This window comes from Terriglobia bacterium, from assembly GCA_020072815.1.
Classification (GTDB): Bacteria; Acidobacteriota; Terriglobia; order Terriglobales; family Acidobacteriaceae; genus Angelobacter.
The window spans coordinates 1-57,671 of sequence record JAIQGE010000003.1 but is presented as its reverse complement, the minus strand read 5'-3'; the positions used below and the strand labels follow the sequence as shown (position 1 = coordinate 57,671).

39 protein-coding genes, 1 tRNA gene and 2 pseudogenes (1 of these 42 running past the window's edge) are annotated in these 57,671 nt (G+C 59.8%); 16 read left to right on the top strand and 26 right to left on the bottom strand.

Features of this window, described 5'->3' with window-relative positions; translation table 11 throughout:
• The 5 genes in view from argF to argJ are tightly spaced (at most 2 nt apart) and all read left to right on the top strand, a layout consistent with a single transcriptional unit that may run on beyond the window.
• On the top strand, positions 1–437 hold the 3' end of the coding sequence (argF, locus tag LAO20_05425) for an ornithine carbamoyltransferase (GenBank protein ID MBZ5530851.1). The gene continues 580 nt to the left of window position 1, outside the view; the window shows 437 of its 1,017 coding nt (coding positions 581–1,017); its start codon lies beyond the left edge, outside the window; its stop codon occupies positions 435–437.
• A complete protein-coding gene (locus LAO20_05420) occupies positions 430–1,656 on the top strand; it encodes an argininosuccinate synthase (protein MBZ5530850.1) in 1,227 nt (408 codons plus the stop codon). Before argF ends, LAO20_05420 begins: the two co-directional genes overlap by 8 nt.
• 2 nt (positions 1,657–1,658) lie before the next feature.
• Entirely contained in the window at positions 1,659–3,056 is a 1,398-nt protein-coding gene (argH, locus tag LAO20_05415; protein MBZ5530849.1) for an argininosuccinate lyase, read from the top strand.
• A complete protein-coding gene (locus tag LAO20_05410; GenBank protein MBZ5530848.1) occupies positions 3,040–3,558 on the top strand; it encodes an N-acetyltransferase in 519 nt (172 codons plus the stop codon). The genes argH and LAO20_05410 overlap by 17 nt, the downstream gene beginning before the upstream one ends.
• On the top strand, positions 3,555–4,742 hold the full coding sequence (argJ, locus tag LAO20_05405) for a bifunctional glutamate N-acetyltransferase/amino-acid acetyltransferase ArgJ (GenBank protein MBZ5530847.1): 1,188 nt from the start codon (positions 3,555–3,557) through the stop codon (positions 4,740–4,742). Before LAO20_05410 ends, argJ begins: the two co-directional genes overlap by 4 nt.
• 365 nt (positions 4,743–5,107) lie before the next feature.
• On the opposite strand, the pseudogene LAO20_05400 reads toward argJ, so the two are convergent.
• A pseudogene (locus LAO20_05400) lies at positions 5,108–6,090 on the bottom strand (TIGR01777 family oxidoreductase).
• 630 nt (positions 6,091–6,720) lie between these two features.
• Here LAO20_05400 and LAO20_05395 point away from each other — a divergent pair.
• The 5 genes from LAO20_05395 to LAO20_05375 all read left to right on the top strand — a co-directional run bounded on the left by LAO20_05395 (position 6,721) and on the right by LAO20_05375 (position 14,470).
• Entirely contained in the window at positions 6,721–9,246 is a 2,526-nt protein-coding gene (locus tag LAO20_05395) for an AMP-binding protein (protein ID MBZ5530846.1), read from the top strand.
• 346 nt (positions 9,247–9,592) lie between these two features.
• On the top strand, positions 9,593–10,804 hold the full coding sequence (locus tag LAO20_05390; GenBank protein ID MBZ5530845.1) for an aminotransferase class V-fold PLP-dependent enzyme: 1,212 nt from the start codon (positions 9,593–9,595) through the stop codon (positions 10,802–10,804).
• A 23-nt stretch (positions 10,805–10,827) separates the two neighbouring features.
• Positions 10,828–12,150, top strand: coding sequence for an MFS transporter (locus tag LAO20_05385; protein MBZ5530844.1), 1,323 nt, complete (start codon positions 10,828–10,830; stop codon positions 12,148–12,150).
• 646 nt (positions 12,151–12,796) lie between these two features.
• A complete protein-coding gene (locus LAO20_05380) occupies positions 12,797–13,705 on the top strand; it encodes a KpsF/GutQ family sugar-phosphate isomerase (GenBank protein ID MBZ5530843.1) in 909 nt (302 codons plus the stop codon).
• Positions 13,706–13,849: 144 nt separating this feature from the next.
• The gene (locus LAO20_05375; protein ID MBZ5530842.1) at positions 13,850–14,470 is read left to right on the top strand and encodes an HAD hydrolase family protein; all 621 of its coding nucleotides are present in this window, start codon (positions 13,850–13,852) and stop codon (positions 14,468–14,470) included.
• Positions 14,471–15,040: 570 nt separating this feature from the next.
• Here the strand turns inward: LAO20_05375 and LAO20_05370 are convergent.
• From LAO20_05370 to LAO20_05345, 6 genes are all read right to left on the bottom strand, one after another.
• The gene (locus LAO20_05370) at positions 15,041–15,838 is read right to left on the bottom strand and encodes a tetratricopeptide repeat protein (GenBank protein MBZ5530841.1); all 798 of its coding nucleotides are present in this window, start codon (positions 15,836–15,838) and stop codon (positions 15,041–15,043) included.
• A gap of 13 nt (positions 15,839–15,851) precedes the next feature.
• Positions 15,852–18,461, bottom strand: a complete 2,610-nt coding sequence (locus tag LAO20_05365) for a PBP1A family penicillin-binding protein (GenBank protein ID MBZ5530840.1) — start codon at positions 18,459–18,461, stop codon at positions 15,852–15,854.
• 118 nt (positions 18,462–18,579) lie between these two features.
• On the bottom strand, positions 18,580–18,930 hold the full coding sequence (locus LAO20_05360) for a hypothetical protein (GenBank protein MBZ5530839.1): 351 nt from the start codon (positions 18,928–18,930) through the stop codon (positions 18,580–18,582).
• A 24-nt stretch (positions 18,931–18,954) separates the two neighbouring features.
• Positions 18,955–20,745 (bottom strand): proline--tRNA ligase, encoded by a 1,791-nt coding sequence (locus LAO20_05355; GenBank protein ID MBZ5530838.1) that lies wholly within the window; start codon positions 20,743–20,745, stop codon positions 18,955–18,957.
• A gap of 399 nt (positions 20,746–21,144) precedes the next feature.
• Positions 21,145–21,810: a hypothetical protein gene (locus LAO20_05350; GenBank protein MBZ5530837.1), complete on the bottom strand. Its 666-nt coding sequence runs from the start codon at positions 21,808–21,810 to the stop codon at positions 21,145–21,147.
• 554 nt (positions 21,811–22,364) lie between these two features.
• The gene (locus tag LAO20_05345) at positions 22,365–23,354 is read right to left on the bottom strand and encodes a lysozyme inhibitor LprI family protein (GenBank protein MBZ5530836.1); all 990 of its coding nucleotides are present in this window, start codon (positions 23,352–23,354) and stop codon (positions 22,365–22,367) included.
• Between the two features lie 711 nt (positions 23,355–24,065).
• On the opposite strand from LAO20_05345, the gene LAO20_05340 reads away from it, so the two are divergent.
• Complete coding sequence (locus LAO20_05340; protein MBZ5530835.1) at positions 24,066–26,162, top strand: M13 family metallopeptidase; 2,097 nt, start codon at positions 24,066–24,068, stop codon at positions 26,160–26,162.
• Between the two features lie 921 nt (positions 26,163–27,083).
• On the opposite strand, the gene chrA is transcribed toward LAO20_05340, so the two are convergent.
• The 3 genes from chrA to LAO20_05325 form a co-directional block, all read right to left on the bottom strand.
• A complete protein-coding gene (chrA, locus tag LAO20_05335; GenBank protein MBZ5530834.1) occupies positions 27,084–28,271 on the bottom strand; it encodes a chromate efflux transporter in 1,188 nt (395 codons plus the stop codon).
• A gap of 24 nt (positions 28,272–28,295) precedes the next feature.
• A complete protein-coding gene (locus LAO20_05330) occupies positions 28,296–28,664 on the bottom strand; it encodes a cupin domain-containing protein (protein ID MBZ5530833.1) in 369 nt (122 codons plus the stop codon).
• A 466-nt stretch (positions 28,665–29,130) separates the two neighbouring features.
• Positions 29,131–29,541, bottom strand: coding sequence for a hypothetical protein (locus tag LAO20_05325; protein MBZ5530832.1), 411 nt, complete (start codon positions 29,539–29,541; stop codon positions 29,131–29,133).
• 358 nt (positions 29,542–29,899) lie between these two features.
• Between LAO20_05325 and LAO20_05320 the strand changes: the two are divergent.
• Together LAO20_05320 and LAO20_05315 are read left to right on the top strand one after the other, a co-directional pair.
• Positions 29,900–32,650, top strand: a pseudogene (locus tag LAO20_05320) (DEAD/DEAH box helicase).
• Positions 32,651–34,692: 2,042 nt separating this feature from the next.
• Positions 34,693–34,860 (top strand): hypothetical protein, encoded by a 168-nt coding sequence (locus tag LAO20_05315; GenBank protein MBZ5530831.1) that lies wholly within the window; start codon positions 34,693–34,695, stop codon positions 34,858–34,860.
• 232 nt (positions 34,861–35,092) lie between these two features.
• Here the strand turns inward: LAO20_05315 and LAO20_05310 are convergent, their stop codons facing one another.
• The 4 genes from LAO20_05310 to LAO20_05295 form a co-directional block, all read right to left on the bottom strand.
• On the bottom strand, positions 35,093–36,343 hold the full coding sequence (locus tag LAO20_05310; GenBank protein ID MBZ5530830.1) for an ABC transporter permease: 1,251 nt from the start codon (positions 36,341–36,343) through the stop codon (positions 35,093–35,095).
• Positions 36,340–37,593, bottom strand: a complete 1,254-nt coding sequence (locus LAO20_05305; protein ID MBZ5530829.1) for an ABC transporter permease — start codon at positions 37,591–37,593, stop codon at positions 36,340–36,342. Before LAO20_05305 ends, LAO20_05310 begins: the two co-directional genes overlap by 4 nt.
• Positions 37,594–37,692: 99 nt before the next feature.
• On the bottom strand, positions 37,693–38,940 hold the full coding sequence (locus LAO20_05300; protein MBZ5530828.1) for an ABC transporter permease: 1,248 nt from the start codon (positions 38,938–38,940) through the stop codon (positions 37,693–37,695).
• A gap of 3 nt (positions 38,941–38,943) precedes the next feature.
• Entirely contained in the window at positions 38,944–40,197 is a 1,254-nt protein-coding gene (locus LAO20_05295; GenBank protein ID MBZ5530827.1) for an ABC transporter permease, read from the bottom strand.
• A 183-nt stretch (positions 40,198–40,380) separates the two neighbouring features.
• On the opposite strand from LAO20_05295, the gene LAO20_05290 reads away from it, so the two are divergent.
• A tRNA-Ala gene (locus LAO20_05290) sits at positions 40,381–40,456 on the top strand.
• Between the two features lie 517 nt (positions 40,457–40,973).
• Positions 40,974–41,330, top strand: a complete 357-nt coding sequence (locus tag LAO20_05285) for a PilZ domain-containing protein (GenBank protein ID MBZ5530826.1) — start codon at positions 40,974–40,976, stop codon at positions 41,328–41,330.
• Between the two features lie 47 nt (positions 41,331–41,377).
• Here LAO20_05285 and LAO20_05280 read toward each other — a convergent pair whose 3' ends face one another.
• From LAO20_05280 to LAO20_05230, 11 genes are all read right to left on the bottom strand, one after another.
• A complete protein-coding gene (locus LAO20_05280) occupies positions 41,378–41,818 on the bottom strand; it encodes a VOC family protein (GenBank protein ID MBZ5530825.1) in 441 nt (146 codons plus the stop codon).
• 65 nt (positions 41,819–41,883) lie between these two features.
• Positions 41,884–42,324, bottom strand: a complete 441-nt coding sequence (locus tag LAO20_05275) for an AraC family transcriptional regulator (GenBank protein ID MBZ5530824.1) — start codon at positions 42,322–42,324, stop codon at positions 41,884–41,886.
• An 81-nt stretch (positions 42,325–42,405) separates the two neighbouring features.
• Positions 42,406–44,301, bottom strand: a complete 1,896-nt coding sequence (locus LAO20_05270) for a glycosyltransferase family 39 protein (protein ID MBZ5530823.1) — start codon at positions 44,299–44,301, stop codon at positions 42,406–42,408.
• On the bottom strand, positions 44,283–46,169 hold the full coding sequence (locus LAO20_05265) for a tetratricopeptide repeat protein (protein MBZ5530822.1): 1,887 nt from the start codon (positions 46,167–46,169) through the stop codon (positions 44,283–44,285). Before LAO20_05265 ends, LAO20_05270 begins: the two co-directional genes overlap by 19 nt.
• Complete coding sequence (locus tag LAO20_05260; protein ID MBZ5530821.1) at positions 46,166–48,151, bottom strand: glycosyltransferase; 1,986 nt, start codon at positions 48,149–48,151, stop codon at positions 46,166–46,168. Before LAO20_05260 ends, LAO20_05265 begins: the two co-directional genes overlap by 4 nt.
• Before the next feature lie 308 nt (positions 48,152–48,459).
• The gene (locus LAO20_05255; protein ID MBZ5530820.1) at positions 48,460–50,088 is read right to left on the bottom strand and encodes a hypothetical protein; all 1,629 of its coding nucleotides are present in this window, start codon (positions 50,086–50,088) and stop codon (positions 48,460–48,462) included.
• A gap of 106 nt (positions 50,089–50,194) precedes the next feature.
• On the bottom strand, positions 50,195–50,998 hold the full coding sequence (locus LAO20_05250) for a hypothetical protein (protein MBZ5530819.1): 804 nt from the start codon (positions 50,996–50,998) through the stop codon (positions 50,195–50,197).
• A 358-nt stretch (positions 50,999–51,356) separates the two neighbouring features.
• Positions 51,357–51,872 (bottom strand): ester cyclase, encoded by a 516-nt coding sequence (locus LAO20_05245; protein ID MBZ5530818.1) that lies wholly within the window; start codon positions 51,870–51,872, stop codon positions 51,357–51,359.
• Between the two features lie 28 nt (positions 51,873–51,900).
• Positions 51,901–52,881 carry an NADPH:quinone oxidoreductase family protein gene (locus LAO20_05240; protein MBZ5530817.1) on the bottom strand — a complete coding sequence of 327 codons (981 nt, stop codon included), beginning with the start codon at positions 52,879–52,881 and terminating at the stop codon, positions 51,901–51,903.
• 67 nt (positions 52,882–52,948) lie between these two features.
• A complete protein-coding gene (locus LAO20_05235) occupies positions 52,949–53,518 on the bottom strand; it encodes a DUF6265 family protein (GenBank protein ID MBZ5530816.1) in 570 nt (189 codons plus the stop codon).
• A complete protein-coding gene (locus LAO20_05230) occupies positions 53,515–54,177 on the bottom strand; it encodes a TetR/AcrR family transcriptional regulator (protein MBZ5530815.1) in 663 nt (220 codons plus the stop codon). The genes LAO20_05235 and LAO20_05230 overlap by 4 nt, the downstream gene beginning before the upstream one ends.
• Positions 54,178–54,561: 384 nt before the next feature.
• On the opposite strand from LAO20_05230, the gene LAO20_05225 reads away from it, so the two are divergent.
• Positions 54,562–56,328, top strand: a complete 1,767-nt coding sequence (locus LAO20_05225) for an ABC transporter ATP-binding protein/permease (GenBank protein MBZ5530814.1) — start codon at positions 54,562–54,564, stop codon at positions 56,326–56,328.
• A 27-nt stretch (positions 56,329–56,355) separates the two neighbouring features.
• Here the strand turns inward: LAO20_05225 and LAO20_05220 are convergent, their stop codons facing one another.
• On the bottom strand, positions 56,356–57,363 hold the full coding sequence (locus LAO20_05220) for an NADP-dependent oxidoreductase (GenBank protein MBZ5530813.1): 1,008 nt from the start codon (positions 57,361–57,363) through the stop codon (positions 56,356–56,358).
• Between the last annotated feature and the right edge of the window lie 308 nt (positions 57,364–57,671).

Here is a 57,671-nt window from a genome sequence, read left to right as displayed (position 1 = left end):
GCATTGCCGTGGCCACACCGAAGGGCTACGAGCCGGATAAAGACATCGTCGCGGCGGCCAAGGCGATCGCGCGCTCCACCGGCGCGATTCTTGACGTTACCAATGATCCGAAGCGGGCGGTTACGGGGGCCAACGCCATCTACACGGACGTGTGGGCCAGCATGGGCCAAGAATCCGAAGCCGCGGAGCGGAAAAAGATTTTTGCTCCGTACCAGGTCAACGCCGAGCTATTCGCCCTGGCCGCGCCGGACGCATTCTTTATGCACTGCCTGCCGGCGCATCGCGGAGAGGAAGTGACAGCGGAGATCATAGATTCGCCGCGGTCCATCGTTTTCGATCAAGCCGAAAACCGCATGCACGTGCAGAAAGCCATCCTATTAATGTTGCTGGGCAGCGGCATGAGCCGCCGGACTGCCGTGAGGAGCAATCATGCGTGAGAAAGTTGTCCTGGCATATTCCGGAGGGCTGGACACCTCCATCATTATTCCCTGGCTGAAAGAAAACTACCATTGCGACGTGATCGCCATGATCGCCGACGTGGGCCAGGGCGACGATCTTGACGCGGTCATCGAAAAAGCGCGCAAGACCGGCGCGGCGAAAGTGGTTGTGGAAGACCTGCGCGAAGAGTTCCTGAACGACTACGTCTTCCCTGCTCTGCGCGCGGGCGCGGTGTACGAGCACAAGTACCTGCTGGGGACGTCACTGGCGCGGCCGGTGATCGCCAAGCACCAGGTGGAAGTAGCGTTGCGCGAGAACGCGACAGCGCTGGCGCACGGCTGCACCGGCAAAGGCAACGACCAGGTCCGCTTTGAACATGCCTTCCAGGCGCTGGCGCCGGAGCTGAAGATCATTGCGCCGTGGCGCGAGTGGACGCTGAAATCGCGCGAAGACTGCCTGGACTACGCGGAAGCGCGCGGGATACAGGTCACCGCCAGCCGCGAGAAGATCCATAGTCGCGACCGCAACATATGGCACCTGAGCCACGAAGGCGGCGAGCTGGAAGACCCGGCCAACGCGCCGTTTGAAAGCACGTGGCAGATGACCAGATCGCCGCAGGACGCGCCCGATCGCGAAGAGACGGTGACCATCGGCTTTGCGGCGGGAACTCCGATAACGGTGAACGAGCAAAAGCTGGGGCCGGTGTCTTTGGTGGAACTGCTGAACGAAATTGGCGGACGCAACGCGATTGGCCGCGTTGATCTGGTGGAAAACCGCTTTGTGGGGATCAAGTCTCGCGGATGTTATGAAACTCCGGGCGGGACGCTGCTGCTGACAGCGCATCGCGAACTGGAAGCGTTATGCCTGGAGCGCGAACTCACGCACTTCAAGCAGCAAATTGCTTTGAAATACGCTGAACTCGTCTATTACGGCCTGTGGTTTACGCCGCTGCGCGAAGCCCTGGATGCGTTCGTCGCCGAAACGCAGAAGGACATCACGGGCACGGTAACACTGAAGCTGTACAAAGGCAACGTGAGCATTGGCAGCCGCGAGTCAGAGTTCTCGCTGTACCGGACGGACTTATCGTCGTTCACCATGAGCGAGAGCTACGACCAGAAGGACGCGGAGGGGTTCATCCGCATTCTGGGATTGCCGGCGCGGTCGCGGGCGCGGCTTCACAAACAGAAAACCGAGCAGAAGCAGGAGATCACCAAGTGAAGATGTGGTCGGGCAGGTTCCGGCAACCGCTTGATCCCAGGTTCGAAGAATGGCAGCGCTCATTTCCGTTTGACCAAAAGCTGCTGCGCTTTGAGCTTGCGGCCAGCCGCGCCCATGCCAAGACGCTGGCGGCAGCGGATGTGATCACCGCGGAGGACTTCAACCAGATCGTCGCGGCGCTGGAGCAGATCGGCACGGAGTTCGAAGGCCAGGAAGGCCTGCTGAAAGATCCCGGGGCAGAAGACGTCCATCATTTTGTGGAGACGCAACTGGTGGCGCGCATCGGCGACGTGGGCAAGAAGCTGCACAGCGGGCGCAGCCGTAATGAGCAGATCGCGACGGACTTGAGGTTGTTCGTCCGCGAGTGCATCGATGACTTGCGCGCGGGGCTGGGCGAATTCCTTGAAACGCTGGTGGCGCGCGCGGAAGAGAACAAGTCCGCGGTGATGCCCGCTTACACACATCTGCAACGCGCGGAGCCGGTGCTGGTGGCGCATTGGCTGCTGGCGTATTTTGAGATGTTCCGGCGGGACGCGGACCGCCTGGCAGATTGCCGCAAGCGCGCGAACGAGTGTCCCTTGGGGTCTGGAGCGATTGCGGGGGCGCCGCTGGCGCTGGACCGCAAGATTGCCAGCCGTGAGTTGGAATTTGAGCGGCCGACGGCCAACAGCATGGACGCGACGAGCGATCGCGACTTCATTATTGAGTTCGTCAACGCGCTCGCACTGTTGGGCGTGCACCTGAGCCGCTGGGCGGAAGAGCTGATTCTCTTCGCCACGCAGGAGTACCGGTTCATCCATCTGCCGGAGGCGTACTCGACGGGCAGCAGCGCGATGCCGCAGAAACAAAATCCCGACGCGCTGGAGTTGATCAGGGGGAAGTCGGCGAGGATCATCGGCAGCCAGGTGGCGTTGCTCACGGCGGTAAAAGGGCTGCCGCTGGCCTACAACAAAGACATGCAGGAAACACAGGAGCCGCTGTTTGACGCCGCAGCGACGGCGGGCGCCTGCGTGGAGATTGCCACCGGGTTCATGAAACTCGTCGAGTTCGACCACGCGCGCATGCAGGCCGCCTGCGAAAGCGGATTCATGAACGCGCTGGCCGCAGCCACGTACCTGGTCCATCGCGGCGTGCCGTTTCGCCAGGCGCATGAGATTGTGGCCGGCGCGGTGCAAAAGTGCGTGGAGAAACGCTGCGAGCTCCAGGACCTGTCACTGGACGAGCTGCGCGCGTTCAGCGCAGCGTTTGGCGAAGATATTTACCAGCATTTAAGACTCGACGCCGTACTGGCATGCCATGATGTGCCCGGTGGCACGGCGCCGCGACAGGTCGAACAGGCTTTGCGCGCCGCGCGGCAGCAATTATCGGCGCTGCAGGAGGCACATGCTGCGCACGCGTAACGCCGTCCTGCCGGACGTGGAGCAGATCCACGCAATCATCCGCACGTACTCGGGCAACGGCACGCTCCTGCCGCGGACGCTGGCCGAGTTGCGCGAAAATGTGCGGGACTTTGTGGTGGCCGAAGTGGATGGCAAGATCGTCGGCTGCGGTGCGCTGCATCTGTACGGAATGCACCTGGCGGAGATCCGCTCCATCGCCGTCACGCCTTCAGCTAAGGGCCTGGGCGCGGGACGGAAGCTGGTGGAAGCGCTGCTGAAGGAAGCCGAGCGGCATGAAGTCACGTGCGTGTGCCTGTTTACGCGCATACCAGAATTCTTTGCTCACATGGGATTTGGGCTGGCCAAGCGCGATGACCTACCCGACAAGATTTACAAAGACTGCGTGCATTGCCCGGCGTTCAACGCTTGCGACGAAATCGCCATGTATCGCGGAGAGATTCCCGAGAACAACGGCGTCCGCGACTTGCAGATCCCCAAACCGCTGGTTAAGCTGAACGTGTGAGCACGAATCCGCCGCAAGGGTTTCTCTTCTCTTCCTGTACCGCAGGCATCAAGGCCAGCGGCAAACCTGATCTAGCCCTCATCCACATCCCGGACGGCGCTTCCGCAGCCGCGATGTTTACCCGCAATCAGGTGGTGGCCGCGCCGCTGATCGTGGGACGGGAACACTTGCAGGCTTCCGCCGGCCAAGTTCATGCGGTCATCATCAACGCGGGAAACGCCAACTGCGCTACGGGCAAGCCGGGCATCAAAGCGGCACAGCAAGTCTGCGCCGACCTGGCGAGAAAGCTCAAAATCAATCCGACCTTGGTGTTCCCTTCTTCCACGGGGATTATCGGCATGCCGCTTCCGGTGGAAAAGATCACGGCAGCGGTCCCGGGTTTGATTGGCACAGAGCAAGGCGACGCGGAAGCATTTGAGGCGTTTGCCAATGCCATCCTGACCACGGACACGCACAGGAAGATCGCCAGCCAGAGCATTGTGCATGGCGGCGTTGAAGTGCGGGTGGTCGGAGTGGCCAAAGGCGCGGGCATGATCCATCCCAACATGGCGACGATGCTGGTGTATCTGCTGACGGACGCAATCGCCGCTCCCAAGGAATTGCAGCGGTCACTGAGGAAGGCCGCGGACCAAAGCTTTAACAACATCTCGATTGACGGCGACACGTCAACCAATGACACGGTGCTGCTGTTGGCGAGCGGCAAGAGCGGCGTGCTGGTCAAGCAAGTGGCGCAGGAATTTGACAAAGCGGTGCAGAAGGTATGCCGGTCGCTGGCGGGGCAGATCGTCGCCGACGGTGAAGGCGTGAAACACGTGGTGCGATTGAATATCGAACAGGCCAAGACTGTAGAACAAGCGCGGCAGATCGCGCGGACCATCGCTACCTCGCCGCTGGTGAAGACGGCATGGGCGGGCGCCGATCCAAACTGGGGACGAATCCTGGCGGCAATCGGACGGTCCGGCGTGCCGATTGATCAGGAGCGCATCAGCATCTACCTGGGCGACCAGCAAATCTGCCGCAAAGGCGGGGCGTGCCCGTTTGACGCGGCCAAAGCCAATCAATATATGTCGGAACCGGCGTATGAGATCCGGGTGATTCTGGGCGCGGGGGACAAGAACCTGGAGTTCTTGTCATGTGACCTGACGGCGGAGTACGTGAGGATCAATGCGGATTACAGCACTTAGCATTTAGCAAATGGCAATTGGCAATTAGCAATTGGTAAATGGCCGGCATCGAGCGATCGGTATTTTGGAGGGGCTAAAGCCAATGCACAGACAGGAGAGGCAATGGCCCCCAATCACGTTGCACAAATACACCTGAACGGCTGCATCGTGAAAACGCCCTGAAGCTGCATGGCAGGGGACACATCCTCGGGGTCCTTCGACGCGCCCTCACTCCCTTCGGTCGCTCGGACTTGCTCAGGAGGACAATGTTTGAGAGTTTTTGCAGTAGTGACGGCCATATCATTGGGAAAGAATCTGAAAGCGCACCGGCAGGAGTACCGTGCCACATGAGGCATGGGCCAAGACCTGGTACCTGCAGGGGCTAGTCAAGAACTCCGGGAATGCCAGCCCTGTACTAGGTCGGACACGGCTCCTGGCCATTCGGGAAAGCTGAACTTGAAGCCGGCGTCGAGCAGCCGTGTGGGGATGACGCGGCGGCTCTTCAAGATCAGCTCAGTTTCGGTGCGCAAGAAGAACGCGCCAATTTCCAGCATCCATTTTGTTGCGGGAAGGCCGGCGGGAACGTGGCAGGCGCGGCGGAACTCGCGCATGAATTCGCGATTGGGAAGCGGATACGGCGAACCACGTTGATGCAACCGTCGAGATCCTGGCGCGCGCTGAGGAACTCAATGGCGTTCAGGAAATCCTGATCGTGGATCCAGGAAATGAACTGCGCACCGGAAGCTGCGCTTCCGCCGAGCCCAGCGCAGACGAGCCTGCGCAGAGTGTCAAAGATTCCGCCGCGCTCCGGGCCCATGATCATGGCGCTGCGCAGGGCGAGCTTGCGGGTGCGCGGCGCGGAGGCGGCAAAGAATTCGCGTTCCCAGTTGGCGGCCACGTCAATGCTGAAGCGCCAGGTGAAAGGCGCGTCGTCTTCCCGGCCGCCGAGCTCGCCGGTGAGTTCGTCCATCGGGCGGTCAAGCGCGTGGCGGTAGATGGTGGCGGTGCTGGAGTTCATCCAGAGCACGGGCGGACGGGCAGCTTGAGCAATGGCCGCGCCGATGACGCGCGTGGAGTCAATTCGGGATTCCTTGATCTCGCGGCGGTTGGCTTCCGTGTAGCGGCAGTTGACGCTGCGTCCGGCGAGGTTGATGACAACGTCGGCGCCGTCAAGGGAGTGGGTCCAGTCGCCCACGGTGCGGCCGTCCCATCGAAGAACCTGCCATGCGGCAGGTTGAGGATTGCGCGAGAGGACGGTCACGGAATCGCCCTGACTGTGGAAGTGCCGGGCGAGGAGTTGGCCGACGTGTCCGGAGCCACCTGGGAGGACGACGCGGAGTGGTGGGCGGGATGGGTGGGTAGACGGCACGATTGAATTACTTGAACATGTTCAATTATAAGGCAGGCGCGGGCGGCAGTCAAAGAGAATCTCGGCTTGTTGCGGAAGGCATTAGATTGCGAAGAGGTACAGGCAAGAGTGCCTGTGCCACACGAGGCTTCTGGCGCAGGCGAGGGCGGCTGTGCTGCCGAGAAACTGAACGAATGTGGCACCTGAGCGGCTGCATCGCGAAAACGCCCTGAAGCTGCATGGCAGGGGACACATCCTCGGGGTCCTTCGACGCACTCTCATCCCGGCTTGCCGGGACTCGAGCTTGCTCAGGATGACAGAGTTTAACGGTATCGTGGAAAAGGAGCAGAGATGATATGAACACCAGCGGAGCGAAGCGCGTGCTGGGGACCCCGGTGTCTGTGCCGCACGGGTATCGTTGGTCGCCGAATCTGAATCCAAGCCTTCATCCTTCAAGAACGGCGGAGCAGCCGAGGGGGCTGCGGTCTGTACCTCGATTCAAAGTGCACAGCCGAGGGCGGCTGTGCCATACGAGTTCTCTTGATCCCCAACCATCCTTCGCGACTAAAAGGCACGATGACCCCGCATTACCCACTATGCCGTGCTTTGCCGCTTTACGCGCCTCTCAAGGAATCGGTATGTTAAGTACAGATGCCGCATTCACTCGCAGACTACGCTCAGCTTCATCTGTCGCTCAAGAACGATACGGCCTTTGTGTACCGGCGCGGCTACCGCACGCTGCGTTGGACGTACCGGCAGGTGGGCGAGCTGGCGTTTCGTTTTGCGCGCGAGCTGGAAGCCCGCAACATCGGCAAAGGCGACCGGGTGATGCTGTGGGGCGACAACTGCGCGGAATGGGTAGCGGCGTTCTTTGGCTGCATGCTGCGCGGGGCAGTGGCCGTGCCCATGGACAAGATTGCCGCGCCGGATTTTGCCCAGCGCGTGGCGGCGGACGTGGACGCCAAGCTATTGGTTTGTTCCAGCGCACTTGCTGCGCACGCCGGCGCGCGGCCGCATATGGAACTGGAGTCGCTGAGCGAAGTTCTGGCTGCGCGGTCCGCGGAGCCGTATGCTCCGGCTGCCCTCACCCGTGACGATCCGGCGCAGATCATCTTTACGTCGGGCACCACGGCAGAGCCGCGGGGCGTGGTGCTGACGCACGGTAACATCCTGACCTCGGTTGATCCCATTGAGCGCGAGATCCCAAAGTATCGCCGCTACCAGAGGATGTTTCATCCGGTGCGTTTTCTGCACATGCTGCCGCTGAGCCATGTCTTCGGGCAGACGATGGGAATGTTCATCCCGCCGGTGATCAGGGCCGCGGTGTTCTTCCAGGACGAATTCAAGCCGGGCGAAGTCATCGCGAGCATCCGGCGGGAACGCGTGTCTGTGCTGATCGCGGTGCCGCGGGTGGTGGAGTCGGTCAAGAACAGGCTGGAGCAGGATTTGGCGCCGGCCATCCGCAAGCATTGGGACATTGCCGAGAATGAACGCTTCCTGAAGCGGGTGTGGCGGTTCCGGAAAGTACACCGTTATCTTGGGTGGAAATTCTGGGCGGTTGTTTGCGGCGGGGCGGCTCTGGACCAAGTGACAGAGGAGTTCTGGCGGCGGATTGGCTACGGCATGGTGCAGGGTTACGGGCTCACCGAGACCAGTTCGCTAGTGAGTTTGAACCATCCGTTCAAGCCGGGAAGAAGGTCCATTGGCAAGGTGCTTCCAGGGCGGGAGATGAAGCTTGATCCCGAGACCGGAGAGATCCTGGTGCGGGGATCCAACGTGGCGCAGCAATACTGGCAAGGGAAAGAGCTGAAGCCGGTTGCGGGCGTGGAAGGCTGGTTCCGCACCGGAGATTTGGGCGCGCTGGATGCGGAAGGCAATCTGTATTTCAAGGGCCGCAGCAAGAATGTGATTGTGACGGCGGCGGGGCTGAAGGTTTATCCCGAGGATTTGGAGCAGGCTCTGCGCAAGCAGGCGGACGTCCGCGACTGCGTGGTGTTTGGCACGGCGCGCGGCGGGAACGCGGAAGCGTGCGCGGTGCTGCTGTTGCGCGACGGAGCGTCCGCCAGTTCGGTGGTGGGCGCGGCCAACCAGACGCTGGCAGACTTCCAGAAGATTCGCGCGTGGTACGCGTGGCCGGACGAGGATTTCCCGAGGACGTCCACGCAGAAGCCCAAGCTGGAAGTGATCAGGCGGGTGGCGGAAGCACAGATGAATGGCCACGGCGCTGCGGCCACTGCGACGGCTTCGTCGGGAACGTTGCAGGAGTTGATCCAGGGCATTGCGGGAAGGAAAGTGGAGTTGCGGCCAGGCGCGCGGCTGGAAGATGACTTGAATTTGAGTTCACTGGACCGCGTGGAGTTGGTGGCGGCGCTGGAGAATCGCTACCAGGTGGACTTGAGTGATGGCGAGTTCTCGCAGGCGACCACCGTCGCCGACCTGGAACAGTTGCTGAAGAAGAAGCCAGCGGCGGAGCCGGAGCAGCCGCAGGATTATCCTTACGCGCGCTGGGCGCAACGCTGGCCGTTTACGTGGATCCGCGCGGCGGCATTTCATCTGGTCACGCTGCCCTACATCAAGGTGATGGCGCGTCCGAAGGTGATTGGCCGCGAGAAGCTGAAAGACTTCCAAGGGCCGGCTCTGATTATCAGCAATCATGTTTCGCAGATTGACATCGGGTTCCTGATGGCGGCGCTTCCCTTCCGGCTGCGAACGCGGCTGGCGGTGGCCATGCAAGGCGAAATGCTGCGCAGCTGGGTGCATCCACCCAAAGACACGTTCTTTCTGACGCGCTGGTGGATGCCGGTGCGCTACATGCTGGTAGCCCTGTTCTTCAACGTGTTTTCCTTGCCGCAGAAAGCCAAGTACCGCGAGAGCTTCCGCTTCGCCGGCGAGGCGGCGGACAAGGGGTTCAACGTGGTCATCTTCCCCGAAGGGCGGCGCACGGAGACCGGAGAGATGAGTCCTTTCCGCAGCGGGATTGGGTTGCTGGCTACGCACTTGGACCTACCGGTGATCCCCATGCGGATTGACGGGCTGTTCCCGTTCCGGGCGGCGAAGAAGCATTACGCGCCACCGGGCGCGGTGCAGGTGAGGATCGGCGATCCGGTGAGGTTTGAGCAAAGCGCGGACGCGGAGGAGATTGCCAAGGAGTTGGAGCGGAAGGTGAAGGAGCTGTGATACTCGCGCCCGCGCCAACCTTCACCACGGAGGCACGGAGACACGGAGGAAGCGAAACGCTTACCACTGATTGGCACGGATGACACGGATCGGAAGGAAGTGGCCAAAAATGCCCGAGTTCCAGCAACACTCGATTATCCACTACTGACAATTGTTCGTCGCGCACCTGCGTCTGCAATTGTTTTAAACTGAAGCGGGAGAAATCGAACGATGGTTACGATCTCTCCACATCCTGCTCCGAAAATATCAGCCGTGAGGCCGAGCCACGCGCCGAGCGGCCTTTAACGCGTGCAGGAGAATCCCAGAGCCACAAAGCCGTGAGGCGGTGTGGAGCGGAGCGACACCAATGACGATCCACACAGGCCGCCATTTTCTACAGATTCCCGGACCCACCAACGTACCTGACCGCGTGCTGCGGGCGATGGACCGCCCGGTAATTGACCATCGCGGGCCAGAGTTCGCCGTGCTGGGCTGCGAGGTGCTGGACGCGCTGCGTCCGGTGTTCGGGACCAAGGGGCCGGTGGTGATTTATCCAGCATCGGGATCAGGCGCGTGGGAGGCGGCGATTGTGAACACGCTTTCGCCGGGCGACCACGTGCTGATGTTCGAGACCGGCCACTTCTCCAACTTGTGGCGCGATGTGGCGCAGCGCCATAGCATCCAGGTGGACTACGTGCCGGGAAACTGGAGACGCGGAGCGTCGCCCCAAGACGCCGAGCAGCGGCTGAGCGAAGATAAGGGCCACGCCATCAAAGCGGTGATGGTGGTGCACAACGAGACGTCCACGGGAGCGACGAGCCAGATCGCGGAGATTCGCCGGGCGATGGACAAGGCAAAGCATCCGTCGCTGCTGATGGTGGATACGATTTCGTCGCTGGCTTCGATGGACTACCGGCATGACGAGTGGGGCGTGGACGTGACGGTGGCGGGGTCGCAAAAAGGCCTGATGCTGCCGCCGGGGCTGAGTTTCAACGCGATTTCCGAAAGAGCCCTGGCAGCCAGCAAAACGGCGAAACTGACGCGCTACTACTGGGACTGGCAGGAAATGCTCAAGCCCAATCGCTCGGGATTTTTCCCGTACACGCCGGCGACCAACCTGCTGTGGGGGTTGCGCGAAGCGCTGCAGATGCTGCATGAAGAAGGCCTGCAAAATGTCTTTGCGCGGCATGACCGCCATGCGGAAGCGACGCGAACGGCGGTGCGGGAGTGGGGGCTGGAAGTGCTGTGCGAAGAGCCGAAGGAGTATTCGTCGTCGCTCACTGCGGTGCTGATGCCGCAAGGCCATGACGCCGACCGGTTGCGCGAAGTGATCCTGGAAAACTTCGATATGTCACTGGGGACGGGCCTGGCGAAGCTGGCGGGCAAAGTGTTTCGCATCGGGCATCTGGGCCACTTCAACGACCTGATGCTGGCCGGGACGCTGAGCGGCGTGGAGATGGGACTGAAGCTGGCGGGTGTCCCGCACAAAGCGGGAGGCGCGGCGGCGGCGCTGAACAGCCTGGTGGAGGCACATCAGGGTGGAGCAAAGAAGACGGTTGCCGAAGGCGTTCTTTCCTGATAGAACTTGCGGCGGAAAAAACTATGGCCGCACCTAACGGCAGTCTTGCTCCCTCCAGCGAAGAGTACAGTTTCTTAAGAAGAGTCTTCTCCTCCACCAACCTGGTGTTGCTGATGGTCTGCCTGATGTACGGACTCACGTACATTGACCGGATCAACGTGAACACGGCTGGTCCGGTATTCCAGAAGGACCTGCATCTCAGCACAGTGGAACTGGGCTGGGTGTTCTCGGCGTTTGGCTGGGCGTATCTGGCGCTGCAAGTCTGGGGAGGATGGCTGAGCGACCGCTTTGGCGCCCGTCTGACACTGACGGTGTGCGGCGCGATCTGGGCGGGCGCGACGATCCTGACCGGCATGGTGGGCGGCTTGACGGCGTTGATTCTGGCCCGCGTCCTGCTGGGACTGGGTGAAGGCGCTACGTTTCCCACGGCCACGCGCGCGCTGGCGGACTGGATGCCGGCGGAGAAGCGCGGATTCGCCCAGGGCATCACACATGCGTTTGCCAGGTTGGGGAACTTTTTTACTCCGGGCCTGGTGGCATGGCTCATCAAGATCAGCGGTTCATGGCGCGTGTCGTTTATTGTTCTGGGCGGAGTCAGCCTGATCTGGGTATTGGTATGGTGGTTCTATTTCCGCGACGACCCCGGTACGCATCGCGGCATCACGCAACAGGAACTGGCGGTGCTTCCTAACTACTCTTCGAAAAAAGACAGAAAGAAAGACCCGATACCGTGGGGCAAGCTGACCCTGCGGATGGCGCCGGTGACGCTGGTGTATTTCTGCTATGGCTGGACCTTGTGGCTCTACCTGACGTGGCTGCCTTCGTTCTTTATGCACGGCTACAAGTTGAATCTGAAGAATTCCGCGCTGTTCGCCAGCGGCGTGTACTTGCTGGGCGTGGTGGGTGACGCTGTAGGCGGGTGGGTGAGCGACTACATCCTGAAAAGGACCGGGGACCGCAATAAGGCGAGGCGGAACCTGGTGATCGGCGGCTTCCTGCTGTCACTGGCTTTCATGATTCCGGTGTTGCGGTCGCACGACTTGAATACGGTGGCGCTCTGCCTGAGCGCGGCGTTTTTCTTCGCGGAATTTACCATCGGGCCGTTCTGGGCGATTCCTATGGACATTGCCCCTCGTTTCTCTGGGACGGCGAGCGGGTTAATGAATGTGGGGTCGGCGCTGGCGGCCGCGGTGTCACCGCTGGTGGCCGGGTATGTAATCCAGAAGACGGGTAACTGGGACCTGCCGTTTCTGGGGAGCATCGGTTTGTTGTTGTTTGGGGCGATCATGGCGTATTGGATGAAGCCGAATGAGGTGTTGCCGGGGACGGAGCTGGGAGGAGTGTAGAGAGATCGCCGTAATCGCACCAGCGCACAGCCGAGGGCGGCTGTGCCACACGGGTATCGTTGGTCGGCGAATGTGGGCCGACCTCAGCATTCTTCAGCGCAGGCGAGGGCGCCTGCGGTCCAAAATCCTCTTGAGCGAATGTTGTCCTGAACGGCCTCCTCGTGAAAACGCCCTGGAGCAGCATGGTGGGTGAGACATTCTCGGGATCTTTCGACGCGTCCTCATCCCGGATTGCCGGGACTCGGACTTGCTCAAGATGACAGGGTCTAACAGTAACGTGCACAGGCGAGGGGAGGAATCGCCGTCATCGCGCGTAATCGCCGCATCGCCGTAATCGGGAAATCTAGAGACGGGCGCGTGGACGGTGCATGGATGGCGTTTTGAGAACGCCCTGAAGCGGCATGGTCGCTGAAAAATCCTCGGGGTCCTTCGGCGCGCCCTCATCCCGGCTTGCCGGGACTCGTGCTTGCTCAGGATGACAGACTTTAACAGTAACGTGCGCAGGCGAGGGCGCCTGCGGTCCACACTCAACTCGATTGAAATTCCTCTCTGCTAGTATTATTCACGAGTGAAATCCACTGGCTCCAACGTAGTCCGCATTGAAGCGGAGGCGCTGCGCGAACTGGCCGACCGCATTGCCGGCCCCATGGCGCAGGACTTTGACTGCGCCGTGGAGCGGCTGCATTCCTGCACCGGCCGAGTCGTAGTCACGGGGATGGGCAAGAGCGGGATCATCGCCAGGAAAATTGCCGCGACGCTTAACTCCACGGGGACGCCGGCGCTGTACATGCATCCCGCAGACGCCGTCCACGGCGACCTGGGCATGGTGGTGAAGGGCGACGTGGTGCTGGCGCTCTCCTTCAGCGGCGAGACGGAAGAGATCCTGCAGTTGCTGGCGACGATCCGGCGCACCGGCGTGACCCTGCTCACCATTACCGGCGACAAACTTTTTCCGCCGAACGCGCACAAGCGGTCCACGCTGGCCCAGGCGGCGGAGGTTGCGCTGGATTGCTCCATTGATAAAGAAGCCTGCCCCATGGGACTGGCGCCGTCGGCTTCCACCACCGCGATGCTGGCGCTGGGAGACGCGCTGGCCCTGGCGCTGGCGGTGAAGCGCGGCTTCAAAGAAGAAGATTTTGCCAACCTGCATCCCGGGGGCAAGCTGGGAAAAAAGCTGGCGCGGGTGGCACAGCTCATGCACTCTGGCGATGCGGTGCCGCGGGTGAATCGCGATACGAAGATGCCGGACGTAATCTACGAAATGTCGCGCAAGGGGCTGGGCATTACCACCGTGGTGGACGGAGGCAAGCTGCTGGGCGTGATCAGCGACGGCGACCTGCGCCGTCTGCTGGAGAAACGCAAAGACATCCTGAGCCTGACCGCAGGCGAGTGTTTGACCACGGGCGCAAAGACGATCGCACCCGACGAATTTGCCATGACGGCCTTGAACATCATGGAGCAGAAGAAGATTACGTCGTTGGTGGTAACCGACGAGCAAGGGACGGTTCAAGGGATCATCCATCTGCATGATTTGTGGGGAACGCAAATGGTATAAAAGCAGCCTTTAGCTATTAGCCGTTAGCCTTTAGCTTTGTGTCGTAGGGTTGGGAGCGCGGGCTAAAGAACAACGGCTCGAAGACGACAGCGGTGAATGCTAGGGGCTAAGGGCTAAGGGCTAAAAGCTAATGGCTATTTACTCATGACTGATGCACGCGAGCGCGCGAAAAAAATAAAGCTGATTCTGTTTGACGTGGATGGCGTCCTCACCGACGGCAGCATATGGTTCTTCCCTGCTCCGGCGGCAGGGGCGCGGGCCACGGACACGCATCGCGAACAGCATGGCGACGCGCCGGGCTTCGGCATTGTCAGCCAGAACGTGATCGAAGCCAAAGGCTTCCACGCGCACGACGGCACCGCCATCTCGCTGGCGCGGCTGGGCGGGCTCAAGACGGGCATGGTGACCAAGCGGATTTCAGAGACGGTGGCGCTGCGCGCGCGCGATCTGCGGATTGACTATCTGTTCCAGGGCGCGGAGAACAAGTCGGTGATCCTGGACAAAATCCTGGCGGAGAGCGGATTGCGGGAGGAAGAGATTGCCTACGTCGGCGACGACGTAATTGATTTGCCCATCATGCGGCGATGCGGGCTGGCAATCGCCGTGGCCAACGCCCGCCCACAGGTAAAAGCCATGGCACATCACCAGACACCTTCACCGGGCGGCCACGGCGCGGGACGCGACGCCGTGGAATACATTCTGGAGGCGCAGGGCACGCTGGAAAAGGTGATTGACGCGTATATTCATGCGCGGACGAAGGTGTAGGGAATTGCCGTGATCGCGCGTAATCCCACCCCAAGCCGCGCAAAGGCGGCGCGGGCTTGGGGGCACCGGTGATCGCCGACATCGCCGTGAATCGGAAAATCAAGAGACGGGCGCGTGGATGGATGGTGTCTTGGGACCCTAACACCTTCAGCGCAGGCGAGGGCGGGAAGAATCGCCGTCATCGCGCGTGATCGCCGACATCGCCGTGATCGGAAAATCAAGAGACAGGCGGGGGCGGTGCGTCGTGAGAACGCCTTGAAGCTGCATGGTAGATCAACGATCCTCGGGGTCCTTCGACGCGCCCTCACTTCCCTTCGGTCGTTCGGGCTTGCTCAGAATGACAGGGTTCGAGAGTAACCTGTGCAGGCGAGGGGAAGAATCGCCGTCATCGCGCGTAATCCCACCCCAAGCCGCGCAAAGGCGGCGCGGGCTTGGGGGCCCCGGTGATCGCCGACATCGCCGTGATCGGAAAATCAAGAGACGGGCGCGTGGATGGATGGTGTTTTGGGACCCTAACACCTTCAGCGCAGGCGAGGGCGCCTGCGATCCACACTTCCCGACCAGACAACCTCAGTTGCTGTCCGAGGGTGCGACCTTCAAGGAGCGGACAAAGGCCACGAAGTTGGGGTCTTTGCGCAGGTCAGAGAACACGCTGTCGCGCAGGGCGTCGCGGACGGAGAAGCCGTCCTCATTGGCTTTGCTGAGATAGTAGCGGCAGCGTGCGACGTCGCCTTTTTGGCCGTACATCTGGGCCATCACATAATGGAAGCGGCCCAGATCATTGGAAGAAACCAGGCGAGCGGCTACGCCGGCTGAAGGCCGGGTATCAAAGATGCTGGGATCAATTTCCAAGGCGCGGGAGAATTCTTTGGTGGCGCGTTCGTAATCTTTCTCCGCAAAGTACGCGGTGCCCAGATTGCTGTGGAAGCTGGCGTTGGCTTCCGTAAGCTTGAGGGCCTTGCGGTATTCCTTGACGGCCGCGCCATAGCGCTGGTTTTTGTAGTGGAGCACGCCCAGATTGTTGTAAGCCTCAGGATAGCGGGTGTCCCGCTTGAGGGCCTCTTGAAATTCTTTTTTGGCTTCATTGTTGCGTTGCAGCTGGAGGAAAGAAATTCCGACTTTGTTGTGCAGCACCGCAGAGTCGGCTTTCTTGATGGCGGCGCGATAGTAGTCAATGGAATCCAGATACAGCTTTTGCGCGCGCAGGGTATCGCCCTGGGTCTCCAGTTCGGCGGCCGGGGAGGAGTCAGAAGGCGGCGGAATGCGCAGCGGGGACGGCCCAACTCGAACATCCGATGGCTGACCCAGGAGCGGCAGCGCGAAAACCAGAAGGACCAAGCTGCTGAACCAGCGACTGAAGCAACCCATGGGGGACCCCCTCTTACCGCGGCGGACGGTCCGAGCCGGGACCGGCGGCGGCAGCTTTGTTTGGCCTATTATCGTCCTTATCTGCGGCTTTGGAACCCCCAAAAACGCGGCCCCAAAAGCCCCTCTTCTTTTCAGGTGCGGCAGCCTGGCCGGGGTTCTGCGACGCCACTGGCGGCTGCCCTCGAACCGGGGCCGAATTGCTTGTGGTATTAGACGCCGCAGAGGCCGGTTTGGGCTCTATTCCCAGAAGCTTTTGGAAGAAATTTCCGTGCTCGGCGGCGGTCTGTTCACAGGTCTGGGTGGGCTGGGTACCGTCAATGAAGGCCGTACTGTAGTCGTCCGGGCAGGCCGGGGTGGCGATCTGGTTGGTGGCCTTGTCCAGCACCAACTGGACCACGCCCTGGGTCGGGGTAAAGGGACGGGTGTCAGAGTACGCAGGCAGGTTCACGGCCCGTTTCATGAATTCGGTCCAGACGGGCAAGGCCAGGGAGGCTCCGCTGAGTTTGATATCGCTGTAATCGTCGTAACCGACCCACACGATGCACAGCAAGTTGGAGGTATAGCCGGCGAACCAGGCATCGTGGGAGCTTCCGGTCTTGCCGGCCGCAGGCACGGTGAGACCGCGGGTACGGACGTTGGCGGCGGTGCCGGTGTTGATCACATTTTCCAGCATGGCAGTAATCACCGAGGCCACGCGAGGATCGAGCACCTGCGTTCGATCCGGCTGGTAGTTGTCAATGACATCGCCGTTGGGGTCACGCACGGACTTGAGCATGGTGGGATTGAGCCGCTGGCCGGCGTTCGAGAATACGGTGTAGGCCGCAGCCATCTCCAGGGGCGTGGCGTCATACGAGCCCAGGGCCATGGCCGGCGTGGCCTTGACGGAAGAAATTCCCGCTGATCGCGCCAGATTGGCTACTTTGTCATATCCAACCATCTCGGCAACTTTGACCGTGGCGTTGTTGAGCGAGTGGGCCATGGCATACTGGGCCGTCACCTTGCCGTGATACTCCTCTTTATAATTGCGCGGGGTGTACACGTCTTCGCCGTTGATGAAGGCGGTGGGTGAATCGTCAACCAAAGTGGCCGGGGTAAAGACCGGCTGCTCATTGGTGACGGCGTTGTTGATGGCTGCGGCATACACAAACGGCTTGAAAATGGACCCAGTCGGCCGCTTGGCGATGATGTGGTTGAGCTGGCTGAAGCCGTAGTTGCGTCCGCCCACCAGGGCCAGTACTTCACCGGTGTGCGGGTCCAGCGCGATCAGCGCGACCTGGGCGGTGGGTCCGGGCATGATCTTGGTTTCAAATTTGTTCTTGCCGGTCTTGACCCGTTTGGTGCGCAGGCGATTGATCTGCGTGTCAATTTCCTTGATGGACGTCTCCACGGCTTCGGCGGCGGCGCGTTGCAGCGAGGGATCAAGCGTGGTGTAGATGCGATAGCCGCCGGCGTTCAGTTCGTCGCCATACTTGGCGATGAGCTGTTCACGAATCAGGTCCACAAAGTACGGGGCATCACTGGCTTCCACGTTCTGGGGCGCAAGTTTGAGCGGCGTGGCCTTGGCGGCGTCAGCCGCGGCGCGGGAGATGGCGCCAGTTTCCACCATGGACTCCAGCACCAGATTGCGGCGTTCCAGCGCGCGGTCGGGATGGCGATAAGGAGAAAGATAGCTGGGGCGCTGCACCAGGCCGGCGAGCAAAGCGGCCTCCGGCAGCGTGATGTCTTTCAGGTCTTTGCTGAAGTAAGCCTGCGCGGCTTCGCCAAAACCGGTGATGGTGTATGAACCGCGCTGCCCCATGTCCACTTGGTTGGCGTAGAGCTCAAAAATCTGCTGCTTGGAGAAACGCTGCTCCAGTTCAATGGAGATGATGATCTCAATCATCTTGCGCTTGATGCGTTTTTCCGGACTCAGGAAGAACCCGCGGGCCACTTGCATGGTAATGGTGGAACCGCCCTGGCGGTTGCCGCCTTCCTTCAGGTCAATCAGCGCTGCCTTCATCAAGCGCCAGTAGTTGACGCCTCCGTGATGAAAGAAGCGGCGGTCTTCAATGGCGACGACGGCGTCCACCATGACTTGCGGGACGTCCTGGTACTTGACCAGGCGACGCTTGGTGCGGGCCTGGCTGTCAAAAAGGCCGGTGACCAGTTGCGGCTCAAGTTCGTACGCAGACAGGTTGTCATCGGAGTCCACCGAGGGAGAGATGCGGTCCACCCGGCCGTCGCGGACGCGCACCACCGCGCCTTCCGCGTTGTAAAACGATTCCTGGCCGGGACGGATTTCAATCCCGCCGGGAAACACGCGGTAGAGGCCGAACTTGGACTGATTAGGATCAGCGCTTTCGCTGTAACCCGCGTGACGCAAATAGCCGGCGATCTCCTTGGGGTCGGCCTTTTGGCCCACGCGGATGGAACGCGGCTGGGCGTAAATCTTGGCTGTGTTGGCGAAGATCTGCCCGCTCATGCGGGTGTCCACGATCTTCTGGTATTTGATGTAGTAGTAAGTGAAGACGGCGAACATCGCAAAGGCGACGATCAGAACGGACAGCAGGCCGGCGCGGACAAACGGGCTCTTGACGGCCCCGCGAAGGCCTCGGGCACGAGGGAATTTTATCTTAATAGCCATGTTTCCAAGTCAGGCAGGAATCGCCACTCGATTCTCTCAGACTCATGGCGGGCCAGAGCGTTACCTGCTGGTGCTGAGGAGTATTTTTCTTACAAACCAATTATATCTTACATGTGTCTTAGATGCGTTTGTTCAGCGAATTGGCTGTAATGTCAGTATCCGCGAGCCAGGGCAATTGCACCACCAAATCATAATGGATGTGGTAGCGGACGGTGATTCCCAGCCCGGTCGTACCATGGGTTACGGTGATCTGGTCTTCCTTCAGCGGGATTTCCAACGTCCTGCCCTTGGCGATCACCATCTGTTTGATGTCATCATCACTGGTGCCGGTGTAGCTGACGCGGCGGGCGATGTCATCGAGGCCGTCCTGAAAATCGGCGTTGTTCATCTTCACCGGAATCCACTTCCACAAGGAGTAGAAGAGCACCACTACCAGCAAGAGTCCGATGAGAGCTTTGAGTTTTCCCATAGTAAGAGTACCCGGACGTGCACGTCAGGTTTGCAAAATCTCCTGAAATTGTCCTTCGATGCCGCTGATGTTAGCATCGCGGGACTGGCGTGTCGAGCGGGTAACCAGCTCAACTTTCCCTTCCGTAACCTTCTTGCCAACGTTGATGCGATAAGGTATTCCCACTAGGTCCGCGTCCTTGAATTTCACGCCGGGACGCTCGTCGCGATCATCCAGCAGCACGTGGTAGCCGGCGGCTTCCAGCTTGCCCGCGATTTCCTGCGCCGTGGAAAGCAGGCCGGCTTCGGCGACGTTGGTCGGCGTGACCACCACTTCAAACGGCGCGATGGAGCGCGGCAGCCAGAATCCGTCCGCGTCATTATTCTGCTCGATGGCCGCGGTGAGAATGCGTTCAATGCCGATGCCGTAGCTGCCCATGATCGGCGGAACGGCTTTGCCGTCTTTGTCCAGCACGGTGGCGTCCATGGACTTGGAATACTTGTAGCCCAGCTTGAAGATGTGCCCAATCTCCATGGCCTTGCCCACGGCAAGCGGGTTGCCGCAGGCGGGGCAGCCTTCGCCGGCCTCGGCGTTGCGCAGGTCAACCCACTCGGTGGGATAGAAATCGCGCAGCGGAGTCACGTTCTTCAGGTGGTAGTTTTCCTTGTTGGCCCCGGCGACCAGGTTCTTGCGGCCTTGCAGCGCGGTATCGGCCAGCATCAGCGGCAGCGATTCCAGCAGGATCTTCTGCGTTTCGCTGCCCATCTGCGCGCTGCTCATGGCCGGGACGTTCACCGGCCCCAGATAGCCCGCAGGCGCCATGAACACCCGTTGAATCTCTTCCGCATGCATAGGACGAAATTCCTTCCCGCCCAGCGCCGCGGTCAACTTGGCTTCATTGAGCTGGTGGTCGCCACGCAGCAGAACGACAATGGCGCGCGTCTTGGTTCCCTTCTCCCCTGGACGCTTGGGATCGTCTTCCACCTGCATCAGCGCCAGGGTCTTGATCTTCTGCGTGGGCGATACGCCCAGGAACTTGGCGACTTCCTCAATGGTCTTCATGCCCGGCGTGTGGACTTCTTCCGGCTTGCCGTCGGGCAGGTCCTGCACCGGCGGGAGCTGTGACGTGGCCTTCTCCAGATTCGCCGCGTAGCCGCACTTGGAACAACTGGCCACCATGTCTTCACCAGCGTCGGTCATCACCATGAATTCGTGCGACTGCGATCCGCCCATCGCGCCCGAGTGGGCTTCCACCACCGCGTACTTCAGCCCGCAGCGGTCAAAGATGGCGCGATAGGTGTCATGGTGCTTCTGGTAAGAGACGTCCAGGCCGGCGGCGTCAATGTCAAAGGAGTAGGAATCCTTCATGGTGAACTGGCGCACGCGGATCAGCCCGGACTTGGGACGAGGCTCGTCGCGAAACTTGTTCTGGATCTGATACCAGATCTGCGGCAGCTGCTTGTAACTGCGCAGCTCCTTGCGCGCGATATCGGTCATGATCTCTTCGTGGGTCATGCCCAGGCACAGGTCGGCGCCTTTGCGGTCTTTGAGGCGGAACATGTTGTCGCCCATCACCTGCCAGCGGCCGCTGGCTTCCCAGATTTCACGGGGATGCAGCGCGGGCAGCAGGAACTCCTGGCCGATTTTGTTCATCTCCTGGCGCACCACGTCCTGTATTCGCAGGATGGTGCGCTGCCCCAGGAACAGGTAGGAGTAGATTCCCGCGGCGAGCTGGCGGATGTAGCCGGCGCGCACCAGGAACTTGTGGCTGGCGACTTCGGCGTCGGCCGGCGCTTCACGCAGTGTGGGGACAAACATTTGTGACCAGCGATGCATGGATGTTTTCAATGACCTCAAGTGGAGAATTGTTAATTGTAACAAGAGAGCAATTGGCAAATAGCAATTGGCAATTGGTACTTGGCTGTTGGCTGTTGGCTTTTGGCCAGAACCTGCACCCAGAAACTTGCATAGTCGTTTCTTTCTCCGTGTCCTCTTTTCCCTCCGTGGTTCCTGTTTCGGGTTTTCCGATCACGGCGATGACGCGCGATGTCCGGGGCCCCCAAGCCCGCGCCGCCTTTGCGCGGCTTGGGGTGGGATGTCGGCGATCTCGGCGATTTCTTCATCCCCCTCTCCCTCCTACTTCATCCCCGAAAAATAAAGACTTACCTCCACTCATCCCCGGCGATAAAGCTAACGCGTGAACCACAGCCGCCCTCGACCGCGTTTGATCCGCGTTCATCTGCGTTGATCTGCGGTAGGCCTTTTCTTCCTCCGTGCCCCTCTGTGTCCTCCGTGGTTACGGTCTTTTGCGGTTCCTCTGCGCTCTCCGTGGTGGGTCTTCGTTTTGTTTTGGCTGACCGCTGATTGCTGACTGCTGAGTGCTGGTCTTGCCCGCACCATCTCGCTTGGCTCGGTCTCCGCAAACGTCACATGCTGCACCGCCCATGCGCCGATCTGTACGCTATACAGCAGCAGCCCGGCGGTTTTCTCGCTGATCAGTCCATCCAGCAGCGCCCTCTGGATTTCCATCACCGCCAGCACCACGCTGTTGGCGTCCTCCAGCGCCGGCAACCGCAGCCGCTCCGGACGCACCGCGTCCATCCGGTCATGCGCGTAACACTTCTCGCCTTCGCGCAGCTTCGGTCCGCGACACTGGGTTCCGTCGGCATAAATGTGCTGGCATCGCGGCGCGGCGTTGGCTTTCTCCAGCAGCGCCAGTTGCCGCCGGTGATAGTCCACCCACTTCTCCCGCGAGGCCCACTCCTCCGGTAGGCCCATTTGCCTGCGCACTGCCCATTTGAGGTTGAGGACCTCCGTGTCCGACACTTTCACGACTTTGTAATCATGGGTGACGATCGTCTGCCAGGCATCTCCTGGCCCGGCCCTGTGGACCGAAGGCAACCACTCTGTATCTGGGTACTTGCCCGCCCCCGGACGCGCTGAAGAACCACCGGTTTCTGAAGGCTCGACGACCCGTAAGTGATCGTGTGGCACAGGCACTCTTGCCTGTGCCTCTTCCTCCGCATTCCTCTGTGTTCTCTGTGGTTCCTGGTTTTGGTCTTCCCGATGACCCGATGTCCCGATCATCCGATGACCCGATTCTTCCTGATTGCTTCCTTGCTCTTGCGCTGCATTTGTCATTGGCTTTGCCTTCCTTCTTTCTCCGCTCTGAAAAAAACACAACGGCGCAACACGCTGATAACGCGTTGCGCCGCCCGGTAAAAAACGATTGTCTTGTGTCTTCGGGGCTGGCTTGGTAGTTCGACCTCCAGCCCTTAAACTCAACTATTATATAGCGAAATTAAAGCGAAGTCAATAGGAATCTGATGCAGCCGAAAGGTCGCCCACACTAATCGCCTTTCCAATCCGCGTTCATCCGCGCCAATCCGCGGTAAACCCTTTCCGCTCTGTGTTCCTCTGTGCCCTCTGTGGTTAAATCCTCGATTTTGGCAATCTCAGTGCAAAAACTTCTCCAGCATCTCTCTTCGCTGCTGCGCCAGCCACGTTTTTACCATCGCTTCACTGACCTTCGGGTACTTCTTCTTCCCGAACGCCACCCACGCATCCCGATACTTCACCCAAGCCGCTTGCGTTCCCTTAATGTCATCACGGGTCACCGTTCCCCACGATAAAGTCTTGCCGGTCTGCGTTTGCTCGTAGGCGTCGTTCAGGTCAGCGTCAATTCGCTTCACGTCATCCGGGGAAAAGCTGGGGATCTCGCCGGCCTCCGCCTTTTGCAGCATCTCGATAAAGTTGTTTTCCAGGAACGCCATTTCCTGCACTTCAAAGGTAATCGTCAGGTCCGTCTCTTTGGTGGCGCGCAGATGAAAGAACTCCCCTTGCGTTTGCCGCAGAGTCTCCAAAGCTTTCTTTTCGGCCGCGCTCCACTTGGCTTCGATCTGTTGGATCTGTTTCTCCCGGTCCATCTTGTCGAACCGGTCGCTCAGCATCGCACATTGTTCATACATATATTTGCCGCTGCTGTGGTCGCATATGCCAAAGCTGCCGATCTTCCCGCCGGACGCCCTCATGCGCTCCAGTTGATGAATGCGTCCCGCCCAGTCTCCCGGCGCTCCCGGGACCTCGCACGCCAGTTTCAGCGCCACGTCCAGGTTCTGTGCCGCCCCTCTGCCGTTGGCATAGACCATCATCAGGATCGTCCGCCCGGCAAACGGCACATCTTTCACCCCGCGGTCCACCTCCGCGTACGCGCATTTGCGCGCCTGCACGTAATCTGGCGCCTTCTCGTAGCCGTAATACAGCTTTTCTGACGAACAATTTGCCAGCGACTTGGCTTCCTGGACCGACGGCCGGTCCTCGGCCGGCAACCGAACGTCTTTCACTCCGGCGCAAATCTTGAGCGACTCCGGATCAGAAAGCTGCGCCTGCGCAAACGCCGCCAACAACAGCAGCGCCAACAAAAGAAGAAATTTGATTTTGTGCATGATGTAACCAACATTTTGCATCGGTTTTCAAAGGAAACAAAGCACAGAATGTCGCCCTTCCGGGGCTTTCATCTTCTTGGCGCGCTTACCCCGCCCTTCCGGACGGGGCTAACTCATTCCGCGCCTCCGGCGCTTGAGACAACCCCTAGCCGCCAAGCCGACCCGCGCGCGTTGTGTACTTGGCTGATAGAAGGGTATGCCAGCGGAAAACCTCCAAAGCAAGACCGACAGTTGGTAGGGTGACGACGAACACTGGGTCGATTACTTGCCAGCGCCGAAGGCGCGAAACAGCCTAGCCCACCCGGGGTCCCCGGCGCGCGCTTCGCGCGTTGGGGTGGCGTCCTCAGGCGAGCGAACGCGAAGCCGCAAGGGTGGGTGAGCGTTAGAAAAGAGGTTGAGCCCCGGAGGGGCGACACTGCCTATCTCCTCCGCATTTCAAGGTTGCGGGTTTGAGCAAAGACAACGTTCAACAAACACCAACCGAGAAACCGACGTGCCATCCCGAACCCTGACGTCGAGCGGCTGCGAGACAGGAGCGGTGAGGGATCTGCTCCGCTGCCGTTAGGGAAACACGTAGTCTAGTGCTCAACTCCAGCAGAGCAGATTCCTCGCTCCGCTTCGGAATGGCACTTCCTGGGGGAGGAGGATGACAATCGTGAACCCGGCCCGTCTTATACAATTCTGGGTTTGCCATCCTGGAGGAAAAGTTCTATGTCTAATTACTTCCTGAAACTGAGCAGCGCACTGCTGCTGGCGGCCGCGGGCTTGTTGTCTCAATCGGCGCTGGCGCAGGCGCCTGCGTCGCCGGGCAAAGCCGCCGGCCAAAAAGCCGAAGCTAAGCCGTCGCAGCCGAAAGCCCCGAAGTTCGACATCGCCAACATTGATACCTCGCTTGACCCCTGCACCGACTTCTACCAGTTCGCCTGTTCCAAGTGGATAAAGAACAATCCCATCCCGCCGGATTATCCGGATTGGATCAGCTTCAATGAAGTGTCTGAGTACAACCTGGCGGTGTTACGCGCGATTCTGGACAAAAACAGCGCCAACGATCCCAAGCGCACCGCCGTGCAGCAGAAGATTGGCGACTACTACGCGTCCTGCATGGATGAAGCCGCCGCCAACAAAGCCGGCTACAAGCCGCTGCAGCCGGAGCTGGACCGCATTGCCGCGCTGAAAAATAAGACGCAGATGATGGAGCTGATCGCGCATGAAACGCTGGTCGGGCCGAACCCCATTTTTGGTTTCGGTTCCAGTCCGGACCTGCACAACTCTGAAATGATCATCGCCAGCATTGACCAGGCGGGAATCACGCTGCCCGACCGCGACTACTACCTGAAAGATGACGCGGACATGGTGGCCATCCGCAAAGGCTACCTGGCGCACATGGCGAAGATGTTCGGCATGCTGGGGCAGAGTCCGGAGCAGGCGGCCAGGAGCGCGGACACCGTCATGAAAATTGAGACGGAGCTGGCCAAGGCCGCCATGGACCGCACGCTGCGCCGCGATCCCAAAAATATTGACCACAAAATGACGCTGGCGGACATCGAAACCGCGGCGCCGAACTTTCATCTGCGCGGCTATTTTGCCGCCGCAGGCGCGCCGGCGTTCAAGGAACTCAACGTCGCCAACCCGGATTTCTTCAAACAGGTAAACGCCATCATTGACTCCACGCCGCTGGATTCCTGGAAGACCTACCTCAGCTGGCAGATGCTGGCCAACGCGGCGCCGTGGCTGTCCGATGATTTCGTCCAGGAAGACTTCCAGTTCACGCAGCAGTTCACCGGACAGAAAGAACTTTCGCCACGCTGGAAACGCTGCATCAACGCCACGGACAGCGCGCTGGGCGAGGCCCTGGGCCAGCCCTACGTGGATGAGACTTTTGGCAAAGACGGCAAAGCGCGCATGCTGAAGATAGTGGACGCGCTGGAAAAGTCCCTGCACAAGGACATCACGGAGCTGCCGTGGATGACGGCGGCAACCAAGAAGGAAGCGCTGGTCAAGCTGGCCGCCATCCGCAACAAGATCGGCTATCCTGACCAGTGGCGCGACTACAGCAAACTCAGCGTCACGCGCGACAACTTTCTGGCCAACGTGCAGCGCGCCACGGAGTTTGAATCCAACCGCCAGATCCAGAAAATCGGCAAACCCGTGGACAAGCTGGAGTGGGGCATCACGCCTTCCACCGTCAACGCCTACTACAGCGGCGAACGCAATGAGATCGTCTTCCCTGCCGGCATCCTGCAGCCTCCGTTCTTTGACCGCACCATGGATGATCCGGTGAACTTTGGCGGCATCGGACTGGTGATTGGCCACGAACTCACGCATGGCTTTGACGACGAAGGCCGCAAGTTCGATCCCAAAGGCAACCTGCGCGACTGGTGGACGGAAGCCGACAGCACGGAGTTTGAAAAACGCGCCGGCTGCGTGGCCGACGAGTACAGCAGCTTTGTCGCCGTGGACGATCTTCATCTCAACGGCAAGCTCACCCTGGGTGAAAACACCGCGGACAACGGCGGCGCGCGCATCGCGCTCATGGCCTTGCATGACATGATGGCGGAAAACAAACAAGACCCCAACAAAAAACTCGACGGCTACACCGCCGACCAGCGCTTCTTCCTGGGCTTTGCCCGCGTGTGGTGTGAGAACATCACGCCCGAACTGTCGCGACTGGGCGCGCGTGTTGATCCCCATTCTCCCGGCCGCTGGCGCGTGAACGGCGTGGTGCAGAATATGCCTGAGTTCCAGAAAGCGTTTGGTTGCAAGGCGGGGCAACCGATGGTCCGGACCAACGCGTGCCATGTTTGGTAGACGAGATTTGATAGGGACGATGTGCAATAAGGAACACTCTTCGCGAGAGGGCACGTCACCTGCGTGCCCTTTTGTGGAACAACATTGCCAATCTGCGCGTGGCTGCCATCACAAATGAGTGGAGTCTGCCCTTTAGATTGGAATTTTTAATGAAGTCCTAATCCGACGTTAAGTTAGGGTGTTTAACGTAGCTTGCGGGAAGTTTTGGACTGCAGGTTGGGAAGGCGTCCTGGCAAAGCATTTCAGATTCAATCGTTTATGGACTTTTGCGACGGGTGACCGGTAGCCGCCAAGAGAAATGCTTGGTGCGCGCTCTCAGCTGCACGAAAGGTTTCTATTGAGAGCCTTTGAGCCGAACCGTCGGGAGAAGTCCGGTGTGGTGGTTGGGGGCGCTTCGGCAAAGGCCAAACACCTCCTCACGTCAGCGACCCCCGCTATCGTTGACACTTGAGGAGTGAGGTTCCTGCCGCGGCCAGGGGGAACGGTATTAAGCGACTACGGCGCGATTTTTGGATCGGCGACTTTCAGCCCTCCCCCAAAAAACGTGTCGCCGTGATGGGACAGACGCGCGGTTGCTGGACGGGGAATCGTTCCCGCACAGGAACCACGGCTGGTCATCCCACAATACGGGTACCGCTAATTCCCGATTTGACTGCGTAACGCAGTTCCTCCACCAAAGGAGGCTGGCGATTTGCCCCGCCAGCCTCTTCTAGTTTCTTCACCAGTCTTTATTTCAAACAAAAACAGGCCGGCGAATTTTCGCGCCAGCCCGTTTTTCTGCCGCCGAGGAGGCAATTACCGCCCCAGGTCATTGCCTGCACGGCTTATCAGCTGATGGATACACCACTGGCTGATGCAGCCTTTGGTCACCGCACTCTGTTGATTAGTGTTTTGGGCGGGACAGCGTTACAGGAAAATCAACTAGGCCCCATGGAGGACTCCGGCAATCGCCGCGGCGGCCATGAGCCAGACCGGATTGATGCGAAAGCGAAACAGCAGCGCCGCACTGGCTATCGCCAGGACGATGGTCAGAGGATCAATCAAAGCAGTCTTGCCCAGAAGCCAGGTCACATAGCCCATCAGGGCCAGTGAACCGACCACCACGCCGTCCAGAAACGCGCTGGCAACTGCGGATCGCCGGATCATAGGAATGATCGGGCCGCTGGCTGCCACCAGAAAGAAGCCGGGAAGAAATATGGCGAACGTCGCCACAATTGCTCCCGGCACGCCGCCTTGCAGGTAACCGATAAACGTGGCGGTGGTGAACACCGGTCCCGGAGTGATCTGCCCCACGGCCACCGCGTCGAGCAGTTGCTTTTCCGTGAGCCAGTGCAGCCGCTGGACAAAGTCGGCCCGCAAGAACGCCAGCAGTACATAGCCGCTGCCGAACAACACCGATCCAATCTTGAGAAAGGTGAAGAACAGACGCGTCAAACTGAATGGCGCCGCGACCAGCGCTGCGCTGGACGACACAGTGGCGATCAGCGGCTTCATCTTGAATAGGGATGCACTGAAGGGTCCGGAGATCGCCGCGGATGTTTCTGAACTCCCCCGCAGCTTCCCGGCGACCGCCGGCACTCCGGCAAGCACGCCCGCGCATAGCAACACCAGCAGCTCATACACACCAAGAAAACACAGAACTGTAGAAACAATGCCGATCACTGCCAGGAAGCTGGTCTTCACCGCCGACCGCGCCAGCTTCCAGAATGCCTGCAAGATGATTGCGATCATCACGGGCTTCAGCCCATAGAGCGCGCCCCCGACCTGCGGCAACGTGCCATAGTGGACGTAAGCCGCCGCGATCATGCAAACGATCACCGCCGCCGGAACAATGAAGCAGCAGCCAGCCACGATCAAACCTGGCCAGCCTCGCTGGGTGAAGCCGATGTAGATGGCCATTTCCGTGGAACTGGGGCCAGGGATGAGGTTTGCCGCAGCCAGCCGGTCCAGGAATTCCTGCTCGGTGAGCCACTGGCGGCGACGCACGAACTCCTGCTCCATCAGCGCAATGTGCGCGGCGGGTCCACCAAAGGCAATCGTGCCCAGTTTAAGAAATGCGCCAGCCAGGTCCCACAGGCTGGTGCGCGCGGAAGGTTCGTTGGTCGCCATGAAGAGAAACGGCGCTCGCGCCTTTTACCGCCGCGCGGTCTCGGCGTCGCGCAGGTAGGCGTCGGTCTTATTCAACCAATCTTGTCGTGGAGGATAAAACACGTCCAGGTCCAGGGTATCTTCCAGCGCTTCCGCCTTGTGCGGCATGTTGGATGGAATGCAGAGCACCTCGCCCGCGCGGACGACCAGCTCCTTGCCGTCAATCCAAAACTTCAGCGCGCCCTCCACAATGTAAGTGAGCTGCTCGTTCACATGGCTGTGCTCCGGCACCACGCTTCCCTTCTGCAGGCGGATACGCGCCAGCATCAGGTTCTCGCCGGTAATCATCTGGCGGTCAAAGAGCGGATTCAGTTTTTCAACTTCAACGTCAGCCCAGCGGATGTGCTTTAGCATAGGGCTGAAATTGTACTCCAGCGCCGCGGCCCCGTACCACGACGAGATGAGTGTGACAGTCAGTATCCACGATCTACCTCAAGACATGTCATCCTGAGCGGAGCGACGCTGCGCAGCGTGGCGTCGCGTAGTCGAAGGACCGCGAGAATCTTCTCCCCGCCTTGCTGCATCAGAGCGTTCTCACATACGCCTCGTCGAACCGAAGAACGAATGGCCGATTCGTAGGTAGGAACTCCGATGCGTTCTCGCCTCGCATGGTTCCGGCTCGATGCCCTTCAGCATGACAGCCCAAAGAGGACAACATAGTCCCAGACTGACCCACGAACGCTAGTGTGGAAGAGAAATGGAGATTCTCAGGAAATTTGCAGGCGGGAGTCCGCACGCGCGTTCTCCCGCCGCCGGGGGAAGGCTGCTCCGCTGCCAGACTTGCTTGCGCTCGCCGGCACGGACAGCAGTCACGAGAAAATTATGCGGTGCGTTCCAATTGCAGACTTTGATCTTTGGCTTGCGATTCCAGATGCCGGTCAACCGTCAGCGTGACGCGGGCCACAAACCCAAGCTGGCTGGGCGACGGGCATGACGATTCGCGCAACGTGCGCAGCAACTCGGTGACTCGCGCCACCTGCTTGCTCTGCTGCGCGAAATCAACTTCAGGACCTGCGTTCTGTGCCGCGGAATCTATGTACGACCAGAAAAAATGGCTTAACTGCTCGGTGAGTTCTTTCAAGTCTTCAACCATGCCGGCATTCAGCAACTGGTTGAGCGTGTGTGATTGATCACTCGGACTGGAGCGTCTAAAAGTATTCCATTGCAACTGCAGCCGCAGAGCACGGAGTTCCTGCGTCAGCCGGTTCAGCCGGTTCGAAAGGTCGCTCATTTTTTTTCCTTGAGTTCATTTTTTTTTGACCCTTAGACGTTTCCGGAAGCGTGGCGGCTTTGTGTGTCAATTTGTGTCATGGAGACTAACAGCCTGAATCAATTGGTACAAGTACATCCGCGCCAGAAATTAGTACATCCTAAGAGAGCAGATGGACGCAGGTTTGTGGTGGGCTTCTCGCCATGTACCAAATCGGTACCATGGTAATCAGTTTTTGCACTGCGGCTGGGGCAACTCCTGATCGCCCTGTGGAAAACGCGGACGAAATTCTTCGCGACGAAGAGAGCGCGGGACGCAGCCGCCGGTATGGGTCAAAATCGTTAGCGAAACATTTACGAACGTCCGGTACAATAGCATGATGTCATCTGTATCCCCCATTGCCTGGGCCCATCCCGTGGTACAGGAGTGGTTTGTCAGCAAGTTCGGCACACCCACTGAGCCGCAGGAACAGGGCTGGCCGCACATTCTTGCTGGACGCACCACCCTCATCTCCGCGCCCACCGGTTCCGGCAAGACCCTGGCCGCATTTCTGGCGTGTATTGACTCCCTGGTCCGCAAGGCTCTCACCGGCGGCCTCCAGGACTGCACGGAAATCCTGTACATTTCCCCGCTCAAGGCCCTGAGCAACGACATTCAGAAAAATCTGGAGGGCCCGCTCGCCGAAATCACCGCGCTGGCCGGACAAAAGGGCCTGCTCATGCCGCAGATTCGCGTCGCCGTCCGCACCGGCGACACGCTCACGCATGAACGCCAGGCCATGCTGCGGCGCCCGCCCCATATCCTGGTTACCACGCCCGAATCGCTCTACATACTGCTGACCGCTCAGCGCAGCCGCAACGTCCTGAAGGACGTGAAGACCGTGATTGTGGACGAAATCCACGCGGTGGCCGACGACAAACGCGGCGCCCACTTGACGCTTTCTCTGGAGCGGCTGGACGCCCTGACCGGCCGGCGCTCCGTGCGCATCGGGCTTTCAGCCACGCAAAAGCCGATTGAAGTGGTCGCCCACTATCTCACCGGCAACAACCAGCCGGAGCCAGTCGTCGTCAACATCGGCCACAAGCGCACGCTCGATCTAGCTATTGAAGTTCCCGGCCAGGAGCTTGGCCCCGTTGCCAGCAACGATCTCTGGGACGAAGTCTATGACCGCATCACCCAGCTCGTTCAGGAGCATCGCTCAACTTTGCTGTTTGTGAACACGCGGCGCCTAGCCGAGCGCGTGGCTTTCAATCTGGCGGAGCGTCTGGGCGAAGACCAGGTCGCCGCGCACCACGGCAGCCTGGCCCGCAAGCTCCGCCTGGACGCCGAAAACAAACTCAAGAATGGCGAAGTGAAAGTCCTGGTGGCCACGGCGTCGCTCGAACTCGGCATTGATATCGGCTTCGTGGACCTGGCTCTGCAGATCGGCTCGCCGCGCTCCATCGCCGCCGCCCTGCAGCGCTTTGGACGCGCCGGCCACTGGCGCGGCGCCGTCCCCAAAGGCCGCTTCTTCCCTACCACGCGCGACGAGCTCATTGAATGTTCCGCGCTCATCCGCTGCATTCATCAGGGCGAGCTGGACCGGTTGATCATTCCCGAATGTCCGCTGGATATCCTGGCCCAGCAGATGGTGGCCGCCTGCTCTGCCGAAGAATGGGATGAAGACGAGCTCTTCGCGCTGGCGCTGCGTGCTTATCCCTATCGCCATCTCACCCGCAAAGACTATGACGACCTGCTGGTCATGCTCTCTGACGGCATCGCTTCGCAGCGCGGACGCTTCGGCGCCTATCTCTACCGCGACCGCGTGAACAAAAAGCTCAAAGCCCGCCGCGGCGCGCGCATGGTGGCCATCATGAACGGCGGCGCCATCCCGGAAACCAACCTTTATACGGTGATTGCCGAGCCGGAAGGCGCCATGGTCGGCACCCTGCATGAAGACTTTGCCATTGAGAGCATGAAAGGCGACGTGGTGCTGCTGGGCAACACCAGTTGGCGCATCCGCAAAATCGAATCCGGACGCGTACTCGTCGAAGACGCGCACGGCGCTCCGCCTTCGATTCCTTTCTGGCTGGGCGAGGCTCCGGGCCGCACGGAAGAGCTGTCCGCGCAAGTCGGCGAACTTCGCCAGAAAATCAGTGACCTCACGCCCAACACTGTACCGGGTTTTGTCAATCAGAAGTCGCCGGAAGTCCTCAACGCCGTGGAGTGGCTCAAGCGCGAATGCGGGCTCGACGATTCCGGCGCCGAACAGGCCATTGAATACATCGTCGCCGGACGCGCCGTGCTGGGCGCTGTCCCCACCGCTGATGTCATCATCGCTGAGCGCTTCTTTGATGAAGGCGGAGGCATGCAGCTCATCGTCCATGCTCCGTTTGGCACGCGCATCAACAAAGCCTGGGGACTCTCGCTGCGCAAGCGTTTCTGCGTCTCGTTTAACTTCGAGCTCCAGGCCGCCGCCACCGACAACGGCGTGAACATCGCCCTGGCGGAGCAGCACAGCTTCCCCCTGGAATCCGTCTTCAACTTCCTCCACGAAAACACCGTGAAAGAAGTCCTGCAGCAGGCCGCGCTGCTCTCGCCGCTGCTCGAAACCCGCTGGCGCTGGGACGCCAACCGCGCTCTGGCCCTCACCCGTTACTGGAACGGCAAAAAAATTCCGCTCCAGATCCAGCGCACGCGCTCCGCCGACCTGCTGGCCAACGTCTTCCCTGACGCCGCCGCCTGCCAGGAAAATGTTGACGGCCCCATTCAGGTCCCCGACCATCCCCTGATCCGCGAGGTCATGAAAGATATTTTCCAGGAAGCCATGGACCTCAACGGCCTTAAGAACGTGCTGCGCCGCATCCGCACCGGCGAGATCAAATGCATTGCGGTGGACACGCCGGTACCGTCGGTGTTCTCGCACGAGATCCTCAACAGCAACCCCTACACCTTCCTGGACGACGCGCCTCTCGAAGAACGCCGTGCCCGCGCCGTCGAACTGCGTCGCGCACTGCCCGAAGCCGTGCTCAAAGAAGTGGGCGGCTTGGATCCTGCGGCCATCGAGGAAGTCCGTGCCGACGCCTGGCCTGACGTCCGCGATGCCGACGAACTGGCCGACACGCTGCACACGCTCATCGCTCTACCCGAAGACTTCCGCGCCCCAGACGGCCGTCCCTCCGCCGAAACCTGGCTGCCCTTCTTCGCACGCCTTCGTGAATCGAATCGTGCTACAAGAGCTTGGGTCCACGAACACCGTGTGGCACAGCCGCCCTCGGCTGTGTCTCTCATTGAGAAGGATGTCGCAGCAGGACGTCCCTTGCCCACTAACGACACTCGTGTGGCACAGGCACCGGGGTCCCCGTCGCGCGCTTCGTGCGATGGGGTGGAGGATCTCTTGCCTGTGCCTGCTTTAAGTCCAACTGGAACTCCTGACCTAAAGACGAATGGACCGCAGCCGCCCTCGCGTGCCCTCAATGATGCTGACGTAAATCCGAACTCAGCGACCAACCATGATCGTGTGGCACAGGCACTCTTGCCTGTGCCTTCTTTGGGCGCAGATGGATCTCCGCAGCACAACACGAGTGGAGCGCAGCCGGCCTCGCCAGTGGGGTTTTCTGATCAGAGTGGACCGCAGCCGCCCTCGGCTGCGCTGAACAATGCTGAAGTAAATCCACTCTCGACGAACTACGACACTCGTGTGGCACAGGCACTCCTGCCTGTGCCTGGTGGTGATGACCATGGTGTCTGGTTCTGGCTCTCCGCCGAAAAAGCCAAGGCTTTCCGCACCATCTACCCCGACGCTCAATTTGAAACTGATCTCCCCGAACTCCCCGGCGACGCCCCTTCCAAAGACGACTGCCTCAAAACCATGCTCACCGGATGGCTGTCGCATCTCGGTCCCGTTACCGCTTCTGCCGCTGCCAGTTTCCTGCGCCTGCCCGCAAACGACGTTGAAAACACCTTGCTGCGAATTGAAGCTTCCGGCCTCATCCTGCGCGGCAATTTTGAAAAACTCGACACCAGCGAACAACAATGGTGCGAAAGACGTTTACTGGCCCGCATTCACCGCCTCACCCTGGGGACGCTGCGCAAGCAGATCGAACCAGTCACCGCCGCGGTTTTCATGCGCTGGCTCCTGCGCTGGCAGCACGTTGCTCCGGGTTCGCAATTGCGCAACGAACGCGGCACGCTGCAAATCCTGCGCCAGCTTCAGGGCTTTGAAATTCCCGCCAGCGCCTGGGAGCGCCAGGTCCTCGCCCGACGCGTGGGCGACTACGACCCAAAATTCCTCGACAACCTCTGCCTCACCGGCGCCGTCGGCTGGGGACGCCTCTCCCCGCATCCCGCGATGCTGGACGACTCTACCGAAGGCAAACGCCGCGTGGTCCCCACCAGCGTTGCGCCCATCACCTTCTTTGTCCGCGACGACGCTGACTGGATGGCCCTGCCCAGCGTCCGTTCCGCCCACCAGGAAGCCGAACAGGAGATCAAAGGCCTATCGCCCACCGCTCGCGAAGTTTTGGAATTTCTGCGGTCGCGCGGCGCATCGTTCTTTGCTGACATTGTCCGCGGCGCGGCGCGCCTGAAAGCTGAGGTCGAAACCGGACTGTGGGAGTTGGTCGCCGCCGGTCTGGTCACCGCCGATGGCTTTGACAACCTGCGCTCACTCATTGATCCCAAGCGTCGCGCCGGACACGGCAGCGGCAAGACCAACCGCCCTCGCCACAGCACCGGCCGCTGGTCCCTGCTCTACCCGCTGCCTGACGACGACCCGGCCCGCGCCCTGGAATCCGTCGCCAAAATGCTTCTCGACCGCTACGGTGTGGTCTTCCGCGAGTTGCTCGTCCGCGAGAGCATTCTGCCGCGCTGGCGTGATCTGCTCATCACTTTCCGCCGCATGGAAGACCGCGGCGAAATCCGCGGCGGACGGTTCATCAGCGGCTTCCTCGGCGAACAGTTCGCGCTGCCCATCGCGGTGGAGACCCTGCGCAGCCTCAAGAACCTGCCACCCACCGGTGAAGTCATCACCGTCTCCGCTGCCGATCCGCTCAACCTGGCCGGCATCATCGTGCCCGGTGAGCGCGTCCCCGCCATCTCCGGCCGCTGCGTCAGCTTTAAGGATGGCGTGCTGGTGGAAAATCCTGGATCTGCTAATCCAAGCCCTGCCCCGCTGAGCATCGCAGGCCGCTCATGAGCTCAGGCGAAGAGCTGGTGCTGGGCGAGGACTACTACATGGAAAACGGCAACTGGGTCTTCACCGCAAAGTATCTCCTCCGCCGCGGCTACTGTTGCCGTTCAGGATGCAGGCATTGTCCGTATGGGTATGTTCGTGGTGAAGGTGATGATGCCGACTGCTAGCTTTCTCTGAAATCTCGCCCCTGAGCGGAGCCGAAGGGGAGAGATCCCTATCGCTTGCGACACCGCGAAGCTGCAAAATTCCCGATCGTTGACAGACAAAAAGTGGATGCCCGGTGCCCACCGGTCAGCCATGATTTTTTCTCTGAGATATTTCGTGATGATAGGGATCCCTCGCTGCGCTCGGGATTAAGAGAAACGGCTAAGAGCTAATGGCTAAAAGCTAAGGGCTGCTTTATTCGTACCTCAGCGCAATCACCGGGTCCAGACGCGCGGCCTTCATCGCCGGGTAAATCCCAAAAAACAATCCCACGCTGCTGGCCACGCCTACGGCAAGCACCACGGCCCACATCGGCACCGATGAGGGAAAATGCGCCAACTGCATCAGAAAGCTGATCAGTAGGGACAGCAACACGCCAAGAATACCTCCGATGCCGGTGAGCGTCATGGCCTCCGTGATGAACTGGAAACTGATGTCGCGTCGCCGCGCGCCGATGGCTTTGCGCACGCCGATCTCACGCGTGCGCTCCGTGACCGACATCAGCATGATGTTCATCACGCCGACGCCGCCCACCAGCAGTCCCACGGAGACCACGCCGATCACGTACTGGAGGATCTTGCTCATGATGTCCGCGAACTGGTTGCCCAGTTCCTCCGCGCTGCTCACGCCAAAGTTGTCCGGCTTGCCCGGCGGCACGCGGCGGCGCATGCGCAGCAGACTGTGCACCTCGTCTTCGGCGATGGTCTTCATCCCCGGCCGCGCCATCGCGATGACGATCCCCTCGTCGTCCTTGGGATAGTGCTTCTTATACGTCCGGTAAGGAATGAGCACTTCCACGTCGCCCGCGGCGTTGAGAGTATTCTTCTTTTTCTGGAAGACGCCAATCACTTTGTAGAGATTGCCGTCCACCAGCAACTGCTGGCCTTCTGCTTTTTCGTCGGGGAAGAGCGCCTTCTCCGCGTCAAAACCCAGCACCACCACGTCGGCGCGATGGAGATCTTCCATGTCGGTAAAAAACCGGCCATCTTTCATGCGGCCGTTGACCACGTCGGCATAACTTGAGGTGACGCCGCGGAAAAGTATGTTGACCAGCTCGTGGCCTTTATTGCGCGCGGTGCGGATGGGCTGCGGACCATCGCCAATATGGGGCAGCGCCTCCACCACAACTTCCTTGATCGCCGGCAGATTGTCGCGAATGGCCATGCCGTCATCGAAGGTGATGGGTTTCCGCGTCCGCTCTTCCGGGCTGAGCCTCCCAAAATGGATGCCGGGATCAAATTTGAAAATAAAAAGATTGTCCACACCGAACTCATTCAGCGAATCCTGCACGTTTTTCTGTACGCCCAGCAACATGGACGCCACCACAATGGCCACCATGGTCCCGATCACCACCCCCAGCACCGTGAGAAAAGAGCGCACCTTGTGCGTCCGGACGGTTTCCAGCGCCATCTTCATGTCTTCAAAGAGCATGTGGGTATACTTCATGCCTCAAACCTCAATGCTTCAATCGGATCAAGCTTGGACGCTTTGTACGCGGGATAAACGCCGAAAATCACACCGATCCCTGTGGCCACAGAAACGCCGATAAAGACCCAGCGGATCGGCAATTGCATGGGGAAGGGTGTCAGGTGAGTGATGGCAAAAGAGATGGCGAAGGCCAGCAGCACCCCAGCCACGCCGCCGATCGCGCACATTACGCCCGCCTCCGTCAGGAACTGCAAGAGCACGTCGCGGCGTGTGGCGCCCACCGACTTGCGCACGCCAATTTCACGCGTGCGTTCGGTCACGCTGGCCAGCATGATATTCATAATCACAATGCCGCCGATAACCAGAAAGACGAACACTACACCGATGGAACCGGTGGCCAGCGTGCCGGTCAGGTTGGTCCACAGCTCCATGAGCGCAGACGGTTCCAGGATGCCGAAGTTGTCTGCCTCCTTCGGGCCCAGGTGGCGGCGCGCGCGCATCAGCATGCGGGCTTCGTCTTCCGCAGGCTGCATCAGGTCCGCAGCCAGCGCTTTGACATTGATGTTCATGCTGACATTGCTGCCGTAAACTTTGCGCCAGGTGTGGATGGGAATGTAAACAAAGCTGTCCTGCGACTGGCCAAACGTGGAGCCCAGGGCCTTGGCCACGCCCACCACTTCGTAAGCTTCGCCGTCTATGTAAAGCGTCTTGCCCAGAGGGTCGGTGCCTTCAAAAAAACGCTTCGCCACGTCAAAGCCGATCATCGTCACGCTGGAGCGATGTTCGTTGTCGGCATCCGTCATGTAGCGGCCGAACTCCGGCTCCTCCACGTCAATTTCGCCGATGTTGGCCGTGACGCCGCGTACGCTGACGTCCTCAATGGTCTCCGTCTTGTACTTGACCTTGCCATTGCGGCGCACTTCCAGTCCCACTTCCTGGGCCAGAGTCATGTTGTCGCGAACGTACTCGTAATCTTCCCAGGTCACGTCCTTGTTGGTGCGCTGCAGCTTCACAAACATCTCCGTGCTGGTAATCAAAGGAAACCGCATCACCAGAAAGACGTTGGAGCCGAAGTTGGCGATCTTGTCCGCTACGTACTTGTTGGTTCCCTCCACCATGGAAACCACCACGATCAGCGTGGAAACGGAAAGGATGACGCCCAGCAGGGTGAGAAAGGAACGCAGTTTATGCGAGCGCAGGGTTTCCAGCGCGATCAGCGCCGGTTCCCTCAGCGATACACCTCTTCGCGGCAGTGGAACTATGGGCATGGGATGCTTTTGGCCGAAGTTTTCCCTGGAAGTCAGGGCCTTACATATAAGGGACGGATGGGGGCCTGAAAAAGTTTCAACTTTCTGAAAATTTATGACTTATTCGTATCTGAGGGCGATCACCGGGTCCAGCCGCGCAGCCTTCATCGCCGGGTAGATGCCAAAGAAGAGGCCCACGCTGCAGGAGACGATCACTCCCACCACCACCGCCCAGACCGGTACCAGCGAGGGGAAATTCAAGGCGCGCATCAGGAAGCTGATGCCCAGCGAAATCAGTACGCCGATGATTCCGCCGGCCCCGGTCAGCGTCATGGCTTCAGTGATGAATTGCATGCTGATATCGCGTTTGCGCGCGCCCAGCGCCTTGCGTACGCCGATCTCGCGCGTGCGCTCGGTCACCGACATCAGCATGATGTTCATCACGCCCACGCCGCCTACCAGCAGGCCAATGGACACCACGGCCACAATCAGCAGAACAATGTTGGCCAAAATGTCGCGGAACTGCTGGCCCAGCTGTTCTGCGCTGCTAATGCCGAAGCTGTCCGGCTTGTCCGCCGGCACGCGGCGGCGCATGCGCAGCAGGCCGCGGATCTGGTCTTCCGCTACTGATTTCATCCCCGGATACGCCATGGCGGAGATGAAGTGCTCATCGTCCAGGGGATAGCGCTTGCGGTAGGTGCGGTACGGAATGATCACGTCATCATCGCCGCCGCCCAGCGTGGTGTTCTTCTTCTTCTCAAAGACGCCGATCACCGTGTAGGTGTTGCCGTCAATCTGGATCTGCCGGCCCACGCCGCTTTCGTTGGGAAACAGGGCTTTGGCCACGTCAGCTCCCAGCGCTACCACGTCAGCGCGATGCAGGTCTTCGGCTTCGCCGAAGAACCGGCCGTCTGCAATGGCCCCGTTGTCCACTTCCACGTAACTGGGGATGCCTCCGTAGAAATTGTTCAGCGTAAGTTCCTTGCCTTTGTAGCGGGCAATCCGCTGCGGCTGCGGTCCCTGCCCCTGGCGCTGAAACACTGAAACGCTTACGTTCTTCACCGCCGGACATTCATCGCGGATGGCCATGGCGTCCTCCATGGTCAACGGTTTGCGCTGGCGTTCTTCCGCCGACAGCCGGGCGTGAAACCCAAAATCAAAACGGAACACCCACAGATTATTGACGCCAAATTCGTTCAGCGACGCCTGCACGTTGCTCTCAAAACCAATCAGGATGGACGCCACCACAATGGCCACCGCCACCCCTACCACCACGCCCAGCACCGTCAGGAACGAACGCACCTTATGTGTGCGAATGGTTTCCAGCGCCATCCTGACATTTTCCGCAAGCAGTTTTGATCGCATCATGGCTTAGGTCTCAAACCTCAGCGCTTCGATAGGATTGAGTTTGGAGGCCTTGAACGCCGGATACGCGCCGAAAAACAGTCCAACGGCACTGGAAAAGATCACCGAGCCGAGCACCGCGAAAAGCGGCACTCTCATCGGCACCGGCGTAAGGGCGCCAATCAGGAACGCGATGACGAAAGCCACGGCCACGCCGATGACCCCGCCCACCCCGGACATCACTGAGGCTTCCACCATGAATTGCAGCAGCACGTCGCGCCGCGTTGCGCCCAGCGATTTGCGTACGCCGATTTCCCGCGTGCGCTCCGTCACGCTGGCCAGCATGATATTCATCACCACGATTCCGCCGATCAGCACAAAGATCAAAACGATGCCCACGGAAGCATTGGCCAGCGTTCCCGTCAGGTTCTGCCACAGCCCCATCACCGACGAGGGCTCAATCAGTCCAAAGTTATCGTCGTCTTTCGGCTTGATGTGGCGATGCGCGCGCATCAGTTGCTTTGCTTCATCTTCCGCCGCCGGCATCCATTCCTGCTTTACCGCCTGGATCTGGATGGAAGCGCTCTCCTGGGTGCCGTAAAACTTGCGGTAGGTCATCACCGGGATGACGGCAAACTGGTCTTGCGATTGTCCGAACGTGGTACCCAGTTCTTTCGCCACGCCCACTACTTCGTAAGGCTTGCCGTCCAGCAGCACCGCTTTGCCCAGCGGATCAGTGCCTTCAAACAAACGCTTGGCCAATTCGTGGCCGATCATCGCCACGTCGGCGCGGTGTTCATTGTCTGCGTCCGTGACGTACCTGCCGAACTCCGGTTCCTGCAGCCCGATCTCGCCCATGTTGGCCGTCACGCCCAGAATGCGCACGTCTTCCAGGTCTTTGGTCTGGTACTTGGACTTGGCCAGCCGGCCCTGCCGGAAGCCCACGTTCTTGGCCAGACTCATGTTATCGCGAACGAACTCGTAGTCTTCCCAGGTGATTTTTTTGTTGGTCTTTTGCAGCTTGTTGAACTGCTCCTGGTTGGTAATGATGGGGTACTGCGTGATCAGAAAGACATTGGCCCCGAAATTCGCAACTTTGTCAGCGATGTACTTGTTGCTGCCCGCCACCAGCGCCACCACCACCAGCAGCGTGGCCACCGAAAGAATCATCCCCAGCAATGTCAGGAAGGAACGAAGTTTGTGCGTGCGCAGGGTCTCCAGCGCAATCAGCGTCGGCTCTTTGAGCGCAATGGGGCGGCGGCGTGGGGTAGGGGATTCCATCAGTCGGGTTTCAGGTAAGTCCGTTGAGAGTTTATAACTTCTCCCCCTGTTTGAAAGACGAAAATAACGCCTGAATAGTTTCAGTTTGCCACAAATAAAGCCCTTCACACTGCTTGGACTCCCACGGTCAAGCTTCCGTTTGACGATTTTTGCCGCCTCGGCGAGAATAGAAGGATACAGCGTGGGCCTGTGGCGCAGTTGGGAGCGCGCTTCCATGGCATGGAAGAGGTCGTCGGTTCGATCCCGACCAGGTCCACCAAACTATCTTTATTCAAAAACACCAGCCTGCGGCGCATTGCCACTGTATCGCTCTATTCCCAGAATGATACTCAAACAAACTTCGCGGCCTCCGCGCATTCAGTCGGCAAAAGGCTTTACAATGGCAGCACGAGATCTTGTCATCGCTGTGCTCTAAGGTATCTGTTGTAAGAATTCTCGCGCGAAAGACCTCGGACGGATCCCGGCTGCACCCTTCTGGCTCCAGGCTGTTTGGCCCCCTGTATCCTTATTATTTCCCAATGGTGGCGCCAGATAAGTCCTTCCGGTTCAGATGGATAAACGCTTCCGCTAGCCGATGATGCTGGGCCCGTCCCTCAGCTTACCGGGGGATTGTATGAGGGGTTTTCGATGTGCGGTTTTGCACAAGCTTGAACCGAACCTAAAGCAAGTTTCAAGGGACTCAAACCGGTTCGGGACTTCTGTAACTTTCGGACCGGCGGCTGGAACGTTATGATCTTTCCATGGCAACCCAGGCGCGCACACGGACAGTACCCCCAATGACCATGAAACCCGCGCAGGAAAGGGCCATCTTCAGGCGCTGGCAGCGCTACCGGCTGAATCTCCCGATTCGCCTCATCGTTGCCCGGGATGAAAACACCCGCATCAGTGAAGCACGCGCCAACGACATCAGTGACGGCGGCATGCTGGTGTTTGCCGGCATTGAACTTCGCGCCGACGACAAGGTGTTTGTCGAGTTCACTCCGCCCTACTCCAGCGGCCCCGTCCGCGCTCCGGGTGTAATACGCCACCGCCGCGGCTACTACTACGGCGTGGAGTTTCTGAGCACCAACCCAGAAGACAAAGAACAGACTGACCGCTTCCGCAACCTGCTCAAACTCGCCGCCGGGCGCTAACTGCCGCGGCCGCGTTCATTGTTGCTATTCAAAGACACTCAAGCCGCCTAAGCATTTTTGGGCTGCGTCATGCTGAACCAGTTGCCAAACGGATCTTTGAACACGCATTCCACACCGTAAAACTGGTCTTTCGGCGGCGAAAGAAACTCCACGCCCTTGGCTTTCAGCTCCTCGTAGGTCTTGCGGCAGTCGGCCGTCTGGAAGACGCCGGCGCCGAACGCGCCTTTCTTCATCAGCTCGCGGATCGTGTCAACGTCCTCAGGCTTGATCTTCTGGCGATGCGGATCAATTTCCTTCGGCGACGGAACCACCTTCATCAGGATGATCTGCAGGTCGGTCTGGCCTTTGGGACTCACGGTGAGCCAGCGAAAACCATTGGGCATGGATTCATCCATTCTGACTTCGAACCCCAGCTTGTTGACGTAGAAGTCTTTGGCGATGTCCTGGTCCATGACGAAAATCGCGGTGTGCGCCATGCGCTGAATCATGATCTTGCCTCCTGGGCAACAATCTACCCGAGCCGCGCGGACGGTTGCTTCTCAATTCTTGCTGTTCAGTCTGGAATTCCGAAACTGCTGAGATAGCACATCGGCATGGCAACGATCCGCCATGGAGCCATGTAGCCAAACATCCGCCGCACCTCGCGCTGGTACTCAACCGGCGAGCGGCCCACCGTGGCGTGGAACTTGGCGCTGAATGACCCCAGGCTGCCGTAGCCGGCTTCCAGGCAGACCTCGGTGACCGTCATCTCGCCCGACGCCAGGAGCCTCTTGGCGTACTCCATGCGGCGGCGCGTGAGGAAATCATGCGGCGTTTCGCCGAATGCAGCGGAGAACAGGCGATGAAAGTGAAACGCGGAGTAGCAGGCTTCGCCGGCCGCCTGGTCCAGAGCGATGGGAGTCCGGTAGCTGGCGGCCAGCAGGTCGCGGGCGCGGCACAGCCGGCGGAAGGTGTCGTCATGCAGCAAGTGAAGTTTGGTATCGCCCGGAAACATGCCGGCTATGGTAGCGCGAAAACCCTGTTGGGGAAACCGACTTGCGGGCGGTGATGGAAGGTCCTTATCCGCCGCCAAAACTTAGTGCGCCTGAACTGCGGTTGTACACTCGCCGCCCGCGCGGGCAATGCCGTAGTTGAGCGCCACCGCGCGCGAGTTACCGCGGGCATCGCTCAGACGCGCACGCACCAGGTGAAAGCACTGTTGCTGGCCTTCCCCGGCGAGAGAGATTTTCTGGTGAAACGTTCCATCCGGGGCAATGGCCACCGCGTCACCCTGCGGATGCCAATTGTCAGTAAACACTTCCACCTGGACGTACCACCCGGCTTGCGCGCCGTTGGCGATGCCTTCCAGCGTCATCTCCTTGCCGCTGACCGTCGAGCCGCTTGCCGGCGCCAGAATGCGGATGCTTGACGTACCCGCCGGCGAAGCTTGCGCTGAAGCAGCGGCCTCGGCGGTGGCCGGCCTCGCGTAAATCTCAATAGCGTGGCCAAGGGTCGGGTCCAGTGCGCGCATCTGCAATTGATAACCGACGAGTAACGGGCGGATCGCCGCGTCCATGCTCTGCGCTTCCCCGCCCATGCCGCCATCCAGGATTACGTAATTGAAAGCATTTTCCCGGACCGCTGCCTGGTACGCTTCGGCCCCGGTAATCCTCTGGCCCGCGGCGTCGTGATAAGAGAAGTACATGGGATCAGTAATCTGGCCCTGGCCCAGAGGCGGATGGAAGTAATAACGAAACACCGTATCGTCCACTAGCACGCGGTCCTGCGGGGTGAGGCGCCCTTCAAAATACGCCAGCACCGGACCAACGTTGGGCCAGAAAACGAACTGCTCAAAGCTCTGTACTTTGCCCAGCAAGCCGGCGCCCAACGCCAGCGCCAGGACGGCGGACGTTCCCCAAACCAACTGCGTGCCATGGTTGTGCGGCACGAACTGGCGGACCAGGAACACGGCTCCGGCGACGGCGGCCGGCGCCAGAAAAAGCATGGCGTAATTCACGTGCTTCCAATAGTCGTAGTCAGCGTGCGACTGCCACTGGAACCCCAGCATCAACACGGCTCCCACCCACATCCACGCCACGCGAGCGCGCCATTGTTTCTCGCCGAAGGCCATCACGCTCAGCCACGCCAGCAACCAGAAGTCCCAGCGGGAGAATACATAGATAGCGAGAGCATCGGGCGCGCGCAAAGAGCTGTACCCGGAACCATAGCGCAGCAGATGCAGCAGATCGGACGAATGCAGCGTCCAGTAAGCCGCGCACGCGGCGAACAGCGGCAAGGCGAAGATCAGCGCCGCCTTGCTACGGCCCTTCCACAACGCCAGAATGACCAGGAGCGGGAAATAGATCGCGACCAGGTACTTGCACAAGAATGCCGCGAACAACAGCAACGCTGCCAGGGCCCAGTGGCGTTTCTTGTTTTCCTGCCATGCGCAGGCAAAAGCCCAGAGTGCCAGCGCAAAAAAGCAGATGGAGCCAGAGTCGCGGGTAGCGATGCGGGAAACCAACACCGCCGGTCCCAGGATGGCCATCACCGCGGCCGCGCCCAACCCCACGGGTTTGGAAAACACGCGGCTGGCGAAACCATAGGTCGCAGCGACGGTCAGCGTCCCCATGGCGGCGGCCAGTTCACGCAGGCCCACCAAGCCGGCGATGCGGTCAGCGATGGCGGCCATGGCCGGCCACAAATACCAGCCAAAGGTCCATTGCAACGGCGTGTCCATCGGCGCTTCAAAATGGTGCGCCAGGAACATCCGCCCGTACACCACATACACGGATTCATCCATGTAAGCGGTGTTGTACAGCGGGCTGCGCATGCGCAGGTACGCGGCAGCCACCAGGATTACCATCAGCGCCAACCCGCGCTCCAGCCCCAGCCGGTCCGGCTCTTCGCCGGAGAGCTGCGGACGGCGCTCAAGCTGCTTGCCGTTGGCTGATTTCTGGGTTGCCGCTTTGTCTAGAAGTAATGACGCCATGTGAACTGATACAGGTGCCTGTGGAACGCGTTGTAGACGTTCAGATAGTCGTAACCCAACGTCAGGTCGTTCATCGGCGTGGCCCGCCAGAAGAAGTGCGTGCCCGCGCTGTTGGCAAACTGCGCGTTGCTGAAGGAAGCCGTGTCCGTCTGCACGTTCTGCACGCCTGCGGTGGCCGTCGCGTCCCATCCCACGTTATGCGGGAAGTGGTGCGACAAGGTCAAAATACCCTGGTTCAGCAGATAACGTGTCGGGCTGAAGTAACCGCCGGTCTTGCTGGAGAGCGGCAGGCTGGGCTGGATGTCAGCATCGTGATCAAAGCTGGTGTAGTTCACGCCATACGCCACGCGCACGTACGGACGATCACTGTGGAACGCTTTGCCGATCTGTCCCTCAATCGAGTAGCGGCGATTGGCATCGAGATGCTGTCCGGTGTAAACGCCGTCCGTATAGTCGAGCGAGAGGTCGTACTTGTGCGCGGAGTTGTAATAGCTGGCGCCCACCGATGCCAGGTTGGTGCGGACCTGTCCCAGAAAGAGGCCGCCCACATCAAATCCGCGGCGCGAGAGCAACGACTCCTCCACCGGCTGGCGAAGAAAAGCGAACTTCAGCACCGTGGAAGGAACGGGCTTGTAACGCAGGTCCATTCCGGCGTCAAGATTGTAAGGCGCGTTGTTGAAGGTCTCTGCGCCTACCTGAAAATGACTGGTGAATTTGTCACTGACTTCGGAGTCGAGACCCGCGGCAAAGTAATTGGTATTGAAGCCTTGGACGCCGGCGTCAAACAGCGCTGGCCGGTAACTGAACGTAAGCCGGTTACCGGGCGTTAACGGCGTGGACAACGACAAGGCGAAACGATCGTAGGCCAGGTCGTGTTCGCGCCGGTCAGCGTAGCCCAGTTCCACATACGTCCCCAGGCCGCGATGGATGTCCTGCTTGGTATCCACAAAGCCCGGACCCACGGTGCCGCTCACGTCGGCGATGGCCTGGCGCGCTTCTACATACCGGTGCAGGCCAACGTCAGCCCGCGCCAACTCCAGGCGTGCCCGGGCGTCCGCCGGCTCCACGGCCTGAGCTTGCTGCGCCAGTGAACGCGCTTCCGCGTAGTGGCCTTTCCAGTTCAGGATCTCTGCTTTGCCCCGCAGGGCTGCGACATTCTTCGGGTCCTTGGCCAGCGCTCGATCATACAGGACCAGAGCTTCATTGCTGAGACCTCGCCAGGAAAGCAACTGCGCTTTGCCGGTAAGGGCCCGTACTTCGTCTGGATTCTCCTGCAGCGCCTGGTCGTAGCGGACCATCGCCTTGGCGCGTCCGGCGCTGGACCACGAAAGCACGTCGGCTGAACCAACCAGCAGATCAACGTTCTCCGGATCGCGTTTCAGGCCCTGTTCGTAAAGCTCTACGGCTTGCGGCCGCGTGGCGTCACTCCAACTCCAAATCTGCGCCAAACGCAGCCGCGCGGAGACCGCTTCCGGATGCGCCGCCAGAATCTGCTGCAGGCGCGTGACGGCCTCACTCCGGGTTTGCGAATTCCAGCTCAGAAGTTCTGCGTACGCGCTGCAATAGTCCGGGTTGCCGCTGCTCAAGTCGCAGGCGCGAAGCAGCAGGCCGAGAGCTTCATTGCGGCCACCGGCTTGCCAGCTCTTCATCGAACCGAGTTTGTACAGCGCTGCCGAATTCGTAGGCTCCTGCTTCACTACTTGCTCCAGCAACGGAACGGCTTCCTGCCACTTCCCTTGCGCCTCCAGCCGGCTGGCGCGTTCATAAAGCGTTGCGCTAGACTCTTGCGCCTGTGCTACACCTGAAGTACCCAGCGCACCGGCCACCTGCAGAAGAAAACCTGCCAATACCATCAAGCGGACTTTCATGCCTGTTCTCCTGTGCGGCTGGCCTGCGTCAGGCTCAGCAGTTCTCCTTCTTTGGGAGCAATCTCCCAGAAAAGATATTTGGAGATTTCATCCTGGTCGGTAGGCGCAATCGCGTCGAAGCGGATTCCGTTGGAGATCTTCATGGAACCTTTCACCCGATAAGTGTAGTTGCGCACCACCTTGCCCTGCGCGTGCACCACGTGGTTGGGCAACACCAGCTCCAAGTCCACATTGGTGCCCGGCACAATGCTGTCTTCCAGCGTCACCGAGACGCCGGAACGGTTCAGGTTGCGGGCGAAATGCTCAAAGCTCACCGGCCCATGCCCGTTGGCATAAGAAACTTTCATCGGGATGTCCAGATGCGCGCGGAACCGGTATCCCGACCGGGCTTCTTTGCGCTCCATGGAACGCCACAGCACCAGGCTCATAGTGAGCATGAATACCACGGCCCAGAAAATGTTTACCGTCAAGGCCCAGAAGAAATATCCCCACAGGGCCACATGCTGTATGCGCAGGATGCCCACCGCCAGCGAAAGACCCAGCATAACCACCAGGCACAGAGGCAGCATCATCTCGGTCAAGCGGGCAGCCGCCGCCTGAGCCTTGGGTGTGACTTTGAACAGCATGCCGCGCTGGAAGAACCCGCCGACGCTTTTCATCAGGACGTGCATCTTCAGCAGGTTGAAGTACTCGCTCATCAGGAAATTGCGCACCCCGCCCTGCATGATCATGGAACAGGCCAGGTTCAGGCAGAAGTACGGCAGGAAATAGTTCGCGTAGGAAAGAGGATCGGTCACCAGGGCGAATACCCCGAGCAGCAGCGAGACGATCGGCGTGGTCACCAGGAACAACTTGACCCAGCTCATCCAATAGAAATAGAAAGAGCCGAGATAGCAGATTTTCTGGGCGAAAGAAAGCTCTTTGCTGCGGAAAGGCTTTTCCGTGCGCAACACCTGCATGGAGCCTTGTCCCCAGCGCTGCCATTGCGTGGCAAAACCGGTAAAAGTCTGCGGCGCCAGTCCGCGGGCCAAAGTGCGGTTGTAATACACCACGCGCCATTGCTTCTTCTGCAGGCGCAGGCTGGTGTGCATGTCTTCGGTGATCGTTTCCGTGGGGAAACCGCCAATTTCTTCCAGAGCCGCGCGCCGCACCATGCCCGGGCTGCCGCAATAGAAGGCCGCGTTGTGGCGGTCTTTACCCGGCTGGATCACGCTGAAGAACAGTTCCTGCTGCTGCCAGCCGGCCCGGGTCTTCCAGTTCACCAGGTGCTGGAAGGAATCCATGTTGTAGAAATCCTGCGAGCCTTGCACAATCGCCACGCTGGGATCAGCAAAGAACCCGATGGTATCTTCAATCAGCTGCGGTGACGCCACGTGGTCGGCGTCCAGGGTGACGATGAATTCGCCGCTGGTCTGCTGCAGCGCGTTGTTCAGGTTGCCGGCTTTGGCATGCTTGCCGTTGATTCGGAAAATGTAGCCGCATCCGAACTCTTCCGCCAATTTGCGGACTTCCGGGCGATTGCCGTCGTCCAGGACGTAGGTCTTGTGCGGATAGCGAATGTTCACCGCGCAAAGCACCGTCTCCCGCAAAAGTTCAACCGGTTCGTTGTAGGTGGGGATGAAAACGTCCACCGTGCGGCCAGGCAGCGGGGGCATGCGCGTGTAGCGTGTCGGGTTCCAGGCGATAAAGTAAAAGAGCAGGCTTTCAAAAAAGCTCAGGCCCTCAGCTACAAGGAATGCATAAAAGAAGACGCGGGCCGCCGGATTCACGGTGTACAGCGCGCGCCAGTAGAAGTAGCGAAGGCTGAAGGCCGTCGCCACCACAATGGCCAGGCGCATGGCCGCCAATTTGAGCTGGTTCTGTGAACCCAGCTTGGCGACCGGCTTTACCGCGGTCCCGCTTTTTCCGGCTTCTTCCCCGACTGCGGGAATTGTAGAAAACCTGTTTGCGTGGCCTCCGTCAGGCCAAGTCATCCGTCTCACGTTCGTGCTCACTTCCTGCCCAAAAGCTGCCACGTACCGGCTGGTACATGTCCTTTGGTACATGTCCTTTTTCCCACTCTAGCATAGCTAGCGCCCTTTGCAAGTGAAAAGTGTTGCTTTTGAGCTGCAACGAAACATACATGCATATAGAAGAGTACGGAGGAATGGAGCTTCTCAGCAGTGACCCGGCTCACAGTCAAATCTGACGGCCATCACATGGCAAAATGCCGAACGTTTATCTTGCATTATCTTATAGTTACAAAGAACGATGGCCCGCCAGATGGCGGGCCAAAGAGGGGGCTGAGGCGCTATTCAGGAGTACAGTCATTGGCTGGCGGCAGGGCTTGGCCGAGCTTAGTACCTAGGGACGGTGCATTGGCGAAATCGAACATATCCAACAGCGGACTGGCGTGCTGGTCGCGCTTAGTCAGGTGGGGGCGTTCAACCGCGTCCTGATCATCGTCATCACCGTGCTTGCCAGCCCCGGCTGGAGTCATGAACACGGTTTCAATCAAGGCCAGGATGGACGTGTGGTCGCCCACAGTATGCGACACGTAGCTGGGCTTGGAAAACGGAGATATGGCCACAAATGGCACGCGAACTCCATACTGATCAAAGTTCGCGCACGCCGCCGGAAACGGCCCGGTAGGGTTCTTTGCGAACTCCGGGCAGAGATCGGCGGCATCGGCCACGCTGTTGTCCGTCTTGCTGAGCAGGTTGGTGGAGCACTCCGCACCTTTGCCGGGCTGCAGGCTCAAGGGCGGGTTGGAGAGATCAGCGCACTGGCCAGGATCAATACCATCCGGGTTGGGAGCATGTCCCTGGCGGGCCCGTGGCGGCTGCACGTGGTCGTAGAACCCGCCGTGCTCGTCATAAGTGAGGACGATGATGGTCTCCGGCCAAAACGGGCTGTTGCGCACGGCGTTGATCACTTGCGAAACAAACGCCTGGCCGCGCTGGATGTCCGTGGGCGGGTGTTCGTCATTTTCATTCTTGATACCTAGCACGCCGAGGTTGGGATCCACAAACGCCACCTGTGGTAGCGGCGGCAGTCCAGGTTTTCCGGCAAGCTGCCCCAGAAACACCGGGAGCGGAAGAAAATGCGGATCAATGGGCGAGGGGAACGGACGGAAGCTGCCGGCTTGCGGCACGTCCTGGAAGTAGTCTGCCCAGGTGACGTTCTGTTTTTCCATCAGATCAAAAATTGTGCCGGTAATCGGCTTGTAACCGCCGCTTCCCGGAGGCGGGAAGCTATCACTGGTGGTGAGATGGCCAAATGACGTGGCGGCCATCAAGTAAGAACGGTTGGGGAACGTCGGCCCCAGGACGGACGCGAAGTAACGGTCGTTAATCGCAAACTTCTGCGCCAAGTCGTAATAGAAGGGGATTTCCCGCTGGTTGTAAAAGGCCATGGTCTGGTCGTCGGTGGTGTTTTCCACCCCTTTGTCCAACTGTTCGGTTTTGTCGTTGATGCGGACAAAACCGTCCATCAGCCCCTGAACTAACGTGTCATTGGGACGATTGAAGTTGGCTTCGCGATGGGTATTGGCCCAGCCGTGGTCCAAATCAGGCGCCACACAACGCCGGGAATCGTGGAAAGCGAACACCGCGCTGCCGTCGTCATCGCGGTTTGCATTGCGGCAGGTGAAATTACCGGCCGCATCCACGCGGCAAGCCAAGCCGTCCACGCAGTTGTGATCATCTTTGCGGCAGCCACCATCGCGCTCGTCGCGGTCTTCGCTCCGCGGCGTGTGGTACGGGCTCCCCGGCGCATACGCGAGCGCGCCGAAATAGTTGTCAAATGAATGGTTCTCCTGCATAAGGACGATAATGTGCTTGACCTTGTGCGGATCGCCTTGAGCGTGGGCCGGCTGTGTTCCGGCGGCGGCCAGCACCAATGCCAGCAAAGCTGCCTGTGGAATTCCAAAAAGACGCATGGGGACTCTCCTTTTTTCTGTAACCGCGCATTACAAAGGAGCCATGCAAAAGGCTTGTGAAGGTCCCGTGAAAATTGCGTTAAGAAGGCAGGATCGGTCTTGGGCGCTACTTTCTGCCGATGTCTTCCGGCTTAAGGCCGGCTTTCCTGAGGGTGTCCGCCTGGAATTGCGTGAACTCCTGCTGCAGCTTCACAAACTCTTTGCGCTGTGTTTCTTGCTGCCGCATTCTCCGGTTGAACTCCAGCACAATTTCATGGCCCTGGATCACCACGCGGCCATCGGCTTCGCGCAGGCTGGCCTGGTGGGCGCGAGCGTATTGATACTCTTCGTCTAACGACTCCACCCATGCTTTCTCGGCGGCAACCGTGGTGGAGCGTTTGGTCATGGCTTCCTGCATGCCCCGGTCAAACCCCTTTTCCATCTCCACCCGTTCTGACTCCGAGGACGCGGTTGAGTCCAATACTTTGCGCAAATCGGAAATGATCTGGGCGAGTCGTTGCTCCTGGGCCACGTCAAGGTCATAGACGGCGTGAATTTGCTTGAGCGCCAGGTCTCCCACCTCAGGCTGGACGAAGGACTTGGAGCTGTTGAGCTCGGAGACGGCGCTGGTATCGAGCTGGCCGACTTTCTCCATATAGTCCTTGTTCACGTCGACCATCTTCTTGAACTGGGCGCGCAAACCGTCTTCCATCTTGCGGCGGCCAGAAAATAGCGACTGGTGGATCGGCTGCAAGCCAGCGGCCTCACGCATCAGCCGGCCGGCCATTTGTTCCCCGGTCTCCGCTTTGATGGAGCCAATATTGCTGGTCAGACTCCCAAACGCGAACAAAACAGTTATGGCGCTGAAAATCCAGGCAAAGGCCCGGGGATTGCGCGACTTTCTGCGGCCCGCGGCCAGGTACGCAATCATGAATGGGAAACCCAGAGCACCGAGCAGTGTTCCAATCAAGTATCCTTCGGCGGACGCGTGGGGGCCTGCATAGGCTCGCGATGCCACAACAGCCGCAACAATTGCCAGGAGCACAGCCAAACACATTGCTAGTAGCCCCAGCACTCCCGCGGGCCGAGCTTCGGTCGCAGCAGTGGGCGGCGGAATTGCCGAGGCGTCCACCGCCTGCAAAGGCTTCCCGCAAGAAGCGCAATACCCAAATGCACTGGCGTTCTCTATTCCGCAATGACGGCAGATCATGAGTCACGTCTATATCACAGGTTGGCTTCCCATCCAATCCGGGAGTTTTCCTGCGGCAACAGTACACAACGCAAATGGCTCACCTGCCGTGAGCTTTGTGATCGAACCGCGGATCCACGGCTTTGCGCGCGGTCTCCACGCCGAAGACCGGCAACCGCGGGTCATTCAGCAACCCAATCTGCTTGAGCACGGACGCCTGGTCCCAATAGATATGCTCGTGCGCCAGTTTGCCGTCGCGGAACTTCACGATCGCCACCAAGGGGACTTCCACCCGGCGGTTCGTCGGCGGGACACCGGGCAGCATCCAGGGCATCTCCTGTGTGTGGGTAAAGGAGAAGATCATCTCGTCCACCAGTTGGTCTTCGCCCACGGTGCGGGAGATAGGCGTGAGCGTGGTGTCTGGCGGCATGTTGGGAATAAAGTCCTGCGAGTAGAACGTGCGCAGCGCGCTCTTGCCGTAACCGCCGGTCATCACCGGAATGTGGTTGACGTAGGCGTCGTCCACCATGGTGTCCAGCGTGGACTCAGTGTCGCGCGTGGCGAACTCGTGCCTGGTGTGTTCTTCCCAAAGTTGTGCGAGGTCCGGCTTCAGCATGGCCAGGATTATATGCGCGCCAAGGCGCTTACGATCTCACCGTTATCACGACCTTGCCCGTGGACTTCCGCGCCCGCAGCGCTTCCAGCGCCTGTGCGGTGTGCTCCAGATCGAACTGAAGCGATACATGCGGCTTGATCTTGCCTTCTTCGAACCAGCGGAAGAGCTGGGCAAACGACGAAATCACCAGCCCCGGCTTGTGCTTCTGGTAAGAACCCCAGTAGAAGCCGATCACGTCAACATTCTTTACCAGCACAATATTGGCGGGAATTTGCGGCACTCGCCCGGCGGCAAAGCCGATGACGATGATCCTTCCGCCCCAGGCAATGGAACGCAGCGCGGCGTCGAAGGCGTCGCCTCCTACGGGATCGTAGATCACGTCCGCGCCGCGTCCGCCGGTGATGGCTTTTACGCGCTCGCGAATGTCTTCTTTTGAATAATCAATCAGGTGATCGGCGCCGTGTTGCTGGGCGACCGAGAGTTTTTCCGCGTTCCCAGCGCAGGCGATCACCTTGGCGCCCATGGCCTTGCCAATCTCTACGGCGGTCAAGCCCACGCCCCCCGCCGCGCCGGTGACCAACAGCCATTCGCCGGGCTGGAGTCGCGCGCGCCACTCCAGCGCGCCGTGCGATGTTCCGTAAGCCACCGGAAACGCCGCGGCGCTGGCAAAATCCATCCCCTCAGGGATGCGCAGGACCTTGGCGGCCTCGACTACAACTTCTTCTGCGTAGGCGCCTAGCCCCGCGAGCGCCATCACGCGGTCACCAGCTTTGATTCCGCTGACGCCCGGGCCGACTTGAGTCACCACGCCCGCGGCCTCGGCTCCGGGAATGAAGGGAAACGCCGGCTTCTCCTGGTACTGGCCTGCGATGAGCAGCAGGTCGGCAAAATTCACGCCCGCAGCGTGGACCGCCAGCCGAACTGCGCCTTCGCGCATGGCTGGAGCGCCGATCTCTTCCACCACCAGCTTTTCTTCACTACCCCATTCTTTGCAAAGCACCGCGCGCATATTCATCTCCAGTTCGGAAGCGCCATTCTACCGGAAACGCGGTACCAGCGAAGCCTGCGCGCGGCGCTTATGGCTTGGACACAGGCGGGTTGTAATTCACCTTGGCGTCATACGCGACCTTCTCCCAGCGCACGCGGATGTGCGCCTCCTTCTGGTCGCGGAACATGATGATGCCGTTCATGGTGGTGGGCGAATCGCGCAGCAGCGTGGACGTCTCAACCTGGGCCCCGGGCGCGCCGGCAAAAACCACTTCTTTGTTGCTGTACTTCTGCAGGACCATGAGCAGCGGCTGCTGCAGGACTTTGTCCGTCAGATCCGTGGGGAAATTCAGAGAGCGTATCTCCACTCCCTTCGGCGTGTCATAAATGGTGTAGAGCTCATACATCACCGGCTGGCCTTGAACAAATATCCGGAACAAGCAAAGCATTTCGCCGGCTTGAACGGTAGAACAGATCTGTTCCGCCGTCGCCGTCTGTAGACGGCCGATCCAGCGGCCAGTCATCCAGGCAAAATCAACGGCTTTGACGGTGGCGACGTCGCGCGCGTTTTCCGGCGCCGCGCCTTGGGCCCGAGCCACAAGCGGCGCAGCGACGACGAGCATAATGGCGACGAACAACGATAGTGTTTTGGATTTCATTTTGTTTTCCTTCTTCGTTGAGATATTCCGGCCTTGCGGGCGCGGTTCATTGGCTTGCGCTGTGAGCTTTCCATCGTTTTGAAATAAGCGCGGAGCTGGCTGATGCAATCGTCGAACGGCTCAATGCATTGGTAGGAACGCGCCTGCATCACGCCGCCTTCCATCACCGTCAGCACGAAGCGGGAGAGTTGGCGGAGATCGCAGTCGTCGGGCAGGCGGCCCGCGGCTTTCGCCTGGGCCAGCAGCTCTTCCACGGCGCGCGACCATCCGGTAAAGTTGGCGGCGATCCTGTCATGCACCGCTCGGCGGTCCGGCTCAATCTCCAACGCCAGGCGTCCCAGAGGACAGCCGAAGGCAAACTCGGTGACCACCACGTTCTGGCGATACTTTTCCAGCAAAAGAAAAATGCGCTTGATGGGGTCTTTGGACTGCTTGAACACCGGCGCCAGCAGCACCGGCCCCAGGTTTTGCTGGTACCAATCCAGCACCGCCATTAGCAGGTCTTCTTTGCCGGTGAAGAAAAAATAAAAGCTGCCGCTGTTGGCGTTGGCTTTCTTGAGGATCTCCGCCATCCCCGTGCCGGCGTACCCGTGGGCATAGAACAGCTCCACGGCTGCCTGGATGATGCGTTCGCGGGTGGTGGATTTTGGAGCTGCCATGATTCGTTTAATTACATTTGTTACTTGAACGACCAAGTAAGTATCCGACGGACGGCGACAAATTGCAAGCGCAAAGTCGGACATTTTTCCGGCATTTTGCCGGCGGGAGCCGAACGGCCTAACTCCCCGGACGGCGACGCGCCCGGCGACTTTTTTGCATCGAACCGGCGGCAGCTCAATCTAAGTCAAGTTGGGTGTAATCTGCGGTGTGGTCTACAGGGTGTGATCTACGGGTGTGATCTACTAAAGACTGGGCCTGTGGGCAGCGGAGCCCGCACCGGGCTCGCGCAGCCGTAGTCGCCCCAGCGTTGATTCTTTATCATCGCCGCTCTTGATCATCATTGATTCTGACCATGATTCTGACCATCGAGAATCCTTACCACTATGAGACTTCTCTACACCTACTCGAAGCAGTACTGGAAGCTGATCACGCTGGCCCTGGTTCTGGCGGCCACCAACCAGGTTTTCTCCCTGCTGGACCCGCTGATCTTTCGCCATGTGATTGACAACTACGCCACGCAGTACAACAAGTACACCAAAGTGCAGTTCATCCGCGGCGCGGGATGGCTGCTGCTGGCGGCGGTGGGCGTCGCCTTTGTCTCGCGCGTGGCTAAAAACTTCCAGGACTATTTCGTCAACGTGATTGTCCAGCGCCTGGGCGCGAAGATGTACTCTGACGGGATCCACCACTCGCTGGACCTTCCCTACCAGGTCTTCGAAGACCAGCGCAGCGGCGAGACCCTGGGCAAGCTGCAAAAGGTCCGCCTGGACGTGGAAAAGTTCTTCAACGCCGCCATCAACACGCTGTTTACGTCGCTGGTGGGCGTGATTTTTGTCGTCATCTACGCTCTCAGCGTGCACTGGGCCATTGTGCCGGCGTTTCTGATCGCCGTGCCCCTGCTGGGCGTGATGAGTTCGGTGCTGAGCCGGCGCATCAAGACCATCCAGAAGACCATTGTGGCGGAAACTACCGCTCTGGCGGGGTCCACCACGGAATCTCTGCGCAACATTGAGCTGGTCAAGAGTCTGGGGCTGGCCCGCCAGGAAGTGGCCCGCCTGAACGGCGTGACGGAAAAGATCCTCCGCCTGGAGCTGAAGAAAGTGAAATTCCTGCGCAGCCTGAGCTTTATTCAGGGAACGTCCGTAAACGCCATGCGCACCACGCTGCTTTTCCTGATGCTGTACCTCATCTTCCTGCAGCAGATCACCGTGGGACAGTTCTTCTCGTTGATGATCTATTCGTTTTTCATCTTCACCCCGCTGCAGGAGCTGGGAAACATCATCAACACGTTCCGCGAAACCGAGGTCTCATTGCAGAATTTCCAGACTATTTTGGACACGCCGCGCGATCCCAAGCCGGAAAACCCCGAGCCGTTCAACGAATTGATGACGCTGCAATTCCACCACGTCAGCTTCCGCCATCTCACGGCCACGGCCTTGGCACTGGACAAGATCAGCTTTACCGCGGCGCGCGGCGATACCATCGCTTTTGTCGGCCCGTCGGGCGCGGGCAAATCAACGCTGGTCAAGCTGCTGGTGGGACTCTATGCGCCGCACTCCGGCGAAATTCTGTACAACGGAATTCCATCCAACCGGCTTGACCTGGACGACCTGCGGGAGCGCATCGGTTTTGTCACCCAGGACACGCAGCTCTTTTCCGGCTCGATTCGCGAGAACCTGCTCTTCGTCAATCCCAGCGCCACGGACGCCGAATGCCTGGAAGTCCTGCGCAAGGCTGCCGCGGACAGCCTGCTGGCCCGTGCCGACCGCGGCCTGGATACGCTGATCGGCGAAGGCGGCGTGAAGGTCTCCGGCGGCGAGAAGCAACGCCTCTCCATCGCGCGGGCGCTGTTGCGCCATCCGCAGCTTTTGGTCTTTGACGAAGCCACGTCTTCGCTCGATTCGCTTACGGAAGAAGAAATCACCCGGACGATTCGCGACGTGGCCAGCGGTCAGGAAGCCATCACCATCCTGATCGCCCACCGCCTGTCCACCATCATGCACGCCGACCGCATTTACGTCCTGGAGCGTGGCCGCATCGCCGAATCCGGGCGGCACTCGGAATTGCTGGAGCAGAAGGGCCTGTATTACGCCATGTGGCGCCAGCAGGTGGGCGAGCGCAAAGTGGAAGAAGCCGGAGTGGCGGGATAGCGTCTACCGACTCGGCTAGTTGTGTTGCTAGCTGCTGATTTTCACGACCAGCTTCCCTCTGACATGTCCTTTTTCGCTTTGGCGATGGGCTTCGGCGATCTGCTCCAGCGGATAAACTTTCTCGATCACCGGGCGCAGCTTGCCGGCTTCAATCAGCGCGCTGATTTTTTCCAGATCACCGCCGCGCGGCTTGACCTGGACCACCCACAGCCACTTCTGTCGCACCATGCTGCCCAGCCAATTCCCCACCACGCTGGCCACAATGGTTCCATAAAACTTCATCTTCCCCGCCGGCGGCTTGGGGACGGGCAGAGTAAGCGTCACCAGACGCCCGCCGCGTCGCAGTACTTTGAAAGAACTCGCCCAGACGCTCTTGCCGACGCCGTCGAGCACCAGGTCGTAACCGGACAGTCTGTCTTCAATCCTCTCGCGCGTGTAGTCAATCGCCAGGTCTGCGCCCAGTTCGCGCAACAAGCTCTGGTTCTGCGGACCGGCTGTGGCGGCGACGAACGCTCCCAGAGCCCTGGCGATCTGTATGGCCATCACGCCCACGCCGCCGGCGCCGGCATGGATCAGGACCTTCTTTCCTGCAGCCAGCTTGCCCAGGTTCACCATCGCCTGCCAGGCGGTGAGCGCCGCCAGCGGAACCGCCGCGGCTTCTTCATGGCTGAGACGGGCTGGCTTGTGCGCCAGCGTGTTTTCCGGCGCGACGGCGAACTCGGCGTAGGTGCCACGATAAGTCTGGGCAACCTTACCGTGCTTGAAGCCGTACACCTCGTCGCCCGGCTTGAAGAGCGTGACCGCTCCCCCGGTTTTCTCCACAACACCCGAAAAATCACAACCCCAGATCACGGGGAAACGCAGGTCCCAGAGAGGCGCGAGCATGCCTTGCCGCACCTTCCAGTCCACAGGGTTCACGCTGCTGGCATAGACGCGCACCAGCACCCCGTTGGGGCCCACCTGGGGCACGGGGATGTCGTCCGCCAGTTCCAGGACTTCAGGACCGCCGTAGGTCTCGCAGATGACAGCGCGCATGGTTGACGATTTTAGCAGTCGTGAGCAAGCAATCAGCACTCAGCCCGATCAAACACTCTTGCTCAGAAAAACCTTTGAAACGCGGAGGAACGGAGGCAGCTGAGGAGATGGACAAAAAGGCAGGGGATAGCCGGGCGCGCCTCGCTGTCGTTTATTGAGATTGCAGTGAAACTGAAGCAACCTCACGAAGCCAGAGCTTAGCTGCGAAAAGCAAGCTAACCACAAAGGATACGAAGGCGCACAAAGGACGCTTTTCTCCAGGATGCCTTCGTGGACCTTTGTGTCCTTTGTGGTTAGAGCTTTTTGGT

What these genes read in the sequence shown, in the direction of transcription:
- LAO20_05265 (MBZ5530822.1), bottom strand. Translation starts at nt 46,169, where the DNA reads ATGAAAGTCCGCTTGATGGTATTGGCAGGTTTTCTTCTGCAGGTGGCC.
- chrA (MBZ5530834.1), bottom strand. Translation starts at nt 28,271, where the DNA reads ATGGCGACCAACGAACCTTCCGCGCGCACCAGCCTGTGGGACCTGGCT.
- LAO20_05255 (MBZ5530820.1), bottom strand. Translation starts at nt 50,088, where the DNA reads ATGCGTCTTTTTGGAATTCCACAGGCAGCTTTGCTGGCATTGGTGCTG.
- LAO20_05280 (MBZ5530825.1), bottom strand. Translation starts at nt 41,818, where the DNA reads ATGATTCAGCGCATGGCGCACACCGCGATTTTCGTCATGGACCAGGAC.
- LAO20_05250 (MBZ5530819.1), bottom strand. Translation starts at nt 50,998, where the DNA reads ATGATTGCGTACCTGGCCGCGGGCCGCAGAAAGTCGCGCAATCCCCGG.
- LAO20_05345 (MBZ5530836.1), bottom strand. Translation starts at nt 23,354, where the DNA reads ATGCACAAAATCAAATTTCTTCTTTTGTTGGCGCTGCTGTTGTTGGCG.
- argH (MBZ5530849.1), top strand. Translation starts at nt 1,659, where the DNA reads ATGTGGTCGGGCAGGTTCCGGCAACCGCTTGATCCCAGGTTCGAAGAA.
- LAO20_05315 (MBZ5530831.1), top strand. Translation starts at nt 34,693, where the DNA reads ATGAGCTCAGGCGAAGAGCTGGTGCTGGGCGAGGACTACTACATGGAA.
- LAO20_05225 (MBZ5530814.1), top strand. Translation starts at nt 54,562, where the DNA reads ATGAGACTTCTCTACACCTACTCGAAGCAGTACTGGAAGCTGATCACG.
- LAO20_05365 (MBZ5530840.1), bottom strand. Translation starts at nt 18,461, where the DNA reads ATGGCTATTAAGATAAAATTCCCTCGTGCCCGAGGCCTTCGCGGGGCC.
- LAO20_05340 (MBZ5530835.1), top strand. Translation starts at nt 24,066, where the DNA reads ATGTCTAATTACTTCCTGAAACTGAGCAGCGCACTGCTGCTGGCGGCC.
- LAO20_05305 (MBZ5530829.1), bottom strand. Translation starts at nt 37,593, where the DNA reads ATGCCCATAGTTCCACTGCCGCGAAGAGGTGTATCGCTGAGGGAACCG.
- LAO20_05275 (MBZ5530824.1), bottom strand. Translation starts at nt 42,324, where the DNA reads ATGTTTCCGGGCGATACCAAACTTCACTTGCTGCATGACGACACCTTC.
- LAO20_05300 (MBZ5530828.1), bottom strand. Translation starts at nt 38,940, where the DNA reads ATGATGCGATCAAAACTGCTTGCGGAAAATGTCAGGATGGCGCTGGAA.
- LAO20_05380 (MBZ5530843.1), top strand. Translation starts at nt 12,797, where the DNA reads ATGGCGCAGGACTTTGACTGCGCCGTGGAGCGGCTGCATTCCTGCACC.
- LAO20_05360 (MBZ5530839.1), bottom strand. Translation starts at nt 18,930, where the DNA reads ATGGGAAAACTCAAAGCTCTCATCGGACTCTTGCTGGTAGTGGTGCTC.
- LAO20_05235 (MBZ5530816.1), bottom strand. Translation starts at nt 53,518, where the DNA reads ATGAAATCCAAAACACTATCGTTGTTCGTCGCCATTATGCTCGTCGTC.
- LAO20_05295 (MBZ5530827.1), bottom strand. Translation starts at nt 40,197, where the DNA reads ATGGAATCCCCTACCCCACGCCGCCGCCCCATTGCGCTCAAAGAGCCG.
- LAO20_05355 (MBZ5530838.1), bottom strand. Translation starts at nt 20,745, where the DNA reads ATGCATCGCTGGTCACAAATGTTTGTCCCCACACTGCGTGAAGCGCCG.
- LAO20_05410 (MBZ5530848.1), top strand. Translation starts at nt 3,040, where the DNA reads ATGCTGCGCACGCGTAACGCCGTCCTGCCGGACGTGGAGCAGATCCAC.
- LAO20_05385 (MBZ5530844.1), top strand. Translation starts at nt 10,828, where the DNA reads ATGGCCGCACCTAACGGCAGTCTTGCTCCCTCCAGCGAAGAGTACAGT.
- LAO20_05420 (MBZ5530850.1), top strand. Translation starts at nt 430, where the DNA reads ATGCGTGAGAAAGTTGTCCTGGCATATTCCGGAGGGCTGGACACCTCC.
- LAO20_05270 (MBZ5530823.1), bottom strand. Translation starts at nt 44,301, where the DNA reads ATGGCGTCATTACTTCTAGACAAAGCGGCAACCCAGAAATCAGCCAAC.
- LAO20_05245 (MBZ5530818.1), bottom strand. Translation starts at nt 51,872, where the DNA reads ATGCTGAAGCCGGACCTCGCACAACTTTGGGAAGAACACACCAGGCAC.
- LAO20_05370 (MBZ5530841.1), bottom strand. Translation starts at nt 15,838, where the DNA reads ATGGGTTGCTTCAGTCGCTGGTTCAGCAGCTTGGTCCTTCTGGTTTTC.
- LAO20_05375 (MBZ5530842.1), top strand. Translation starts at nt 13,850, where the DNA reads ATGACTGATGCACGCGAGCGCGCGAAAAAAATAAAGCTGATTCTGTTT.
- LAO20_05310 (MBZ5530830.1), bottom strand. Translation starts at nt 36,343, where the DNA reads ATGAAGTATACCCACATGCTCTTTGAAGACATGAAGATGGCGCTGGAA.
- LAO20_05390 (MBZ5530845.1), top strand. Translation starts at nt 9,593, where the DNA reads ATGACGATCCACACAGGCCGCCATTTTCTACAGATTCCCGGACCCACC.
- LAO20_05230 (MBZ5530815.1), bottom strand. Translation starts at nt 54,177, where the DNA reads ATGGCAGCTCCAAAATCCACCACCCGCGAACGCATCATCCAGGCAGCC.
- LAO20_05240 (MBZ5530817.1), bottom strand. Translation starts at nt 52,881, where the DNA reads ATGCGCGCGGTGCTTTGCAAAGAATGGGGTAGTGAAGAAAAGCTGGTG.
- LAO20_05395 (MBZ5530846.1), top strand. Translation starts at nt 6,721, where the DNA reads ATGCCGCATTCACTCGCAGACTACGCTCAGCTTCATCTGTCGCTCAAG.
- LAO20_05325 (MBZ5530832.1), bottom strand. Translation starts at nt 29,541, where the DNA reads ATGAGCGACCTTTCGAACCGGCTGAACCGGCTGACGCAGGAACTCCGT.
- LAO20_05330 (MBZ5530833.1), bottom strand. Translation starts at nt 28,664, where the DNA reads ATGCTAAAGCACATCCGCTGGGCTGACGTTGAAGTTGAAAAACTGAAT.
- LAO20_05220 (MBZ5530813.1), bottom strand. Translation starts at nt 57,363, where the DNA reads ATGCGCGCTGTCATCTGCGAGACCTACGGCGGTCCTGAAGTCCTGGAA.
- LAO20_05285 (MBZ5530826.1), top strand. Translation starts at nt 40,974, where the DNA reads ATGACCATGAAACCCGCGCAGGAAAGGGCCATCTTCAGGCGCTGGCAG.